The sequence below is a fragment of the Rhodococcus sp. HM1 genome (genome assembly GCF_023218075.1).
GTDB lineage: Bacteria > Actinomycetota > Actinomycetes > Mycobacteriales > Mycobacteriaceae > Rhodococcus.
Genome location: NZ_JALPTB010000049.1, coordinates 1 through 49,486, shown reverse-complemented (window position 1 = coordinate 49,486; position 49,486 = coordinate 1). Strand labels below are relative to the sequence as shown.

Here is a 49,486-nt window from a genome sequence, read left to right as displayed (position 1 = left end):
GGTCGAGGTAGACCGAGGAGGGCATCAGGTTGCTGGTGTGGGTCAGCGGCAGGGATTCGACCCGGTCCGGGCCGATGCGGTGTGCGGCGGAGGTGTTGGAGGTGCCGAAGTCGACCGCCAGGACCCAGCTCATCTTTCGCTTTCCCTCTCGGAGTTCTGATCTGCCACGCCCTGCCGGCGCGACAACCGTGCGGAGCCTATAGCGCGCCGGATGGCGTCCGCAGGATCGGTTGTCGCCCGCCGCTTATCGCTGCTGCGCGCAGCGCGACGGCGGAACCTTCACGGCCACCTCGACGAACCGCAGGATGTCCGGCCCGAGGCGCCACCCGGGTCGCACCGTCGCGTCGATCGTGTTCTCGTCGGCCGGTGAGGACGCCGGGACGAGCGAGACCGCGCGATGCAGCGTCGGATCGAACGCAATGCCGGGTGGTGCATCGAGACGTTCGACGCCGAGCGCGGCCAGACGCTCGACCGCTACGCCACGTTCCCGATCGTCGGCGGCCACATCCGCCGCCGCGATGAGATCGTCGATGTTCTCACCGGTCACCATGGTGTGTGCCCCTTTGCACTCGGGTCGGATCGGCTCAGGCCGGATCGACGATGCCGTCAGCGGACGTGTAGCTCTCGTCGGCCGTACCGTCACCGTCGGTGTCCCCGTAGACCACGCGGTTTCCGTCGGCGAGCTCGACCTCGACCGATTCCACGACGCCGTCACCGTTCAGGTCGTTCGCGGTCTGCACGACACCGTCCGGGGTGACTGTGGTCGACGACAGCTCGCCGTCCCGCGGTGCGTCGACCGTGCCGTAGCCGGTGTGGATCCGATCCTGCGCGTTCGGCGAGTCCGGGGACGGCACCGGAACGGAGCTCCGTTGCGGCGCAGCAGGTTCGGATCCGGGGAGGGACTCGGGCGAGCGCAGCTGGTCGGTCAGCGAACCCAGCGGAGGCGCGGATGGTTCGGATTCCGTTGCGGCCGTTCCGGGTTGCGTCCGCAGTCCCTCGGCCAGGGACCCCAGCGAGGCCGACGGCGGTACTGCCGGGATCGGATCGGAATCGGGCGGGACGGAAGAGCTTCCGGTGCCGGATGCGGTGTCGAGTGCGGACAGGTCCACGCCGAACGGATCGGTCGAAGCGGCCACGGGGAACTCCTCGGGTTCGGATGGGTCGGGGTGTCAAACCAGGTCGGAGTGGTCCCCGCCCGAGGACGCACCGGAATCGAACGCGCTGGTGTCGACGTAGTCGTCGGCGACTCCGTCACCGTCGAAGTCGACCGCACCGGTGTGCAGGTCCACCGTCGCGTCGACCGAACCGTCTGCGTTCAAATCGAAGACGGCTGCGTCGAAGGTGCCGTCACCGTCGATGTCGACGGCGTTGGCGTCGACGAGACCGTCGCCGTCGGTGTCCATCCCGATCAGATCGACGGTGCCGTCGGCATCGAGGTCGACGAGTCCGGTGTCGGCGATACCGTCGCCGTCGGTGTCGTACTCCTGGACGAGGGCGCCGTCGGGATCGGTGAACTCGTCGAGCAGGACCGGCCGGCCGGCGCCGAGGCTGTCGGTCGAGGTGGAGCCCGTGCTGACCGCGTTGCTGTTCGAGGCGGAGGCCGACGACGCGCTGTCGGACGAATCGGAGGCGGACGAGCGATTGCCGTAGGAGGAATCCGAGCCGGAGGCCGCCGAGGAACCGTAGGACGAGTCCGAGCTGGAGGAGCCGGAGGTCTCGTACCGCTCGTACCGCTCGTAGGACTCGTAGCTGGTCGAGCCTTCCTGAGCGGCCGAGGACGAGCCGTAGGAGGCGTCGCTGTCGAAGGACGAGTTGTTGCCGTAGGAGGAGTCCGAGCGGTCGCTCGTCGTGGACTGCGAGTCCTGGCGACTCGTGGTGCTCGAGCCGATGACGTCGGAGAAGGAGTCGCGGTTCGCCATGTCGGTGCTGCCTTTCGCTCGTCGGGTGTTGCAGATAGGAGGGGCCGAGCCGCGGGAAGGTTCCGGTGCAGCGCCGACTTTTTCGCCGCGACCGCGTTCGGGTGGGGAAACCGCAGCTGGCACCGGGTCGACGCAGTCGGGAATGTGACGCAGATCACCCCAAGGATCTTGGCGGTCGGATTGGTTCGCAACGGTCGGGAACATTCCGGATGTCCCGCGCATCGAACCCGAGATGTGAATGCGACCGCGTTCATCCGTACGACTGCACCAGGGTGTCCGTGCGGACCCTGCACCGCGGGGTCTCGTGTGGCATCGGGAAAGGGGGGAGCGATGACCGGGAAACAGGATCCGTCGTTGTGGGAGATGCTCGGCCTGGATCGCAACGACACGATCCCCGTGTTGCTGGAGGAGTTGTGGGATCGCATCCTCGAGATCGCCACGGATCCGGACACTCCGGAAATCGGCCTCGATCTGATTCCCGACGACGACATCGACAACATCGGTGACGACGACCTCGGCGCCGACTCGATTCTGCTCGGCGACGACACCGACACGGACCCGCTCGGTCCGCACGGCGACTACGGCTGGACCGTCGTCGAAGACCTCGACCACGACGGCCTCGATCCGGGTGATCACGACCCCACGCTCGACCCCGGGCCGGGTGGCGACGACCTGAGCTTCTGACCTGGCACGGCCCGGGACCCACCGGCCGGGCTTCTGCGACCCGTGCAGGGACTCGGTAGCGTCGTGTCATGAATTTCGAGGAGGGTTCACCGCCCGGACCTGCACACGTCACCCGGTCGACACTCGCCGCTGCGCTTGCGACGGCCGTCTCCCTGGCCCTCCTCGCCCTTGTCGCCGTCCCGCTCAGGGACTCCGTCTATCGCGCGGTCGCCGGCACGATCGGGCCCTCACCCCTCGCACCGCTCGCCGCCGTCGTCGCGGAGAAGGGACCCCTCGTCCTGGTCGCGACGTTCGCGGTCCTGGCCGTCCGGACGTGGCAGCGTGATCGCCGGGCCTTCGGGACGCTCGTCGCCGGCGGAGCCGGTGCGGTCGTCGCGTACCTGACCAGTGAGGCCGTGAAACTGGTCATCACCGAACCCCGTCCGTGCCGGGCGTCGAACGTGACCACGGTCCTCGAGTGCCCTGCGATCGGGGACTGGTCGTGGCCGTCGAACCATTCGGTGATCGCCGCGTCCCTCGCGACCGCCTGCATTCTCGCGGTACCCCGCATCTTCTGGTTCGCGGCGCCCGTCGCTGTACTCCTCGGTTTCTCCCGTCTCATGGTGGGCGTGCACTACGCGCACGACGTGCTGTCCGGCTTCGCTCTCGGGGTCCTGATCGTGACGACGGCGATCGTCGTGTTGCGGCCCGTCGTCGATCGGGTGTTCACCGTGCCGCGGGAACCCGAGCGGGTCCCCTGACGCTTCGGTCGCCGGGAAGTGCTAAGCCGCGCGCGAATTCCGGTGTCCGGTTAGCATGAGCGCTCGTCGTAGGTCTGGGGGGGACGCATGGTGCGTGCGCTGATCGTGGGATTGTCGTCGGCTCTGGCAGCCGGGGTGCTGGTCGGTGTCGTGTCACGAATCCTGATGCGTGCGGCCACTCTTGCGGTCGGGGGAGAGCCGGGCTTCTCGTGGGGCGGGTCGCTGTTCATCGTGCTGCTCTATGCGGCTGCAATGGTTCCCGGCGGTCTGCTGGCCGCCACCGGGCATCGCTATCGGTGGCTGTCGGCGGCCGGGGTGCTGTTCCTGTTCGTGCCTGCGACCGGCATTGCGAGCGAGGAACTCACGAATCTCGACCACCTGAGCACGCTGCGCCTGTGTCTCGTGGGGGTGCTGGGCTTGTCGATCTATGCGAGTCTGGTGGTGCTGCCGTTCGTCACGGTCCTGATGTTGCGGCGCCTCGAGCGAATCTTCGGGTCGCCCCGACGTTCTCCCGACCCCGTGCCGGTCGGGATGCAAAGATGACGTCGCCAAACCGAAACGGTCGCGAGGAGCCACGGATGGAGCCCATCGTCGAGACAACGCTGGGGCGGGTGCGTGGGACGACCAGCAGCGGAATTTCCGTGTTCAAGGGGATCCCCTACGCGGCCCCGCCGTTCGGCGATCTGCGGTTCGCGGCGCCCGCACCCGCACAGCCCTGGGACGGGGTGCGGGACGCGTTCGAGTTCGGTCCGACCGCGCCGAAACCGCCCTACCGTCCGCCGCTGGACCGGCTGCTGTCGGAGGTCTCGATTCCGGGCGAGGACATCCTCACCCTCAACATCTGGACGCCCGACCTCGAAATGTCGTTGCCGGTGCTCGTGTGGATCCATGGTGGTGCATTCGTCCACGGCAGCAGCGCGGTGCCGCTCTACGACGGCGGTGCGTTCGCGCGCGACGGTGTGGTGTTCGTGTCGATCAACTACCGGCTCGGCGCCGAAGGCTTCGCGTACCTCGAGGGCGCTCCGGCGAACCGGGGTCTGCTCGATCAGGTCGCGGCGCTGCGCTGGGTGCGCGAGAACATCGCCGCCTTCGGTGGCAACCCGGACCTGGTGACCGTCGCCGGCGAGTCGGCGGGGGCGATGAGCGTGATGTCGCTGGTGGCGATGCCGGATGCCGAGGGCCTGTTCCGGCGCGCGATCGCGCAGAGCGGCGCGGGGCACTCCGCGATGTCCCTTGCCACGGCCAAGCGGATCTCCGCGGCGCTCGCGGAGGACCTGGGGGTCGAACCGACCCACGACGGCTTCGCGGGCATCGACCCCGCCGACCTGGTGGAGGCGCAGGAGGCGCTGGCCCGCCGGATCCTCGCCGAGCCCGACCCGCAGCAGTGGGGCGAGGTGGCCGCCGACTCGATGCCGTTCGAACCGTGTGTCGACGGGGCGGTGCTGCCCGGGCGGCCGATCGACCGGATCGTGGCCGGCGCGTCGTCCGACGTCGATGTCCTGATCGGAACGAACGCCGACGAGTACAGCCTGTTCCTCGTGCCGGGTGGTGTCGATCAGGGCATCGACGAGAACGTGCTGCGGATGATGGTGGGCGCGTACGGACTCGACGTGGAGGCCGCCCTCGCCGCCTACCGGGAGTCGCGGCCGGATGCGACGCCGGGTCAGTTGATGACCGCGGTCCTCGGTGACTGGATGTTCCTCATCCCGGCGCTGCGTGTCGCGGAGGCACGCACGGTGCAGCTCCTGTCCACCTACGTGTATCGGTTCGAGTGGCCGTCGAGCCTGTTCGAGGGCCGGTTGGGGGCGACCCATGCGCTAGAGCTCGGTTTCACGTTCGACAACCTCGCGGCCGACGGCGCCCAGCGGCTCACCGGACCGCATCCGCCGCAGGTGCTGGCCGACGACATGCACCGGGCGTGGGTGTCGTTCGTGAGCACGGGCGGGCCCGGCTGGAGTCCGTACGGCGAGTCCCGCACGGTGATGTGTTTCGGCGCGGAGTCCGGGCAGCTGGAGGATCCGGGCGCCGACATGCGCGTGCTCTGGGAGGGAATCCGGTAGGCCGTACCCGGAAGCCGAGCCCACAAACTTAGGTGTGACTCACTTCACGGGTCATCAGGTTCCGTCGTCGGGAGGGCACCTGTTACCGTATCGATACCGCTGACCGCAGCTGAATCAATCGCTGCGGTCAGTTGTTATTTGAGTGGTATTTTTCGTCAGATCCCCGTTGTCGCACGCGGATACGCGGCCTCGACGTCGGTCAGCACGTTGATCAGATACGGAACGTCCGCCGCGAAACCCCGATCCAGCGCCGGCCCGATCTGCCGTGGGTCACGGACCAGTTCACCGACCGCACCGAGTGCCGTCGCCACCTCGTCGTACCGGGTTTCCGGCGCCAGATCTGCGGCGACGTCGTAGCCGTACAGCAACCGCATGGGTCCCTTCTCCAGCCCCCACGCCGAGTTGTTGCCGACGACGATCACCACCGGCAGCTTGTGCCGGACGAGTGTGTCGACGTCCATCAGCGACAGGCCGGCGGCGCCGTCGCCGAGCAACAGGACCACCTGGCTCGACGGGCGCGCGATGCGCGCGGCGATCGCCGCGCCCAGGCCGGCGCCGAGGCACCCGTACGGGCCCGGATCGAGCCACTGGCCGGGCCGCTTCGGCTCGACGAATTTGCCTGCGAACGAGACGAAGTCGCCGCCGTCGCCGATGACGACCGCGTCGTCGGCCAGTCGCGGCAGCAGCTCGCCGTAGACGCGGGCCGGGTGGATCGGGTCGGAATCTGCGCCGAGCAACACCGCATCCCGGGCCGTCGCCGCGTCGACCTCGCTGCGCAGCAGGTTCACCCAGTCGTCGGTGTGGGGCCGGGCGGGCAGTGCGGCGAGGATTCCGTCCAGGCACGAGGTGAGGTCGCCGGACGCCGAGCCCGCGAGGCTCGCGTGCGCCGACACCTGCCCCGGGCTGTCGGCGATGTGAACGACCTGCGCGTCGGGTGCCCCGTCCCGACCCCCGAAGCGGCCGTAACCGAGCCGGAAATCCAACGGCGTTCCGACGACGATCGCCAGATCGCAGGTGCCGACGGCGGTCCCGCGCGCCTTCGTCACCAGCAGCGGGTGCCCGCCGGGGACCGTGCCGCGACCCATGCCGTTGGTGATGGCGGGGACCTGGAGTTCCTCGACGAACCGCAGCGCGGCCGCCTCGGCTCCGTCCGCCCACACGTCGGTGCCGAACACCACGAGCGGTCGTGACGCGGCGGCCAGCAGGACGGCGATCTCGGCCAGCGAATCGGGGTCGGGATCGAGCCGAACATGTTGGGGCGAAGCTATTTTCGTCGTAGTGCGGCTGAACAGTTCGTCCATGGGGAAATCGACGAACGCCGGTCCGCGATGCGACGAACCGGCCGCGGTGAATGCGGCGTCCACGGTCGGGACGATCCGGTCGACGGTGCGCGCGGTCTCGGACAGCTTCGTGACGGTGTGCAGCAGCGGCGGCTGGTCGAGTTCCTGCAGGCTGCCCGTTCCCCAGCGGGCGTTGGGTGCGCGTCCGCCGAGCACCACCAGGGGCGATCCGGAGAAGTGCGCCTGGGTGACGGCGCTGATGCCGTTCGTGACTCCCGGGCCCGCGGTGAGGACCGCGAGCCCGGGGTGGCGTTCGAGTTTCCCGGTGGCCTCCGCGGCGAACACCGCGGTCTGCTCGTGCCGGACATCGATCAGCCGCATCGGCGACTCGCCCTTGACGACGGCGTCGTACAGCGGGAACACGTGTGCGCCGGACAGGGTGAACATCGTCCGGACACCGTGGGCGTGGGCCACCGCCGCGGCGAGATCGCCGCCGTGTCCCTCGATTCCGTCGCGTCCCTCGATTTCACCGTGTCTCTCGGTTTCCGGGGCCATGCCGGAAGGCTACGGGCGCATCCGGCACGGCGCGGCCGATTTCGGGGGAACACGGAGGCTGCTCGTTCGGGTCACCACCCGGGGAGGGCCGGCAACACACGCGGGGGAGTGGCGCTGGTGTCGGTGTCGGTTCTCTCCGTCTGGATGCTGCGACCCCACGCCTGGCACCGCTCCCGGGTGCCGGCCGGGTCGGCGGCGAAGTCGACGGTCCATCCGGATCCGGTGAACAGATCGGTCGCGGGGGACTGCCATTGTCGTTGGCTCGACGTCTGTTTCGAATCCGCCGCCGCGTCCGCCGCCGCCGGTTCGATGGCTTCCGCGGGCGACGCGGTTCGCGCGAACCGGACGACGGCCTCGATCTCCGGCGTCTTCGTGAAGTGATATCGCCCGTCGGGCCACTTCTCCGCGAGCTCGGACCGCTCCGTGCACACGGCAGCCTCGAAACCGGCGCCGGTCGGTGTGATGGACAGGACGTGCGCGCGGAGCGTCCCGACGGGCTGCCGGTCCGGCAGCGGTGTGATCATGCCCGCGGAGGCGGGATCGAGTGCTGCCGCGAATCCGGGATAGGAGTTCTCGATGCCCACGTAGCGGGCGACGAACCTGGCTTCCTCGGCGGCGCGCACGAGCTTGCCGTATTCGTCCTGCAGGTAGACGCCGGGCTCTGCCGACCACACGACGGTCGCGCCCTGGATCTGCTCGGGCGGCCGATACTGCTCGGCCGCCTCGGCCGGTGCTGCGTCCCCGGGTTCGCCACCCGAGCAGGACACCCCCATCAGGGATGCGCCCACCGCGAGCGTCGCGCAGCCCGTCATCCGGCGGAGCGACCGCCCCCGGCGCGCTGGTGTGGACTTCGATCTGTCCATTCGACCCCTCCCGACATCGCAGTTGGATTACTCGGGGGGATTGGACGCATCGGCGAACCGAATGGTTCCGCGCGCCGGCCGGATTTTTTCGGCGGTCGTCCGGGGGCTCCTCAGGCGAACCGCGCCGCACCGGCGAGGATCGCGTCGCGGATGCCGGTCGCGCGGTGCGCGGTGCCGATCCGGCTCATGAGGTGCGAGGCCGTCACCAGCCGCTGGGTGCGGCGGCGGCGCTCGCGGTCGTAGCGGCGGAGCGCGTCCGGCACCGGATGCAGGGTGAGCAGGGTCGCGAGCGTGGCTCCGTCGACCATCGCCTCGCACGCGCCGCGTCCCAGGTTCGGTGCCATGGCGTGTGCGGCGTCGCCGATCAGTGCGACGGTGCCGCGCACGTAGGACGGCAGCCTCGGCGACTCGTACAGGTCGTGATGGAGCACCGTGCCCGGCTCGACGCGGTCGAGCACGTCGCGCACCGCGGGATGCCAGTGCCGGTAACGCTCGCGCACGTCGTCGAGGCCACCGGTGGATCCGGCAGGGGCGCGGACGGCGGCGAACCAGTTGGTGAGGTCGCCGTCGCGCGGGGTGATGCCGAAGAGCGCGCCCGGCCCCCAGCTTTCGCTCGTGTCGTCGGTGGTACCGGCCACCCAGCCGCGCCACGCGGTCAGCCCGGTGTACAGGGGCCGGTATGCGTCCCCGAACAGAAGGTCGCGGGTGGGACTGCCGATGCCGTCCGCGGCGATCACGACGTCGTAGCCGGTGAGGTCGCCGGGTGCGGGCGCCGGCCGGCCGAAACGGATCGTTCCGGACGGAACGCCGCCCGCGAGGAGACCGAGCAGGGCCGGACGCGAGAGCAGCACCGCGGGTCGGCGGATCCCCTCGAACCGCGCGATGACCCGTCCGTCCCACCGGCGGAACGTCCCCGATGTCTGCAGCACACCCTGCGACTCCGCGGCGCCGCCGAGGCCGGCGGTCTCCAGGGCGTCGAGGGCCTCGGGCCACAGCCCCAGCGCGGTACCGGATTCCGGTAGCGCGGCGGAGCGTTCGAACACGTCGACGTGCCAGCCGTGGCGCAGGAGCGTGTTCGCGGCGGTGAGACCGCCGATGCCGCCGCCCAGTACCGCTGCTTTCCCGCTCCTCGGAGTGGTCATGGCTCGACCCTACTACATCTGTAGTGCCCTGTCACTACTGTTGTAGTGCCGAGGTGTAATGTCACAGCGTGTCCGACAAACGCAGCACCGTCCTCGACGCGGCGATCGACCTGCTCGGCAGAGAAGGAATGCGCGGCCTGACCCACCGGGGTGTGGACGCGACCGCGGGTGTCCCGGCCGGTTCGACGTCCAATTACTTCCGCACGCGGCGCGCACTGCTCGAAGGCGTGCTCGACCGACTCGTCGACCGCGACCGTGCCGACGTGGCCGCGTTGGTCGGGCCGGCGCCGCGGACCGCCGACGAACTCGTGGAGCTGCTGGTCGGCTACGTGCTCACCGCGACCGGACCCGATGTGGTGCGCACCCGGGCTCGCTACGCGCTGTTCGTCGAGGCGGCCTCGGTCGCGGAGTTGCGCACGGCAGTGCAGCTGCGGCGCGACGAACTGCGCGCCTGGGGAACGGGCATGCTCACGGCGCTGGGAGTCGGGACCGACGACGCCGAGCTGTTCGCGCGGGTGCTCATGGACTATCTCGACGGGGTGATCCTGCATCGGCTCACATCGGACGACGACTCCGACCCGCGCGAGGGCATCCGCCGGGTACTCGGGTCGCTGTTGTGAGCGGCGGTTCTGCTCCGTTTCGTCGTGTCACCGCCGCGCTACGGCCGTGTTAACGAAACATCACCGCAGCTCAGGGGATAGGTAGGGCAGCCTTCCTTGCATTACACCCGCATGGTTGACATATCGTCTGTCCGAGACGGTGGACGCACAACGTCCCCACCGGCCGGAAGATCCAGGGCCCGAGCTGCCGAAAAAAAGGCACCCGCATCGTCGCGGAAGGGCGGATACTGACGGTAATCGGTGCCGATCCACCTCGTGTCGGTACTTGCTCACAGCAAGTAGATGGCCATCAGCGCTGCTGGTCGTCGGTGCTATCACATGCAACGAAGGCTAGGTATGAAGCATCTTCCCGGGCCTCAAGGGCTCTACCACCCGGCGAACGAGCACGACTCCTGCGGCGTCGCTTTCGTCGTCGATATGCACGGCCGTAAGAGCCGTGACATCGTCTCCAAGGCGATCACCGCGCTCGTGAACCTGGAGCACCGCGGCGCGGCGGGTGCGGAAACGAATACCGGCGACGGTGCCGGCATTCTCATCCAGGTCCCGGACCGGTACTTCCGTGAAGTCGTCGACTTCGAGCTGCCCGAAGCCGGTGCGTACGCGACCGGTATCGCGTTCCTGCCCCAGGACGCTGCTGCAGCCGACGCCGCGCAGGCGGCCGTCGACAAGATCGTCGCGGAGGAGGGCCTCGAGGTCCTCGGCTGGCGCGAGGTCCCCGTCGACGACTCGGACCTGGGCTCGATGGCCAAGTCCGCCATGCCGACGTTCCGGCAGATCTTCATCGCCTCCGGCGCCCGCACCCTCACCGGGCTCGAGCTCGAGCGCCGCGCCTACGTCGTGCGCAAGCGCACCGAGCACGAACTCGGCAACGAGGGTCCCGGCGAGGACGGTCCCGGCAGCGAGACCGTGTACTTCCCGAGCCTGTCGCCGTCGACGTTCGTCTACAAGGGCATGCTCACCACCCCGCAGCTCGAGGGCTTCTACCTCGACCTGCAGGACGAGCGTGTCGAGTCGGCCCTGGGCCTGGTGCACTCGCGCTTCTCCACCAACACGTTCCCGTCGTGGCCGCTGGCGCATCCGTTCCGCCGCGTCGCACACAACGGTGAGATCAACACCGTCACGGGCAACGCGAACTGGATGCGTGCCCGCGAGGCGCTCATCGAGTCCGAGATCTTCGGTGGCCGGGACAAGCTCGACAAGATCTTCCCGATCTGCACCGAAGGCGCGTCCGACACCGCGCGTTTCGACGAGGTGCTCGAGATGCTGCACCTCGGCGGCCGCAGCCTCCCGCACGCCGTGCTCATGATGATCCCCGAGGCGTGGGAACGCCACGAGAGCATGGATCCGAAGCGCAAGGCGTTCTACGAGTACCACTCGGCGCTCATGGAGCCGTGGGACGGCCCGGCGTCGGTGTGCTTCACCGACGGCACCGTCGTCGGCGCCGTGCTCGACCGCAACGGCCTGCGTCCGTCCCGCGTGTGGGTCACCGACGACGGCCTCGTCGTCATGGCCTCCGAGGTCGGCGTGCTCGACATCGCGCCGGAGAAGGTCGTGCGCAAGATGCGCATGCAGCCGGGCCGCATGTTCCTCGTCGACACCGCGCAGGGTCGCATCATCGACGACAACGAGATCAAGGACGAGCTCGCGTCCGAGCACCCCTACCAGGAGTGGATCGACCAGGGCATCGCCCGGCTCGAGGATCTGCCGCCGAGCAAGTACACCTACATGTCGCACGAGCGTGTCGTGCTGCGTCAGCAGGTCTTCGGCTACACCAACGAAGAGGTCAACCTCCTCGTCAAGCCGATGGCCGCCACCGGTGGCGAAGCTCTCGGCTCGATGGGCACCGACACCCCGATCGCGGTGCTGTCGTCGCGTCCGCGGATGCTGTTCGACTTCTTCCAGCAGCTGTTCGCCCAGGTGACCAACCCGCCGCTCGACGCCATCCGCGAGGAGATCGTCACGAGCCTCGGCGGCATGCTCGGCCCCGAGGGCGACCTGCTGAACCCGACCGCCGACTCGTGCCGTCAGATCCTGGTGTCCGCACCCGTGATCGACAATGACGACCTGCAGAAGCTCATCCACGTCAACGACGACGGGCAGTTCCCGGGCTTCAACAGCGTCATCATCCGCGGCCTCTACAAGGTCGCCGACGGCGGCGAGGGCCTGAAGGCCGCGCTCGACTCGATCCGCAGCCAGGTGTCGGAGGCGATCGCGGGCGGTGCCCGCCTGATCGTGCTCTCGGACCGCGAGTCCGACGAGACGATGGCCCCGATCCCGTCGCTGCTGCTCACCTCCGCGGTGCACCACCACCTCGTCCGCGAGAAGACCCGCACCCAGGCGGGGCTGCTCGTCGAGGCCGGCGACGCCCGCGAGGTGCACCACATCGCCGCGCTGTGCGGTTTCGGTGCCGCCGTGGTCAACCCGTACATGGCGTTCGAGACGATCGACGAGCTGCTGCAGAACGGTGACCTGCCCGAGGGTATGACCCTCGAGAAGGCGATCAAGAACTACATCAAGGCCGCCTCGAAGGGTGTGCTGAAGGTGATGTCCAAGATGGGCATCTCCACGCTCGCGTCCTACACCGGTGCGCAGCTGTTCCAGGTGATCGGCCTGTCCCAGGAACTCGTCGACGAGTACTTCACCGGCCTGCAGTCGCAGCTCGGCGGTGTCGGCCTCGACGAGATCGCACACGACGTCGCGGTCCGGCATGCTGCCGCGTTCCTGGATCGCCCGTCCGAGCACGCGCATCGTGAGCTCGAGGTCGGCGGCGAGTACCAGTGGCGCCGCGAGGGCGAGTACCACCTGTTCAACCCGGACACGGTGTTCAAGCTCCAGCACGCCACCCGCACCGGCCAGTACTCGATCTTCAAGGAGTACACCCGGCTCGTCGACGACCAGTCGAAGCAGCTGGCGTCGCTGCGCGGCCTGTTCGAGTTCCGCAAGGGCCTGCGCCCGGCGGTGCCGATCGAGGAGGTCGAATCGGCCGCCGAGATCGTCAAGCGGTTCTCGACCGGCGCGATGAGCTACGGCTCCATCTCCGCCGAGGCCCACGAGACCCTCGCGATCGCCATGAACCGTCTCGGCGCCCGCTCCAACTCCGGTGAGGGCGGCGAGGATCCGGCGCGCTTCACGCCGGACGAGAACGGCGACTGGCGGCGCTCCGCCATCAAGCAGGTCGCGTCCGGTCGCTTCGGTGTCACCGCGCACTACCTGACCAACTGCACCGACATCCAGATCAAGATGGCGCAGGGTGCCAAGCCCGGTGAGGGCGGCCAGCTTCCGCCGCACAAGGTGTACCCGTGGGTCGCCGAGGTGCGCGGTTCGACGCCGGGCGTCGGCCTGATCTCGCCGCCGCCGCACCACGACATCTACTCGATCGAGGATCTCGCGCAGCTGATCCACGACCTGAAGAACGCCAACCCGAAGGCCCGGATCCACGTGAAGCTGGTGTCCGAGCTCGGTGTCGGCACCGTCGCCGCGGGTGTCTCCAAGGCGCATGCCGACGTGGTGCTCATCTCCGGTCACGACGGCGGCACCGGTGCCTCCCCGCTGACCTCGCTCAAGCACGCGGGTGCGCCGTGGGAGATCGGCCTGGCCGAGACCCAGCAGACGCTGATGCTCAACGGTCTGCGCGACCGCATCGTCGTGCAGGTCGACGGCCAGATGAAGACCGGCCGTGACGTGATGATCGCGGCGCTGCTCGGTGGTGAGGAGTTCGGTTTCGCGACCGCTCCGCTGGTGGTGTCCGGCTGCATCATGATGCGCGTGTGCCATCTCGACACCTGCCCCGTCGGTGTGGCGACGCAGAACCCGGTGCTGCGCAAGCGATTCACCGGCAAGCCGGAGTTCGTCGAGAACTTCATGCTCTTCATCGCCGAGGAGGTGCGTGAGCTGCTCGCCGAGCTGGGCTTCCGCACTCTCGACGAGGCGATCGGCCAGGTCGAGTTCCTCGACACCACGAAGGCCGTCGAGCACTACCGGGCGTCGAAGCTGGACCTGTCGCCGCTGCTGACCAAGGTCACCTCGCCGATCTTCCCGGAGCAGGACCTGCACTGCACCAAGGAGCAGGACCACGCTCTGGACAAGGCGCTCGACAACGAGCTGATCGCCAAGGCGCAGCCCGCGCTGGAGAGCGGCGAGAAGGTCGTCATCGAGACGCAGGTGACCAACGTCAACCGCACCGTCGGCACCATGCTCGGCCACGAGGTCACCAAGGTGTACGGCGGAGAGGGCCTGCCGGACAACACGATCGACATCACCCTCACCGGTTCGGCCGGTAACAGCTTCGGTGCGTTCGTGCCCAAGGGCATCACGCTCCGGCTGTTCGGCGATGCCAACGACTTCGTCGGCAAGGGCCTGTCGGGTGGCCGCATCATCGTGCGCCCGCCGCACACCGCCGCACCGGGATTCGTCGCCGAGGACAACATCGTCGCCGGCAACGTCATCCTGTTCGGTGCCACCGGTGGCGAGGTGCTCATCCGCGGTATCGCGGGCGAGCGGTTCGCGGTCCGCAACTCGGGTGCCACGGCCGTCGTCGAAGGCGTCGGCGACCACGGCTGCGAGTACATGACCGGCGGTAAGGTCGTCATCCTCGGCAAGACGGGCCGCAACTTCGGTGCGGGTATGTCCGGCGGTGTCGCGTTCGTGTACAACCCCGATCGCGATTTCGAGGACAACCTCAATACAGAACTTGTCGATCTCGAAGACCTCGAGGGCGAGGACTTCGCCTGGCTCAAGGGTGTCATCGAGCGGCATCGTGACGAGACGGGCTCCGAGGTCGCAGCCCGCATCCTGGCCGACTGGTCGCAGCAGGTCAGCCATTTCGCGAAGGCCATGCCTCGCGATTACAAGAAGGTACTCATGGCAATCAAGGACGCCACCATTCGTGGTGCGAACGTTGACGAGGCGATCATGGAGGCGGCTCGTGGGTGATCCAAGCGGCTTCCTCAAGCACGGTTCGCGTGAAACGCCGGTTCGCCGGCCGGTTCCGCTGCGGCTCCTCGACTGGAAGGAGGTGTACGAGCCTTTCTCTCGTGACACCCTCCAGGTCCAGGCGAGCCGCTGCATGGACTGCGGTATTCCCTTCTGCCACAACGGTTGTCCTCTCGGGAACCTGATTCCCGAGTGGAACGACCTGGTGTACAAGGGCAAGTGGAACGACGGCATCGAGCGTCTGCACGCCACCAACAACTTCCCGGAATTCACCGGGCGGCTGTGCCCGGCCCCCTGCGAGGCGTCGTGCGTCCTGGGCATCAACCAGGACCCGGTGACCATCAAGCAGGTCGAGGTCGAGCTCATCGAGAAGGCGTTCGAGGACAACCGCGTCGTCCCCGTTCCGCCGTCGAAGCTGACCGGCAAGAAGGTCGCGGTCGTCGGTTCCGGTCCCGCGGGTCTGGCTGCAGCGCAGCAGCTCACCCGCGCCGGCCACACCGTGACGGTGTTCGAGCGCGAGGACCGCATCGGCGGCCTCCTCCGCTACGGCATCCCGGAATTCAAGATGGAGAAGCGCTTCATCGACCGCCGTCTGGCGCAGATGGAGGCCGAGGGCACCATCTTCAAGCCGGGCGTGAACGTGGGCGTGGACATCAGCGCCGACGAACTGCGCGAGCAGTTCGACGCGGTGGTCCTCGCCGGCGGCTCCACCGTCGCCCGCGACCTGCCGATCCCGGGTCGCGAACTCGACGGCATCCATCAGGCGATGGAGTTCCTGCCGCAGGCGAACCGGGTGCAGCTCGGCGACGCGATCACCGACGCGAACGGCCTGCCGCCCATCAACGCGAAGGGCAAGAAGGTCGTCATCATCGGCGGTGGCGACACCGGCGCCGACTGCCTGGGCACCTCGCACCGCCAGGGCGCGGTAAGCGTGCACCAGTTCGAGATCATGCCGCGTCCGCCGGAGCAGCGCGCCGAATCGACGCCGTGGCCGACCTACCCGCTGATGTACCGGGTGTCGTCCGCGCACGAGGAGGGCGGCGAGCGCGTGTTCTCCGTCAACACCGAGGAATTCGTCGGTGTCGACGGCAAGGTCACGGCCCTCAAGGCGCACGAGGTGAAGATGGTCGCCGGGCGCTTCGAGAAGGTCGAAGGCACGGATTTCGAGCTCGAGGCCGACCTGGTTCTTCTCGCGATGGGCTTCGTCGGCCCGGAGAAGCCGGGCCTGCTCACCGATCTCGGGGTGGACTTCAACGAGCGCGGCAACGTCGCCCGCTCGACCGAGTGGTCCACCAACGTCGACGGCGTGTTCGTCGCCGGCGACATGGGCCGCGGTCAGTCCCTGATCGTCTGGGCCATCGCAGAGGGCCGCTCCTGCGCGGCGGCGGTCGATCGGTACCTCGAGGGAGCAACGGCGCTTCCCGCACCGATCACCACCAGCACGATGCCGCAGCGCTGAGGTAGCAACTCGCCGATCAGGGCGCGTACCCGGGAATCCCGGGGACGCGCCCTGATCGTTTTGCAGGCCGTTCGGTCACCGGGCCGTTATCCTCGAGCGCATGACCGAGAGGCACAGGATCACGAAGCGGTCACTGTCGGGTGCGGTGACCCTGCTCGGTGCGGCGGCCGTGGCCGTGGTCACCGGTGCGCCCGCCTCGGCCGACGCCGCCGATCCGACCTCCGGCGATTGCGTGCAGAACCTCGGCGGACCGGTGGTCGTGGACGGCGGCGACCCGGTCGCACCGATCTCCCGATTCGAGGACTTCCGCCTCCTCGGACTCGACGGCGGCGCCGGTAACGCGTGCATCACGAACCTGGGACCCGGCACGGTCTCGGTGACGCGACCGGTGGGACGCGTCGACGGCCGCACCACCGTTTCCGCGGCGCCGGTCGAGATGCGGGTCGACGGTGGTGTCGGCAACGTCGCGGTCACCAACGTGGGTGTGGGCGCGGTGACGGTGAACCGCCGCTGGATCGCCCCGGGCCCTGCCGCGGTGCACGAACCTGCGCCCGAAGGGATTCCGGAACTGATTCTCGACGCCGGGCGCGGTGGCGTGTTCGTCACGAACATCGGCGCCGGCTCGGTGACGGTTGCGGACTGGAACGCCGCCGACGGGCCGCTGCCCGCGGAGATCCCCGCGCCGCCCGGCATGGTCGTGACCGACCCGATCACCGGCAACGTCTATGTCACGAACCTGTTCGGCCCGGCCGTCACGGTCGTGCACCGGGCGGGCGCCCAGGCCCGCGTCGTCGACCGCAGCGTCGTGGGGAACACCCTCGACTACGGAACCGGGAACGTGTTCGTCACGAACATCGGAGGAGGTCCGGTAACCGTAATCCGCGAATGACATTCCGGGTCACGTCGTGTTCACGGCCGTGACATGTCGGGTCGGGACAATCGGCCCGAACTCAGCGAACGAGTCGACAGGGGGAGCCGCGTTGAGGCTGAATCGAATGTTGACGATGCTGACGGCAGCAGTGGGAACCGTGCTGGCGTCGGTCATGACAGGACCTGTGGCACAAGCAGATCCGGGGTGGTGTCCGACGCTGAACGTCGTCGCGGTGCCGGGGACGTGGGAGACGTCCAGCACTCCGGATCCGGCGCGCGGCAACGGCATGCTCGCCGCCGTCACCACCGGCCTGCCCCCGGGCACGCGTGTCGACTACGTGCAGTATCCGGCGACCGCGTTCCCGTGGGAAGGCGACGTGTACGCCGCGTCCCGTCAGCGTGCCGTCGACAATGCGCGCGGTCTGATCGCGGCGACCGCCGCGCAGTGCGCCTCCACCCGCTTCGCTCTCGTCGGCTACAGCCAGGGTGCCGACGCCGCAGGCGATCTCGCCGCGGAGATCGGGACGGGACTCGGGGTGGTGCCGCCGCACCGGCTCGTCGCGGTCGGGTTGCTCTCGGATCCGCGACGTTCCGAAACCGACATCCTGGTCGGCCCGCCGGTCGCCGGTAACGGTGCCGGAGGCGCCCGCCTCGGCGGCTTCGGATTCGTGACCCCGAACGTGCGGACGATCTGCGCGGTCGGCGACCTGTACTGCTCGACACCGAAGGACGACTTCGTCACGCGCCTGGCGGGTTTCCTCGCGGTCGCGGCCGGCAGCAACCCGGATCGTTTCGGCGACTACCAGCGCCAGGCGGAGGGCCTGTACAACGACATCATGTCCGCGGGCGGGCTCCCGACCCTGCAGTTGCAGATCACCCCCGAGGCCAACGACGAGCGTGAGGACGAGATCCGCCGGTTCTTCGAATCGCAGGTGCACCAGGACTACGGCACCTACGTTGTCGACGGCCGCGGCACGACCGCGACCACCTGGTTGCGGAACTGGCTCGCAGAAAAGGCGTAGTGCGGCTCCGCCGCCCGTGTGCCTTTGTGGCGGCTCCGACCGCCACAAAGGCACACCACCTCAGTCGATTTCGAACCGCGAACCGACCCGCATCGCACGCGGGGCGAGGCGGCTGATCCACTTACGGGCCTTGGCCTCCGGTGCGACCGTCACGATCGGCTGATTGTGGCGGACCGCCGCGACCATGGCGTTCGCGACCCGCTCGGGCGGGACGCCGAGTTTGCGGTATATCGCGGACGTTCGTGAGCGCCGTGCCTTCCGGACTTCCGGGTTGGGCTCGACGAACTCGATGCTGCGGTTGAAGTTCGTCGAGACCAGGCTCGGGCACACCGCGGTCACACCGATGCCGTATTCGAGCAGTTCGGCGCGGAGACAGTCGGAGAGCATCAGCACCGCAGCCTTGCTCGTGGCATACGCGGCGATGCGCTTCTGCGGCATGAACGCCGCCGCGGACGACACGTTCACGATGTGCCCGCCGGTGCCGCGTTCGATCATCTGCTTCGCGAACACGCGGCTCCCGTAGACGACGCCCCAGAAGTTGACGTCCATGATGTGCTCGAACACTTCCTGCGGCGTGTCGACGAACGATCCGATCAAGCCCAGTCCGGCGTTGTTGACGAGGATGTCCGGCACGCCGTGACGCTCACGGACCTTCCGGGCGAACTCCTGGACCTGCTCCTCGTCGGTCACGTCGACGAGGTAGGCGTGGGCGCCGCCGCCGAACACCGCCGCGGCACCCCCGGCCCGCGGGTCCGGGGTGTTCACGAGTTCGACGGTCTCGCGCGCGGCGTCGAGGTCGACGTCGGCGACGACGACGATCGCCCCGGCCGCCGAGAACGCCTGCGCGGCGGCCCGGCCGATGCCGCTGCCGCCGCCCGTGACCACGACGAGAGTCCCGGTCAGATCACGCAGGCGCAGGTGCAGGGCCGCGCCTTTGCGCCAGCGTCGGATCTGGGACGTACGCGGTGTCATGTGTCCATCTTCCCGTGGCCGGCGGATCTTGGCAGGCGTGACGGAAAGCTGGGACCACAGGGGCATCAGGACCGCGGGGAAGACGAAAGCACCGGCAGTCGCGTGGACTGCCGGTGCTTTCGTTCACCGACGCTCGGGGCGGGTGCGACCCGCCGACGTCAGCGGTTGTCGTCGTATCGCGGTGGTGCCCCGAGGTCCATCGGGCCGCTCCGGAACTGGTCCTGCTGCGTTCCGGGCTGCGACGGCCACTGCGCCCCCGGCGGCATCGGCTGCTGATGCTGGGCCGGTTGCTGATGCTGTGCCGCCTGCTGCTGGGCCCACGCGGTGGCCTGATCGACGTGCCGTGCAGGCTCGTCCGGCGACCGCAGGCGTCGCGGGCGCTCCGCCATCGGTTCGGGAATGCTCTGCTGCACGTCGGTGAGCAGGGACGCGGGGAAGTAGATCGACGCGGTGATGCCCGCGTTCGTCTCCGAATCGAAGGTCGGACGCAGACGCACGCTGATGCCGTTGCGGGCCGCGAGGCGACCCACCACGAACAGACCCATCTGACGCGGTGCGTGGATCTCGGCGCTGTCACCGGCGGCGAGACGCGAATTGATCTCGTTGAGGATCTCCGGGGAGGCGCCGATACCGCAGTCGGCGATCTCGAGCAGCAGACCGCCACCGACCGCGGCGGAGAACTCGAACGTGACGGTGCTGTTCGGCGGAGAGGCCCGCAGCGCGTTGTCCACGAGTTCCGCCAGCAGGTGGACGACGTCGGAGACCGCGCTGCCGACGAGGTACCCGTGCGGGGTGTTGCCGATCCGCACCCGCTGGTAGTTCTCGACCTGGGAGACCGCACCGCGCAGAACGTCGCCGAGCGGAGCGGGGGCGCTGCGGGTACGGGGACGGGTGCCGGAGAGCACGAGCAGCGAGTCGCCGGTGCGTCGCATGCGCGCGGCGAGGTGGTCGAGCGCGAACAGGCTCTGCAGCCGGACCGGGTCCTTCTCCTCGTACTCGAGCGAGTCGATGAGCGACAGCTGTTGCTCGACGAGCGTCTTGTTCCGCCTCGCAAGGGTTTCGAGCATCGTGGAAATCTGCTGCCGCAGATGCGCCTGCTCACCGGCGAGCCGCAGCGCCTCGGAGTTCATCGAGTCCACGGCGCGGGCGAGCTGACCGAACTCCTCGTCGGTGTGCACATCGATCGGTGCGAGTTCCACAGAGGTGACGTCCGCGCCGTCCTTGACCGCGGCGATCGCGGCGGGCAGTTCGTGGTTCGCGGCGCCGAGCACACCGTCACGCAGGCGGCGCATCGGTACGGACAGCGCTCGTGCCACCAGGAGCGCGACCGCGAGCGCGACCGCGAGGATCGCGAGAACGATGATGCTGTCGCGGATGGCGGCGGACCGTGCGTCCGAGGTGAGCCGGTCCAGTGTCGCGGTCATGCGCTGGATGGCCATGTCGTTCGTTTCCTGATACGGCGCGTACGCAGCGAGCATGGAGTCGCGGAGTTCGAGTCCGGCCTCGATGCTGGGCACGAAGTTGGTGATCAGGGAGCGTTTCTGGGCGACGTTCCCGAGCATGACGTCGACCTGACCCGTGTCGAGGGAGGTTCCTCGCAGCAGCCCGAGCGTGCCTTCCTCGATGTTCAGGGCGTTGAGCGCCATGAGCTTGGCCGCGTCGGGGTTGGTCGCGAAGACGGCGAGCGAGGTCATCTGGTCGAGCATGGTCCGCTGGGCGTTCCAGGCGGTGAGCATGTTCGTGCCGTCGGTGAGCACCTCGGTGTTCTCGGTGAGGTCGAGCAGCATGCGGAAGGTCGCTTCACACTTGATGAGGAAGTCGACGGTGCGCTTCTTGAGCTCGTCCCGCGAGATGGAGCCGTCCTGGATCGTGTTGTAGAGCGCCTGCCCGTCGTCGGCGACCGTGGTCAGCCTCTCCGTGACACTCGCGTCGAAATTACCTGCGACCGTGAGGTTCCGGACATTGGCGATCGCCGCCGTGACGTTCTCGGGGCTGAATTCCTCCTCGATGGCCAGGCCGAGGCTGGTGGCGGTTGCCGGGGCGACGACCGTGTTCGAGAAGTCGAACAGCACCGGGATGATTTCCATCTGCTCCGACAACGAGTCGAAGCGGCGTGCTTCGTCGAGCTGCGTCGACACGCGCAGCGCACCGAGCGCGACGGCTGCGAGGAGAGGAATCGCGAGCACGACGGCGAGCTTGTACGACAAGCGCCAGTTCATCAGGCTGAGGGAGCGGCTCTTTCGTTGCCCCATTGATTGCGTCATCCTTCCCCGGGGGATGCGTCTCGGGTAGGCAGTGGGCGCACCCTTCGGCATGTCAGGTGCTCGTTATACAGGATGACAATGCCTGTTGTACATACGATTTATAGGTTCGCTTACGGCGACCTCGCAGAATCCCGTTCTGGCGCAGTGGCGTCCGTCACAGCAGCTCACACCCGGAGCAGATCCCGCACGTGTCCGGTCTCGTTGATCGACGCCGCGCGGCGGGCTCCGTTGCGGGAGACCAGGACCCGGGTCACCGAGGTGTACTCGAGGGGAAACTCGAGCGGTCGCGCGAGACCGAGGATGTCCTGGAGCACGGCATTGACGACACCCCCGTGCGCGAACACCGCGACCGTGTCCTCGTGTTCGCACGCGCCGACGATCCGGTCCACCCCGCTCAGGACGCGGGCGCGGAAGGCTTCCTCGTCGACGAATTCGGGCAGCAGCCCCGCACGGATCCGTTCGAAGGCCGCGGGTGCGAGCTCGCGGGCGTCGTCGAACGGGATGTAGTGGTCGAGGTCGTAGTCGTACTCGGCGAGGTCGACGATCTGCTCGACCGGGAGGTCGCGTTCGACCGCGAGGGGGCCGGCGGTTTCGAGTGCCCGGCGTTGCGGGCTGCTGAAGATCCGGCGGATGCGGTAGGGCGCGAGGGCGTCGGGGAGGCGGGCGGCCTGGACCCGTCCCTCTTCGGCGAGCGCCGGGTCGGCGCGGCCTTCGGTGACCCGGCTGAGTACGGGAAGAGCGTGGCGAATCAGAAGCAACTGCACACAGCCACAGTGCCACGAGGGCCGAGCGATCGCTCGGTGAGGTCGGTGTTTCACGTGAAACCGACGATCACCGTCCGCGGGGTTTGGCGAGCGGGAAGGCCAGCGATTCGCGGATGCTGCCGCCGGTGATGAGCATGACGATGCGGTCCACGCCCATGCCCAGCCCGCCGGTCGGGGGCATCGCGTGCTCGAGTGCCTGGAGGAAGTCCTCGTCCAGCTCCATGGCCTCCTCGTCGCCACCCGCCGCGAGCAGTGACTGCTCGGTGAGCCGGGCCCGCTGATCGATCGGGTCCGTCAGCTCGCTGTAGGCGGTGCCCAGTTCGATGCCCCACGCGACGAGATCCCATTTCGCGGCCACTCCGGGCTTCGTGGGGTGCGGCCGGGTCAACGGCGAGACCGACGTCGGGAAGTCGGTGTAGAAGGTCGGGAATTCGGTGCGGGACTCGACGAGATGCTCGTACATCTCCTGCGCGGTGGCGCCGGCGTCCCACGCCGGGTTGTAGGGGATCTCGCGGTCGTCGCACAGCCGTCGCAGTTCCTCCACCGGCGTGCTCGCGTCGATTTCGACGCCGAGCGCCTCCGAGATCGCCCCGTGGAAGGTCTTCACCGGCCACTCTCCGGAGATGTCGATCTCCACCGGCTTCCCGTCCGGACCGGGCCGGACCAGGATCTCGCGACCGTGCGCCGCGACCGCGGCGTGCTGGACGAGCTCGCGTGCCATCACTCGCATCTGCTCGTAGTCGCTGTGCGCCTCGTACGCCTCGAGGATCGTGAACTCGGGATTGTGCTTGAAATCCGCGCCCTCGTTGCGGAACACCCGGCCGATTTCGAAGACCTTCTCCATGCCCGCGACGCACAACCGCTTGAGATACAGCTCCGGGGCGATCCGCAGATACAGGTCCAGGTCGTAGGCGTTGATGTGGGTGACGAACGGCGCGGCGTTGGCACCGCCGTGCACCGACTGCAGGATCGGGGTCTCCACCTCCAGGTAGCCGCGCGCGGCGAGTTGGTCGCGCAGGGACCGCACGACGGCACTGCGCGCGGTCAGCAGCCGCCGCGCGCCGGGATTGATCGCGAGGTCGACGTAGCGCTGCCGCACCCGTGCCTCGGGGTCGACGAGCCCGCGCCACTTGTCGGGCAGCGGATGCAGGCACTTGCCGTCGAGGCGCCAGTCGTCGACGAGCAGCGCGACGTCCCCGCTGCGGCTGCGTCCCATCGTCCCGCTGACCTCGACGAGGTCGCCGAGGTCGAACCTGAACCTGCGGCCGCCGACGGCGCCCCGCTCGACGAGGAGCTGGACGTCGCCCGACCAGTCCCGCAGCACCGCGAACAGCACCCCCCCGAAGTCGCGGATCCGCAGCAACCGGCCCGCGACGCGAACCGCCGTTCCGACGGGTGCGTCGTGGGCGGCGACCGCGGTGTGGGTGGGGCGCACGGCCACCGGATACGGATCGATGCCCGCGTCGGCCAGCGGCGCGAGTTTCGCCATGCGCACCCGGACCTGCTCGGGGCGCCTGGGCCCGACGGGCGCGGCGGCAACCGGGGGAGCAGCGACGTCGGCGGCAGTGGTGGGGGCGCTGCCGTCGTCGTGCAGTGTCCCGGATTCGGCGAGCGCGGCCGGGGCGTGGTCGTGGGTGCCGGTGTGGTGCGCGGCCTTCTGCCGCCGGAAGCTGGGGACGGTGAGGAAACCCTCGGCGATCGCGGAGGCGATGCCCACGCGGGGAAGCTCCCGGTTCTCACGGAAACACAGGTACCGGGGCGCCCACTGCGGACGGTACTTCAGGTTGGAGCGGTACAGGGCCTCGAGCTGCCACCAGCGGGAGAAGAACAGCAGGATCGACCGCCACAGGCGCAGGATCGGACCCGCCCCGATCTGCGACCCTTCCTCGAACACCGACCGGAACACCGCGAAGTTCAACGAGATTCGGGTGACACCGAATTCGTTGCCGTGCGTGGCCAGTTCCGACACCATCAGCTCCACCACGCCGTTCGGGGCGGAGGGGTTGCGCCGCATCAGGTCCAGCGAGATGCCGTCGGTGCCCCACGGCACCAGCGACAGCAGCGCGACGGTCTCGCCGTGGATGTGCGCCTCGACGAGCAGGCAGTTGCCGTCGAGGGGGTCACCGAGCCGGCCGAGCGCCATGGAGAAGCCGCGTTCGGTCTCGGTGTCGCGCCACTCGTCCGCCAGCCGGATCACTTCGGCCATTTCGTCCGCCGTCAGATCGCGGTGCCGCCGGATCCGCACCGCCACGCCCTGTTTCCGCGCGCGGCCGACGGCCTGGCGGACGGGCCGCATTTCCCGGCCGGAGAGCGTGAATTCCGAAGTGTGCAGGATCGCTTCGTCGCCGAGTTCGAGCACCGACAGCCCGGCTCGGTTGTATGCCGTCGCTCCGGCTCGACTCGCTCCCATCACCGCCGGCGCCCAGCCGTAGCCGCGGGCCAGGGCGAGCCATTCGTCGATCGCGTGCGGCCAGGCCTCGGGGTTGCCGATGGGGTCACCGCTGGCCAGGCACACCCCGACCTCGACGCGATAGGTGACGGCGGCCTTCCCGCTCGGGGCGAACACCACGGCCTTGTCCCGCCGGGTCGCGAAGTAGCCGAGCGAATCGTCCCCGTCGCGGTCGAGCAGACCACGGATCGCGGATTCGTCGCTGCCGGTGAGCGCGTTCTCCGCGCGTTGCGAGCGGAACAGGACGACGACCGCCGCCAGCAGTGCCAGCGCGCCGAGCAGGCCCAGCAGGGTGTTGACGAAACCGTTTGGGCGACCGCTGAACTGGTCGTTGTCGAGGATGGTCAGCGCGGTCACGCGGTTGAACGCCCACAGCAGTCGTTCGTCGCCCGGCAGCGAGCCGGGGAACAGTTCGACCAGGCCCCAGCCGATCAGGGTCCCGAGGGCGAGTCCGCCGACGAGCACCGCGAGTGCCTTCCACACCGCTCCGGGCCGGACCCGCGTGTAGAACTGCGGGTATGCGGCGATGAGGATCGCGACGACGGCGAGATGCACGAGGAGCGCGACGACTGCGTTCGGGTTGCGCTCGGTCACCGCGACCACGGCGTTGTCGATCGTGAAGGCGATGAGGTAGACGGTCAGGATCCACCAGGCGATGCGTTTTCGTCCGGCCAGCGCCGCCGCGAGCAGACCGACGACCAGCGCGTACGAGAGACTGGTGTCCGGTGCGTCGAAGTAGTAGGTGTCGACGTACTCGCGCGGCACGTGGATCCAGTAGCGCAGGGTCGGCGAGATCGACCACAGGGCCACCAGTACGGCGAATACGCCCAGGACCGTTCCGGTTACGTGGGGGACAGAAGCGAGTCGCCCCCCGGCGGTCGCGGCGGGCAGTCGCGTGGAGACGGCCGGTGGGACGGTGACATCCGCAGGCATGATCACGACGTTAGCCGCGCTGCCGGAAGAGGGTTGTGAAACCAGAGGATTCGAGAGCACGAGCCGGGGTGGGCGTCGTGGCGACGCCCACCCCGGGGGAGTACCGGAGTTACCGGCCCTCGGTCAGACCCGGCTGCGGCCGGTCACGAGCTTGACGAGGAACAGGAGGATGCACGCACCGGCCAGGCAGGTGACGAAGCTGAACAGCCAGCCACCGCTCTCGACGTCGGCGCCGAGGAGGCTGAAGATCCAGCCGCCGATCAGGCCGCCGATGATGCCGACGACGATGTTGAGCAGGATGCCCTGCTGGGCGTCGGTACCCATCAGTTTCGAACCGATCCAGCCGGCGAGGCCGCCGATGATGATCCAAGCGATGATGCTCATTGACAACATAGCGTCGAGTCTCCTTTTTCCGTTATCGGTGTCGCGTCGGGGATTCCCCGGTAGAAGCGTCGATATACCTTGTGCTGCAATATATTTCGAGTTGCATTCAGGGGGTCACCCGCCGATCATCACCGATGCGGTGAGGATGCCTCCGGCGGTGGCGAGCGCGACCAGGGCGCCGAGGGGTGCCGAGTGGGTGAGAACGGCGGCCGGGATTCCCGTCACGCCGATGCCGGCGAGAGCGAGGGAACCCGAGAAGCCGATGGGGTGATCTGCGAGGCGGGTGGGGGATCCGTCCGGGGTTTCGAGGTCGTTCCCGCGTGAGGTGATCGGGCGTCCGGCGATATCGGCGTGCATAGTCGTCCTCTCCTGCACGGCGCTCGTGCGCCATCGGGGGCGTACCTGCTGTGTGACCGGAGGATGCCCGTTGCGTGACGGATCGATACCTGTGGGAAGGCCGATGCGTTCGAGTTCAGGCGGATGCCGGGCGTAGTGCCCGACGTTCCGTCTCGGACAGTCCGCCCCACACGCCGTGCGGTTCCCGGACGGCGAGTGCGTGATTCAGGCAGGCCACTCGCACCGGGCAGCTGATGCACACGGTCTTCGCGGCGATCTCGCGGCGGCGGCGCTCACGGCGGGACTCGCCGGTCGGCGCGAAGAACACTGCCGAGTCCGTGCCGCGGCAGGCCGCACGCAGCTGCCATTCCCACTCGCTTTCGACGGGACGCAGACGGGGATTTCGATACTGTCCGATTCGCTTGCTGCGCCCGGTGTTCTCGGCCATTTCCATACCTCCGGCTCGATGGGGAAATCGAAATTCGCTTTCGAACAGGTGATTACTTCTAGGCCACTCTGCGCAGGCGTGTCAAGCTCGAAAAAACAGGTTTGAAGTGCGAAAACAGGGGTACGGACCCGTCGCCGAATTTCGATGTGTGGAATGGTTGCGAGCGGGGTAATCGGGGATGATCACGTGTAGCCTTCAGCGAATGGAATACCCGGATGTTGCACCCGAATCGCATCTCGGACTCGACGTGGAGCTCACCGACAGTGTGGTCGTGCTGCACGTGAGTGGGGAGATCGACGTAGTGACCGCGCCGGCGTTCGAGCAGAAGCTCGCCGAGTTGGCCTCGGTGCCTGATACCTCGGCACTGTTGGTCGATCTGCTCGGCGTCCGGTTCCTCTCCTCCGCGGGCCTGGCGGTGCTGATGCGCACAGCCGACGAACTCGAGGGCCGTTCCCGGTTCCTGATCGCCGCCACCGGCCCGGCCACCGCGCGGCCGATGACGCTCGTGGGAATGGCCGAGACCCTCGAGATCTTCCCGACGGTCGAAGCGGCACTGACGACGGTATGAACGAGTGCGAAAGGCGGGTCGTGGGGGCTACGGCGGATCGGAACCTGGTGATCGAAGGCGAACGCGCCGACCCGCACGTGCTCGCGACGGTGCGTCGCCGACTCGCGGAATTCGCGCGGGGGATCGGGTTGCCGCCGGACACCACCGGCGATGTTCTGCTGGCCACCTACGAGGCGCTGGCGAACATCGTCGAACATGCCTATCCGACCGGCGACGCGGGCACGTTCGATCTCGTCGTCGAACACAGTGACGAGGACGCAGCGCTTACCGTCACCGTCGTCGATCGAGGGTCCTGGAAACCGGAGAGCGACAACAGAATGACGAGGCGCGGCCAGGGACTCCGGCTGATGAAGGCCCTCAGTGACTCCGTGTGGGTCGACCGTCGAGACGAGGGAACGCAGATCCGGATGCAGTGGAACTACAGGTAGGCCCACCGGTCCCGGCGAGGCCGATGCGGGGCGGTTGAGACGGGCGGCGGCGGGGTACGAGTTCACATATTCCGACTCGAGGAGGGCCCATGAAGAAGATCATCGCTGCTGCACTGGTCGCATCCGGAGCCGTACTGTCCCTGGCCGCCTGCAGCGACGACGACTCCGACTCCGCTTCGGTCACCACCGACAACTCCGTCGAAATGCAGACGCCCACGGAGGAAGAGACCACCGCCGACGAGACCACGGTGACGTCCACGGACGAGCTGGGCGCATTCGACCAGGCCAAACTGAGTGCCTTCGTCGTCGCGTTCCGCACGGGCTACTCGGACCTGTCGGAGAACCGGGACGACGCCAGCATCGAGAACATCGTGATCACCTCGTGCAACGATCTGGCGAGCGGCGCCGACGAACAGCAGGTCACGCAGCAGATCATGACGCTCGCCGCCAACAACGACGTGCAGCCGACTGCCGAGCAGGCCGAGCAGATCTACGACCTGGTCACGCCTGCCTGTCCCTGACCTTCGGTTTTGCCTCGGCCGCGCGGCCGTCTCCGCTCACGTTCGCTTCGTGACGGGCTCGGAGGCGGTCGCGTTCTGCCGTGAGTGCGGTGTTCGCGTCCTCGAGTTCGAGAATGCGCGCGATTCCGGCGAGATTGATGCCCTGGGAAACCAGCGCGACGATCCGTTCCAGCCGGGCGAGGTCGTCCCCGCTGTAGCGGCGGGTTCCGCCGGCGCTGCGAGCCGGGGTGACCAGGCCGTGCTGTTCGTACAGCCGCAGGGTCTGGACTCCCACTCCGGCCAACTCGGCCGCGACCGAGATTGCATACACCGCCTGGGACGAACCGGGCAGGTGGTCGCGTCGATCCGAGTCCATGACATTCCTTTCTGATCGGATGTCAGATTACCTGATTTCCTCCCTTGCACTCTTCTCTCATCAGTGGTACATAATATCTATGTCAGATGACATAGGTTATCTGAGTTCCTTCAACTGAGAATGGAGTGAACCGGAGGTGGCGACCATGTTGATGCGCACCGATCCCTTCCGCGAGCTGGACCGCCTGACCCAGCAGGTATTCGGTACGCCGGCGCGCCCGGCGGTCATGCCGATGGATGCTTGGCGGGAAGGTGACGAATTCTTCGTGGAGTTCGATCTGCCGGGTATCGACGCGGACTCCCTCGATCTCGACGTCGAACGCAACGTGGTCACCGTGCGGGCGTCGCGTCCCGAGCTGGATCAGGGACGCACCATGATCGCCGCAGAACGCACGCGCGGTGTCTTCAGCCGGCAGCTGTTCCTCGGGGAGAATCTCGACACCGACCGGATTCGCGCGGAATATCGTGACGGCGTGCTGCGACTGACGATCCCGGTGGCCGAGCAGGCGAAGCCCCGCAAGATCGAGATCGCGCGGGAAACCGAGCGCCAGGCGATCAGCGCCTGATCGCCCCCGGTTGCTTCGGGAGATCCGATGACGACCGTTGCAGTTCTTGATCTGTCATCGCTCGACAACCGGTTGCTCGTGCCCGACCTGGATCTTTCCGGGTTGTTCGGTGAGATCGAGACCTTCGGCCGAGAGATCCCGGCACCGCCGGAACGATCCATGGGTGTGTCCACCGCACTGCGGGATCGCGGCGGGGAAACCGGATTGCGGTATTCCCCCGTCCTGCAGGGCAGACGACCGAGAGGGATACCACCCACCCAGCGCAGCCCTCCGGAGGGGCGGAGGCCTCCGGCCCGTAGCGAAGGCGCCGGTGCCGAAGGCCTCCACCCCGAAGCGGAGCGCCGTCATCGCTCGACCGAGAGTGAGGTGATGCCAGTCGCCGGCCAATGCGTACCTCATCCGTTTTGCCTCTCCTCCGACGGGTGGGCCCGGACGACATCGTGTCTCCGGGCCCACCCGATTTTTGTGCCGGAGCGCCATCGTGCGGCCGGGGCACCGGAGCGAGGAAACGGAAATTTCCGAAAAAGGAGGAATGAGTGGCCCGGAATGTGGGTATCAGGGGGCGTTGCTGTGACACAGAAGGGAGGCGAACGATGCAGACGAGGCAGGGGAAGGCGCCGTGGAAGACCGCTCGTAAGTCGGTCGTGAAGAGCATGTACGCGCTGTACGGGATCTCGTACTTCCGCGGTCACGGTCCGGAAGCGGGTGCGCGGGCGCGCACGGAACAAGCAGGAGGGGCGATCTCGTGGGCGTAGCGGATCCCGAAAAGGTAGCGACCGGCGACATGCCCGAAATCACGCCGGGCTCGCAGCTGAGGCTCGATGTCGACTTCACCGAGGGCGTCGCGGTGCTGCACGCCGCCGGCGAGATCGATGTCGTCACCGCACCGGCGTTCGAACGGAAGCTGACCGAGTTGGCCGCGTTGTGCGGTACATCCACACTGGTGGCCGACCTGCTCGATGTCCAGTTCCTCTCGTCGGCCGGGCTCGCGGTGCTCATGCGCACCGCCGACGAACTCGAGGGCAGATCCCGGTTCCTGATCGTCGCCGACGGTCCGGCGACCGCGCGGCCGATGGTCCTGGTGGGGCTGGCCGAGACCCTGGAGATCTTCCCGACCCTCGAAGCTGCCTTATCGACCGTATGAGCTACCAGGGACGACAGGCTGCACCACCGGCGTCGGTGAACACCGGCGCCGAATATCGATGCCTCCGCCTCGACGGGCTTCCCGCCGACCTGACCGCGCTCGCCCCGATCCGGCACCGGTTGGCGCAGTTCGCCCACGAGATCGGCCTCCCGGCGGACACGACCGGCGACATGCTGCTGGCGACCTACGAAGCGCTGGCCAACGTCGCCGAGCACGCGTATCCACCGGGAGAGCCGGGCACCTACGATCTGTGTGCGGTCGATCGTCCCGACGAAGGCGTTCTGACGGTCTCGATCGTCGATCGCGGCTCGTGGAAACCGCAGGCCGACACCAGCCGCACGCGTCGCGGGCGGGGCATCCGCCTGATGCACGCCTGCAGCGACAGCGCCCGCGTCGAAACGGGCGACGAAGGAACCCGAATTCATCTGCAGTGGAACTACGGGACGGACCGCACTTCCCTGCCCGAGTCAGAACAGCAGGTAGAACCTTGACACAGACCGCATCTCATCCGATGCCGTCCGCCCCCGAACCGGAGCCGGGGGGCGCCGGGATTCCGACGACCTTGTCGGTGCCTGCGCTGCACGCTCAGCTGCCCGTCGTCCGCATGCTCACCGAGATGGTGGCGATGCACAGCGGCTGCACCCTCGACCAGGTCTCCGATCTCAAGCTGGCGGTCGACCAGATCTGCACGCTCCTCATCGACGCGGCCGCACCCGCGAGCGAGATCACCTGCCGATTCCACGGGGGTCGCGAGGTGTTCGACATCGAGGTCACCGCGACGACCGTGCGACCCTGGCGACCGGCACCCGACAGCCTCGACTGGCGGATCGTGGAACTGCTCGCGGACACCGTCTCGGCGAGCGAAACGCCTTCGCCGAACGGGGAAACCGCGGAATCGACGGTGAAGCTGAGCATCGGGATGCCGGCATGACGCTGGCCGACATCGATTCTCCCCCTGCCGGAGCCGGGCCGGCGAAAAACCGAAGAATCGACGAAGCGGAACTCGCGGAGCTGTTCGTCGCCCTGCGTGCATGCACCCCCGGTTCCGCCGAGGCCACCGCCCTTCACGAGAAGATCGTCACGGCCTCGATGCCGTTGGCGCAGAACATCGCTCAGCGATTCGCCGGCCGCGGTGAGGACATCGACGATCTGAACCAGGTCGCGTATGTGGGCCTGCTCCAGGCGATCGACCGGTTCGACGCCGAGAAGGGGCGGGGTTTCGCCGCGTACGCGGTTCCCACCGTCATGGGCGAGATCCGTCGCTACTTCCGCGACCACGCCTGGTCCACGCGCGTACCGCGGCGGCTCAAGGACCTGACCGTGTCCATCAACAAGGTCACCGACGACCTCTCGCAACGTCTGGGCCGGTCACCGACGGCAGCGGAGATCGCGGCCGAGGTCGGTGCCGGCACCGGTGAGGTCATCGAGGCGCTCGCCGCCCGCAGTGCATATCAGCCCGCCTCCCTGGACACGCCCCTCGATCTGTCCGACGACGGTTCGGGTGCGACGCTGGCGGACACGCTCGGCGAGGAGGACGAGCAGCTCGCGAAGTCCGAGCGCTATCTCCTCCTGAAACCGCTGCTCGAGCGCGTCCCGGAGCGCGAGCGGCACATCCTGATCCTGCGGTTCTTCGAGGAGAAGAGCCAGTCGGAGATCGCGCGGGAGATCGGTGTCTCCCAGGTGCACGTCTCCCGGTTGCTGGCCCGGACCCTGGCGGAGATGAGGTCCCGGCTGGCCGAGGAGTAGGGCGATCGCCCGGTTCGGATGGGCCGGGCGAGGGTACCCACGTCACCGAAGAATGCGCTGTTCCCACGGAGGCTGTCGTGACCGCTCACTCGCACCGCGACGAATCGGACTTCGTCGTGGTGGCCAACCGTCTTCCGGTCGACCTGGAGGAACAGCCCGACGGGGCGAGAGTGTGGCGGCGCAGTCCCGGCGGCCTCGTGACGGCCCTCGAACCGGTCCTCCGGAGCCGCAACGGGACCTGGGTGGGATGGCCCGGTGCCTCGAAAGGGGAGATCGAGCCGTTCGTCCTCGACGGGCTGCGGATGCACCCGATCCATCTGAGCAAGGACGAGGTCGAGGGCTACTACCACCGATTCTCGAACAGCACGCTGTGGCCGCTCTACCACGACGTCGTGGTCAAACCGACCTTCGACCGCAGCTGGTGGGGCACCTATCGGGAGGTGAACCTCCGATTCGCCGAAGCCACGGCGCGCGCGGCCGCACCCGGAGCCACGGTGTGGGTGCACGACTACCAGCTTCAACTGGTGCCCGCGATGCTCCGGGAGCTGCGACCGGATCTCGAGATCGGCTTCTTCCTGCACATCCCCTTCCCCCCGTCCGAGCTCTTCGCGCAACTGCCGTGGCGTGTCGGCGTGCTGCAGGGAATGCTCGGCGCCGATCTGGTCGGATTCCATCTGCCCGGGGGCGCGGAGAACTTCCTGGCGCTCGCCCACCGGCTGCTCGGTCTCGAGACCCGGCCGATCCGCGACGGTGTGGGCAGTGTGGACTGCGGCGACCGGACCGTGCGGGTGGGCGCATTCCCCATCTCCATCGATTCGGCGGAACTCGTGGAGCAGGCACGCAGCGAGAAGATCCGTGCCCGGGCCGCCGAGATCCGGGAGGAACTCGGGGACCCCGAGCACCTTCTCCTGGGGGTGGACCGCCTGGACTACACGAAGGGCATCGATCTGCGCCTGCAGGCGATCGGCGAGCTCTACGACGACGGTCGGCTCGATCCGGCGAAGCAGGTGATGATCCAGCTCGCCACCCCCAGCCGGGAGCAGGTGGAGCAGTACGCACTGATGCGCGACGCGGTCGAGCTGCAGGTGGGGCGGATCAACGGTGAGCACGGACAGCTGCACCGGCCCCCGGTGCACTATCTCTACCAGCCCGTCGACCGCGAGGAGCTGATCGCCCTGTTCGTGGCCGCCGACCTGATGCTCGTCACTCCGTTGCGCGACGGAATGAACCTCGTCGCAAAGGAATACGCGGCATGTCATGCGGACGGCACCGGGGCGCTCGTGCTGAGCGAATTCACCGGTGCCGCACACGAACTGCATCAGGCGTACCTGGTCAATCCGCACGACCTCGACATGGTCGGGGACACCATCGTCGAGGCGCTCGGCGCCGATCCGGCGGAGCGCAAGGAGCGGATGGTCGCCCTGCACGAGCAGGTGGTCGAGAACGACGTCCATCGTTGGGCGGCAAGGTTCCTCGACGCCCTGAAGCGATCCGGGGATTGACGGCCCGAGCGATCGCCGGGACCGCTCAGCGCCGGGGCAGGCGCACGACCTGGACGAAGAAGTTGTCGATCTGCCGCACCGCCGCGATGAACTGGTCCAGATCGACCGGCTTCGTGACGTACGCATTGGCGTGGAGTTTGTAACTCCTCACGATGTCCTCCTCGGCACCGGACGTGGTGAGGATGACGACCGGGATGTCCGCCAGGTCCGGGTCGGACTTGATCTTCTCGAGGACCTGCCGGCCGTCGTACTTGGGCAGATTCAGATCGAGCAGGATCAGATCGGGCCGGACGGCGTCGGCGTATTCGCCCCTCCGATACAGGAAGTCCAGTGCCTGTTCCCCGTCGCGCACGACGTGCAGCGTGTTGCCGACCTTGTTGAATTCGAAAGCCTCCTGGGTCATCAGGATGTCTCCCGGGTCGTCCTCGACGAGCAGGACGTCGATGGCGTGGCCTGAGGGGCTCATGGGTTCGTTCCTTCGGTCGGTGTGGCAGCGACAGGCTGCGCGTCATCGATGGGTGGGTTCTCGGCGACCGGGAGGGTGAAACAGAAGCGGGCGCCGGTATCGGAACCGGGGTCGAGCCGGATCTCGCCACCGTGGTACTCGACGATCTTCTTGCACAGGGACAGGCCGATCCCGGTGCCCGAGTACTCCTCGCGGGCGTGCAGACGCTGGAAGATGACGAAGATCTTCTCCGCGAATTCTTCGGGCACACCGATTCCGTTGTCCTGCACACATATCCGACACATGTCGCCGTCCTGCTCCGCGGTGATGACAACCCGCGGTTCGGTGTCGGGGCGGCTGAACTTGAGCGCGTTGCCGATCAGGTTCTGCCAGAGCATCGACAGCAGGGTCGGGTCCCCGTCGACCTCCGGCAACCGCTCGGGCCGCTCGATCCGTGCGCCGGTGTCCTCGACGACGGCGGCGAGGTTCGCCAGGGCCTTGTCGAGCGGGCGGTCCAGGGGGAGTCGCTCGAATCCGTCACCGACGCGGCCGACCCGGGAGAACGCCAGCAGGTCGTTGATCAGTGCCTGCATCCGGCGCGCGCCGTCGACGGCGAAATCGATGTACTGCCGGCCGCGGTCGTCGAGCACGTCGCCGTAGCGTTTCTCGAGCAACTGGCAGAACGAGGCGACCTTGCGCAGCGGCTCCTGCAGGTCGTGGGACGCGACGTAGGCGAACTGCTCGAGATCCGCGTTGGATCGCCGCAACTCCTCCGCGGTCGCATCGAGCTGGCGGGTCTGCTCCTCGAGCTGCCGCTGACGATCACGGACGACGTCCAGTTCGGCGACGATGCGGCGGCGCATTCCCTCGATGTCGGTCGCGAGGGAACGGATGTCGGCGGGCCCGCGGCCGGCGTCGACCCGATGCTCGAATTCGCCCTGCGCGACCCGGCGTGAGGACGCGGCCAGCCGCGCCAGCGGTTCGGTGACAGCAACGCGCACAAGCACGGCGAAGATGCCTGCCGCGACCACCAGCACGATGGCCAGGGCCGCGTACACGACGTTGCGCATCGTGCGCGCGCGATCGATCTCCGCCCGCGCGTCGTCCACCGCCTCGGTCAGGTGCTGGTTCTGCTGGTCGAAACTCGCGCGGAGCTCGTCGAACAGGTCCCTGCCGCGCTCGTAGAACGCCGGATCGGGTGCCGGAGCGGCGAGCAGGGGTTCCGCGAAGGTGGACTGCCATTCCTGGGCGGTCCGTTCGAGGGCGTCGAGATCGGCGAGCAGGTCGGGCCGGCCCTCGAGCAGTTCCCGGATCCGGTCCTCGGACTGCTGCTCGATCTGCAGGCCGTCCCGATAGGGGGCGAGGAAGGTCTCGTCCGCGGTGAGGGCGTAGCCGCGCACGCCGGTCTCCTGGTTCACCAGCGCACTCTGCAGCTGATAGGCGGCCGAGCGGGCCGGCATGAGGCGGTCCGTCAGGTCGTCGGTGACGCGCGAGTTCGCGCCGAGCGCCGCCGCGCCCGCTGTGGCGCCGGCGATGACGAGCAGCGTCATGATCGCCAGGATCAGGTTGAACCAGGCCTGCACCGTCAGTTTCGTGCCCGCGGCGGCCTGGGGGGTCGGAGTCGTCACGAGCGGCCGTCCTCGCGCGCCCATTGCACGTGCAGGACCGCGACATCGTCGCTCAGCCCGCCGTGCGGTGCCGCGAGCGTTTCCACGTGGGCGATCAAGGAATCTACGAATTTCTCTCCGCTGCAGTCGATTCCGAGTTCGCTGGCGTACTCGAGCAGGCCGTCCTCGCCGAGCCGGTCCAGTTCGCCGACCCTCGCCTCGAACAGTCCGTCGGTGAACAGCACCAGTCCGGTCCGTTCGTCGATCTCGATCGTGGTCTTCCGCCACGTGCCGCTCTGCTTGCGCAGGCCCAGCGCCGGTCCGCCGGGCACCTCGAGCCACTGGACGTCGTCCGGGGTGCGCAACAGGATCCCCGGATGCCCGGCGCGCACCACCTCGATCGAACGGCGGTCGGCGGAGAGGACCACGCTGGTCGCGGTCGCGAAGATGTGCGACCGCGGGCGTTCGGCGACGAGCAGTTGTTCCAGTGTGTTCATCTTCGTCTCGACGTCGACACCACCGAGAACCATTGTGCGCCAGCCTATTCTCAGGTTGACGCCGAGCGCCGCCTCGTCGGCGCCGTGGCCGCAGACGTCGCCGATCAGTACGTGGACGGCGCCGTCACGGGTTTCGACGACATCGTAGAAGTCGCCACCCAGCAGACCGCCGGCCCGGCCGGTCCGGTACCGGGTCACCACATCCACATTTTCGCTGCGCAGCAACGGAACCGGAAGCAGACCGCGTTCGAGCCGGGCGTTCTCGCGGGAGCGCTGTTCACTCGCCTGCAGCGCGGCGGCCGCGTGTTCGGCCCGTTTGCGTTCGATCGCGTAACGCACCGAGCGGGTGAGTAGCTCCGCGTCGACGACACCCTTGATCAGGTAGTCCTGGGCGCCCTCGGCGACCGCGGTGAGCCCGGCCTGTTCCGCGGCGAGGCCCGTCATCACGATCACCGGCACACCGGGCGCGTACTTCTGCACGGCCTCGAGAGCATCGAGACCGTGCGCGTCGGGCAGGTTCAGATCCAGCACGATGCAGTCGGGCCGGGTCGTGCCGAGCCGGGTGCGGGCCTCGTCGAGCGACTGTGCCCAGACGATGCCGAAGTCGATCACCGCGTCCGAGGCCATCTCCTCGACGAGCAGAGCGTCGCCGGGATCGTCCTCGATCAGGAGCAGGGACACCACGGCAGCTTCGGACCTGCCCAAGCCGCCATCGGTGTTCAACACACGTCCTCCTGCGTTCGTCGCGTGACGCCCGCCGGGCCCTTCCGGACCCGGCGGACATGGTGAACCTTTATCGAATCTAGCCGTTGACGGCCGGTACGGGATCGCGAGTTCCCGTCCCGGAGTCCGCCCCGTCCCGCGACGCGAGCTTGCTGGGCCACCAGATCCGCTTGCCGATGTCGATCGTCAGCGCCGGGACCAGCAGCGATCGCACGAGCAGCGCATCGAGGAGCACACCGAAGGCGACGATGAACGCGAGCTGTCCGAGGAACAGCAGCGGGATCACCGCGAGTGCCGAGAACGTGGCGGCCAGCACGACACCGGCCGACGTGATGACGCCGCCGGTCACCGTCAGCGCACGCAGCGTGCCCTCCCGGGTGCCGACCCGTGCGCTCTCCTCACGGACGCGGGTCATGAGGAAGATGTTGTAGTCGATCCCGAGCGCGACGAGGAACACGAACCCGAACAGCGGCACCACCGGGTCCGCGCCGGGGAAGTCGAGCACGTGGTTGAACAGCAGCGACGACACCCCGAGGGTTGCCGCGTACGAAACGATCACGGTGATCATCAGCAGCACCGGGGCGACGATCGCCCGCAGCAGCAGGATCAGGATCAGCAGCACCACCGCCGTGACCACCGGGATGATGACGGTGCGGTCGCGGGTCGCGGTGTCCTTCGTGTCGAGATCGACGGCGGTGGTACCGCCGACGAGGGCCTCCGCCTCCGGAACGGCGTGCACGGCGTCGCGGATGCGTTCGACGGTGTCCTCGGCCTCGAGCGAGTCGGCGGGATCGGAGAGCGTGGCCTGCACCGCGATCCGGCCGTCGACGACCGTCGGGGCACCGTCGGGACCGGCCACCGGGGTGACCGTGGTGACGCCCTCGACGCGAGCGGCCGACGTGACCGCTTCGAGTGCGCCTTCGCGGGCGACGATCACCGTGGGCGAACCGCTGCCGGCATCGAAGTGTTCACCGAGGATCTCCTGACCGGACGACGAATCGGTCTGGAGCAGAAACAGATCCGACGATTCGACACCGCTGGCCTTGAACTGCGGCAGCAGCAGCGCGAACCCGACGAGGACGACGCTGCACACCATCCAGATCGGCCTCGGGTTGGCGCCGACCTTCTGGGCGATCGAATTCCAGAACCGGTGCGCCGACGCGAGATCGCCGCGGTCGGCCTGGGGATCGGCCTTCGGGCGGGACGGCCAGAACGCGGAGCGGCCGAGCAGCACCAGCGCGGCGGGCAGGAACGTCATCGACGCGACGAACGACGCGGCGATACCGATCGCGGCGACCGGTCCGAGACCGCGATTCGAGTTCAGATCCGACAGCAGCAGGCACAGCACACCCGCGATGACCGTCGCGGCGGACGCGGTGATCGGCTCGAGCGTCGACCGCCACGCCGTGCGCATCGCCTCGTACTTGTCCTCCACCGCACGCAGTTCCTCGCGGTATCGCGCGACCAGCAACAGGGCGTAGTCGGTGGCGGCACCGAACACGAGGATGAACAGGATGCCCTGGCTCTGCCCGTTGAGGGCGATCGCGCCGGCGTCCGCGAGCATGTACACCGCGAGGCTGGCCAGAGCGAGCGCGAACACCGCCGAGATGATCACGACGAACGGCAGGATCGGGCTGCGGTAGACCACGAACAGGATCAGCAGCACCACACCACCCGCGACGAGCAGCAGCATCCCGTCGATCCCGGCGAACGCAGCGGACAGGTCGGCGATCTGCCCGGCCGGGCCGGTGACGTGCACGGTCAGCCCGTCCGGCGGGGACGCCAACCGGTCGCGCAGTTCCTCGACCACCTCGCCGACGTCGGTCTCCGCGTCGATCGGCACGATCAGCTGGGCGGCCTGACCGTCCTGCGACGGAATCGGCGGCGGACCCACCGACTCGGCGGCGAGAAACGCCAGGTCGTCGGGGGTGATCCCGGATTCGCGTTCGGCGACGACGATGGCGGGCACCGCGTTCGTGGACGTGAACTCCGCATACAGCTGATCCGCGCGGGTCGATTCGGCCGACGCGGGCAGGAACGCGCTGTTGCCGTTCTGCGCGACCTCACTGAGCTTCCCGGCGAACGGACCGCCGCCCCCGGCGATCGCGAGCCACACGAGCAACAGCAGTGCGGGTAGCAACCAGCGGAGTCGCCTCGCCGGGCGCTTCGGTGGTGTCGTCGTGGTCGTCAAGCGTTCCTCCTGAAGTCGGTGGCCCTTCGCCGCGTGAACTATCCTGCCGTGCCCGCGTGGACGAGGGGCATTCGGAGCCGTACCGGCCGCGGATGGGTGTTGCCGTGCTCCCTTTTCGGGACACGAACCGCGTTAGGGTGTGGCGTGGCCGCCACACCGTTCCCGGATCGGTCCCGCACCGACCTGATCGACCGACTGCGTGCGGCCGGGTGCGTGTTCGCCGAGGAAGAAGCGGACCTGCTCGCCGTCGCGGCCCGAAGCCCGGAGGAACTGTCCGAACTCGTCGCCCGGCGCGTCGACGGCATGCCGCTCGAGCACGTCCTGGGCTGGGCCGAGTTCTGCGGACTGCGCATCGTGGTCGAGCCGGGGGTCTTCGTGCCGCGTCGCCGCACCGAGTTCCTCACCCGCTGCGCGGCGGAGAAGCTGATGCCCGGCGACGTCGTCGTCGACATGTGCTGCGGTTCGGGTGCGGTCGGGGCGGTGCTGGCTCACTCGGTCGCGGGGACCGGCCTGTACGCCGTCGACGTCGACCCGGTCGCCGTGCGGTGCGCCCGACGCAACATCGAGCGCTTCGGCGGCCGCGTGTTCACCGGCGATCTGTGCGCGCCGCTGCCCGCGTCGATCGCAGGGCGCGTCGACGTGCTCGTCGCGAACGCGCCCTATGTGCCGTCGCACGCGGTCGCGTTCATGCCGCCCGAGGCGCGGCTGCACGAACCGCTGGTCGCGCTGGACGGGGGCGGCGACGGGCTCGACGTGCACCGCCGGCTGGCGGCCGAGGCCCCCGGTTGGCTCGCGCCGGGTGGGCGGTTGCTGATGGAGATCGGGGAATCCCAGGTGGACACTGCGATCGCGACCTTCACCGAAGTCGGTCTCGCTGCGACAGTGCGGGTTTCGGAGGAGCACGACGCCACCGTCGTCGTCGGCACCCGTCCGTCGTAGCGTGCCCCGCAGCCGCCGACGGCCCAGACAGGAGCGCGATGCATGTCGCGCGCTGCTGTCTTCTCGGCGCGCCGGTAGCTCGGGCCGGATGATCTGCCCATCCGCTGGGCCGGGAGGTGGGTAATTCGCCCGACGCGGCGGATCGGCCTGCGCTCCTAGCGTGAGAGACGTTCACAGTAGTACTCACGCGGAGGTTCCCATGACCACCGAACATGTCGAAACCGTCATCATCGGAGCAGGCCAGGCCGGTCTGTCCACGGGTTACCACCTCCGTCGCCGGGGGCGGCCGTTTCTGATCGTCGATGCGAGCGACCACATCGGTGACCACTGGCGCAACCAGTGGGACACCCTCCGGCTGTACACCCCGACGAAATACGACAGCCTTCCGGGACTGCGCTTTCCGGGTGGGCCGTGGACGTTCCCCGGCAAGGATGACGTCGCCGGCTACCTGAACTCGTACGCCGAGACGTTCGAGCTGCCGGTCCGCATGCGCACCCGGGTCGAGAAGCTCTCCGCGTCGGACGACGGCTACGTCCTCGACTGCGGGGACCGGACGATCACCGCCGAGAACGTCGTCGTCGCCACCGGCACCTTCGGCCGCACACCGAGCCTGCCGGACTTCGCCGTCGACCTCGATCCGTCCATCCGGCAGCTCCACTCGAGCGAGTACCGCCGTCCCGCGCAGCTCAGGCCCGGTCCGGTCCTCGTCGTCGGCGCCTCCCACTCGGGCACCGACATCGCCTACGAGGTCGCCGCGAGCCATCCCACGATCCTCTGCGGCCGGGATTGCGGCCAGCTCCCGGTGCGTCCGGAAAGCCCGGGGTTCCGGGTGGTCTTCCCCGTCATGGTGTTCGTCGCCAAGCATGTGCTCACGCGGCGGACCCCGATCGGGCGCAAGGTGATGGCCGAGATCCGATTCCACGGTGGGCCGATGATCCGGGTCAAGCGGCAGGATCTCCGTGACCGCGGTGTCACGCGCGTGCCCGACCGGGTCGTGGGTGTCCGCGACGGCCTTCCGTTGCTCGCCGACGGAACCGTCGCCGATGTGACAAATGTGGTGTGGTGCACCGGCTTCCGTCAGGTGTTCGACTGGATCGATCTGCCCGTTTTCGGCGACGACGGCTGGCCGAAGGAAATGCGAGGCGTGGTCGCGGACGCACCGGGTCTGTACTTCTGCGGGCTCTCGTTCCAGTACGGATTCGGGTCGATGGTCCTGCCGGGTGTCGGCTACGACGCCGAGTTCCTGGCCCGGACGATCAGTGCGCGTCGCGCCGAGGCGGCTTCGCAACCCGCCGCTGCCTGACCCCACCGCGCGTATCCTCCGAAATGGAGGACACGCGATGGGCATCGTGGAGGATCTGGCGCGGGCACGCGAGGCGTTCGAACGCCGCGAATGGGCCGTAGCGTTCGACCGGCTATCCTGCGCCGGCACCCTCGACGCCGGGGACCTCGACGACCTGGCCACTGCGGCCTTTCTCTCCGGCGAAGTCGACGCCGCCGTCCGCGCGTTCCAGCGCGGCTATGCGGCCGAGGTGCGGCAGTGCAACCCGCTCGGCGCGGTTCGGTTCGCCTGCTGGTTGTGCCTCGTGCTGAGCCTGCGCGGGGAGATGGCCGTGGCCGGTGGCTGGGTCGCGAGGGCGCAGCGCCTGCTGGGGGACCGGTCCGACGACGTGGCGACGGGCTTCCTCTCGTTGTTCGAGATGCATCGACACCTCGCGGGCGGCGATATCGCCGGTGCGGAGGTCGCCGCGAACCGGATGAGCGACGCCGGGTCCCGCAGCGGGAACGCCGACCTGATCGCGTTGGGCCTGATGGGCAGAGGGCGCATGCTGATGTATTCCGGGCACGTGCCCGAGGGGCTCGATCTGCTCGACGAGGCGATGGTCGGGGTCGCGGCCTCGGAGGTGTCGCCGATCGTCGCGGGAATGATCTACTGCTCCATGATCGAGGCCTGCCAGGAGGTGGCCGACTTCGTCCGGGCCGAGTCGTGGACGTCCGCCCTGACCAGGTGGTGCGAAGCCCAGCCGTCCCTGGTCCCGTTCACCGGCCAGTGTGCGGTCCACCGCGGGCAGATCCTGCGATTGCACGGGGCATTCCCGGAAGCGATCGACGAATTCGCCCACGCGGCACAGAGATACACGGAAACCGGAACCCCGGGAGCTGCCGGGCTCGCGCTGGCCGAACAGGGCGACGTGCTACGGATCCGAGGCGAGTACGACGGGGCCGAGGCCGCGTTCACCGAAGCATCCGTTCTCGGCTACGAACCCCAACCGGGTCTCGCTCTCCTGTGGTCGTGCCGGGGGAGAACATCCCAGGCTGTCGCGGCGGTCCGCAGGCTTCTCGCGGAAACCCCGGATCCCGTGCGGCGATCGCGGTTGCTACCGGCCGCCGTGGAAGTGCTGACCGGCGGGCACCAGATCGACGAGGCACGCACCGCCGCCCGGGAACTGACGGAGCTGTCCGCCGGATTCGGGTGCATCGGGTTGCGGGCGATGGCCGCGTACGCCTGCGGGATCGTCGAACTCGCTTCGGGTGAAACGGAATCCGCGCTCCGCTCCGCACGGGACGCCTGCCGGATCTGGACGGACCTCGACGCACCCTACGAAGCCGCCCGGTCGCGGGTGCTCGTCGGGACCGCTGTCCGGGAGATCGGCGACGAGTACTCGGCTCGGGCGGAATTGACCGCGGCCCGTGGGATATTCGACCGGTTGGGTGCCGTACCGGACGGACGGGATGTCGACCGGATGCTGCGGCACGGTCTGCCGGGCGGGCTGACGGAACGCGAGGTCGAGGTGCTTCGCCTCGTCGCCACCGGCTGCAGCAATCCGGAGATCGCCGAGCGGCTGGTGCTGAGCGAGAAGACGGTGGCCCGGCACCTGAGCAACATCTTCACGAAGCTCGACGTCACCTCCCGCACCGCGGCCGCGGCCTACGCGCACGAGCACGGGTTGTTGTGATCTGTGGACCGCTGCCGTCGTGCGCCCGCAACCGCTGACAGGCAAGACAGCAGCGCGATGTATGCCGCGCGCTGCTGTCTTCGCGTCGCGCGGCTCGAGGGGATGGCCGCGTGTCCGGCGTCGAATTCCTGTACCCGGGGGGGGGGACCCTATCCGGGGAGGACAGAAAAGGATTTGCGGTAAATGGTGTTCGAGGTCAAGGTCACTCACCGGGTCACGTCGACCGGGGTGGCGGCGTGCGAGGTCCACCCCGATCTCTTCGTCGACGAAATGGGACGGGTCTTCACGACCGCCCAGGCTGTGGTGGACGAAGCACACATTCCCGCCGGGATCCGTTCGGTGGACGACGACGCGGTCTTCGTCGTCGAGGACGAGGCGATCGAGCTCGCAGTCGACTGGATCGAGGTGTTGTCCGGCGATCGCAGGGCTGCGAAGCGGCTCGAGCAGCGAACCCAGCGTCGGTGGGCTCCTGTGGCCGGGCCCGGTCCGCTCGTGCGTCCCGACGTCGACTGGGCATCGCTGCGAAGGGACAAGCGGACCGTGGAGTTCGCGGTGCGGGCGTCGCATCGCATCAAGTCGCTTGGGGAGCTGGCCTGTGAGCTCTACCCTGATGTGTTCGTCGGAAAGGGCAGCAGGGGAGCGTATTCCAGATACGCCGGCATGGCGATGCAACAGCCCGGCGACTTCGTCCAAGAGCTGTCGGCCGGTACGCAGGAGTGGTTCCGTGTCCAGGGTTTGAAGGAAGCTCTCAGCTGGACGTCGACCGTCGCCAAGATTCGCGACGAGTTCTGGTTGAAGCGGCACGGAGAACGCAGAGCCTTCGACTGGGTGCCGGTCGGACCGATGGGTCCTGCCTGCCCGCCGCGCAGCGTCCTGACTCCCTGACCAGCAGCCGCCGACGGCCGAGACAAGAGCGCGATGCATGCCGCGCGCCGGTGACTTCCCGGCGCGCGGATACCGCGCGGATGGCTCCGGGTCAGGTCAACGGCAGTTCGGCGAAGATGCTCGACGGCTGGGTGGATCCGCCGGTCGGTTCGACGCTGAATCCCAATGCGGTTGCGCCGGAGATGTCGTCGAGCACGGCCGTCGTCGACGGGGCGACGTCGTCGGGGGTCATGGTGCCGGCGGAGGTCATGCCCTCGGGGCCGATCAGCCACATCTGGTAGACGGTGCCCTCGCTCGGCGGGGTCACGTTGTTCATCACCAGGACCCCGGCGTCGACCTCCTTCGAGTACACGACGGTCGCGGTGCCGCCGCCCTCGATGGAGCCCGACGTGGTGCGCACGTCGTCGGCCGCGAGGATCTGCGCGGACGTCGGGGGAGGGGTGACGTCCTGCCGGACCCACGATCCGACGCCGATGGCACCGACGGCGACGATCACGGCTGCCGCGGCGGCGAGCAGGAAGTTCCGTCGCCGATTGCGGTACTGCTCGAGCGAAATCGGCGGGGACGTCGCCTCCGGCGCGGAAGTGCCTGTGGTGTCGATGGTTTCGAGCAAACGCTGCCGGACCCGTTCGGGTGGTTCCACGGCGCCGACGGCGGAGACCTGCGCCATCGCCTCCCGGACCTCGCGGACCTCCCGCTCGAATGCGGCGGCCACCTCGGGGCTCGCGGCGGCGACGCGCGCGTCGATCTCGTCGCGTTCGGAATCCGAAACCGCGTCGAGGGCGTAGACCGCGGCGAGATCGAGAAGGTCGTCACCGCCGAAATCGGCATGGGTGCTGTTCGTCATCGCTGCTCACCCCCAAGGCAATTCCGCAGACGGAGCAATCCGTCCCTGATTCTCGATTTGACGGTCGGGAGAGAGGCGGACAACTGTTCCGACACCTCCCGGTAGGTCAGGCCGTTGTAGTACGCGAGCTCGACCGACTGTCGCTGCAGATCGGTGAGCGTGCCGAGGCAGTCCGCGACCTGCTGCGTGTCGTCGCGGCGCACCACCTCCTCGCTCACCGCGTCGAAGGCCGCCTCCGTGGACAGGGCCCCGTAGCGGGCCTCCCGGTCGGCGCCGGACTGTTCGGAACGGACCCGGTCGACCGCCCGGCGGTGGGCCAGGGTGATCAGCCACGACAGCGCCGAACCCTGAGAGGGATCGAACCCGGAGGCCGTGCGCCACACCTGCAGGTAGACCTCCTGCAGCGTTTCCTCGCTGTATCCCGGATCGCGCAGCACCCGCAGCACCATGCCGTAGGCGCGGGCGCGCGTGAGGTCGTAGAACTCGGCAAAGGCCGACCGGTCCTCCGTCGCGATCTTCGCGAGGAGTCCGTCGAGTGTGTCGGTGCCGCCGCCGACGTCCGTCATCGGCCGTGTCCGCTCATCGCCGGAAAGCCTAGCTGGGCGAATCGGGCAGCTCAACTCGCTTCGGCGACGGAAGCGTGCGGGGTCAGCCGGTGGCGCGGGGGCGAACATGGCGATCGGCTCCGTCGAGCGCGCGGCGCGGGGGCCGCGGAAGGAAGTACGAGGTGCGCTGCTGGTACTCGGGGTAGCCCGGGCGCTGCGACATCGATCGCTCCAGTAGCCGCGCACCGGTGGCGTACACCAGGAAGTACGTCATGATCGCGGGCGAGGCGACGGTGAGCACACCCGGCCACACGCTCGCGGCGATCAGCCACAGGCCCCACCACACCGTGGCGTCACCGAAGTAGTTCGGATGGCGGGTCCACGCCCACAGCCCACGATCCATGATCCGGCCGCGGTTGGCGGGGTCGGCCTTGAACGCGCGCAGCTGCCGATCACCGACCGCTTCGAACACGAACCCGACGACCCACAACACCACACCGGCGACCAGCGCGACCGTGCCGAGACTGCGGGTGGGTCCGGCGACCGCGGACACCTGGATCGGCAGGGAGACGAACCACTGCGCGGCTCCCTGGGTGACGAAGATCTTCCGCACCACGATCGCGATTCCCGTCGCGTCGCTCGCCCCGTTGCCGACGGAGGCGCCGCCGGCCCGGTTCAGCAGAGCCGTGTACCGCGGGTCCTCGCCCTTGCCTGCGGACTTGCGGTGCATGTGCCAGGTCAGCCGCACACCCCACAGGGCGACGAGCACGAGCAGCAGCACACGGCGGACCGGGTCGCCGCTGCCGAGCGCCGCCGCGACCGCGGCGACGTACACGAAGCCGGCGCCCCACGCGACGTCGACGACGTTGTACCGGCCGATCCGGCGCCCGACGGCGAACGTGGCCGCTTGCAGGACCGCGAGCCCGGCAAGGCTGACCAGCGTGACGGTGAGGAAACTGCTCCAGGCGCTCACGGCCGGGCCTCCTTCGCGAGAACGATGTGCTGGACGTCGAGGTAGCCGGAGCGGAAACCGGCCTCCGAGTAGGCGAGATAAAAATCCCACATCCGGCGGAAGGTCGCGTCGAATCCGAGCGCCGTGACCCGGTCGCTTTTCGCGGTGAACCGTTCGCGCCACAACCGCAGCGTCTCGGCGTAGTGCTCACCGAAGCCGAGACGGTCGACGGTGCGCAGCGACGTGTGGTCCCGGGTGATCGTCTCGATCGCCTCGGTGGACGGCAGCAGCCCGCCGGGGAAGACGTACTTGTGGATCCACGTGTAGGTGTCGCGGGTCGCCAGCATCCGCTCGTGCGGCATGGTGATCGCCTGCAGGGCGACGCGCCCGCCGGGACGCAGCAGCCGGTCGAGGACGCGGAAGTAGGTGGGCCAATAGTCGTAACCGACGGCCTCGATCATCTCCACCGACACGATGGCGTCGTACTCGCCGTCGATCGCGCGGTAGTCGAGCAGATCGATCTGCACCGCGTCGCCGAGCCCGGCCTCGGCGATGCGGAGGCGCGCGAGTTCCTGCTGTTCGCTCGACAGCGTCACCGATCGGACCTGCGCCCCGCGCTGCGCCGCCCGCAGGCTCAGCTCTCCCCAGCCCGTGCCGACTTCGAGAAGACGTGTGCCGGGGCCGACGCGCGCGGCGTCGAGCAGGCGGTCGATCTTGCGCCTCTGTGCCTGTGCGAGGTCGTCCCAGCGGGCCGGGAATTCGTCGAACAGGGCGCTCGAATAGGTCAGGGTTTCGTCGAGGAACGATTCGAACAGGTCGTTGGACAGGTCGTAGTGGCGGGAGATGTTCGAGCGGGTGTTCTTCTCCGAGTTACGTTCCGCGGCAGGGTGGCCGGCGACGAACAGGCGGCGCAGTCGCTGCAGCGGGCGGGGGATCAACCGGTCGACCTCGGCCGCGAAGGGGGTGAGCACCGCGACCGGGTCGGGTGCCGTCCAGTCCCCGGCCATGTAGGCCTCGCCGAATCCGATGAGCCCCGCGGTCCCGAGGCGCCGGGCGAATGCCTCGGGCCGGCGGATGATCATGCGCGGCAGGATCCGCCCCCGCGCTGCGGCACCGACCACGGTGCCGTCGGGATATTCCACGCGCACATCCAGCCGGGACGCGGCGCGGCGGAACAGGCGGTCGGCGACCGCACCGGCCACCCGTGCGTGCCGGTCGGCGCGGACGCCGGCGATGTCGGGCCAGCGGTGCGCATCCACGACGGGTGCGGTGTCGTCGAGTTCCGGTGCGGTCATCGGACTTCCTCCTGGAGACGGTGGCCGGTGGGCCGGGGGACGAGGGGCAGTCTGCGCAGCCACAGGGTGATGCCCTGCCGTCGGATACGGGCCGAGACCATCAGCGGCGCAAGAGGATCGGTGAGCTGTGCGACCGCGACGGTGGCGGCGGTCGCCAGCTGTGCCCGGCCTCGCATCGTCGCGGTGAACGGGATCGACCCGTTCCGGTGCAGGATGACCGCCACCTTCAGCTCGTTCCCCGGTTCCGGGACGGACAGGTGGTAGCGGCCGTCGACGGGATTGAACGGGGAGACGTAGAACGCCTTGTCGACCTCGGCGCGACCCGTGGCGTCGGTGCGCACCAGGTAGCAGTGGCGGCCGCCGTACGTGTTGTGCACCTCGGCGACCACGCACACGAGAGCGCCCGTGTCGTCGTGGCACCAGAACAGGCTCAGCGGGTTGAACACGTAGCCGAGCACCCGGGCGTTGAGCAGGGCGGTCACCCGCCCGCCGCGCAGGTCGACGCCGCGGTCCGCGAGGTAGGCGTCGAGGGCGTCGCGCAGTGTCGCCCGCGGCTGCGGATCGTCGAAATGGTCGGCGGGGTCGAAACGCGCGAAGGGCCGCAACCACAGCGGGAGCCGGGGGAGGTCGTCGAGGTCGACGAACCAGCTGTAGCTGCGGTATTCGAAGCCGTGCCGGATCGGGGCGTGGCGGGTGTGCCGGATCCGGGTCCGGTAGAGCGACGGGGTGATCATGGCGCGAGCACCTCCGCCTCGACGCGCGGGCACTTCGTGGGGGCGCTGTCCCATTCGACACCGAGACGACGTGCCGCCTCGACGCCGGAACGCGCGCCGTCCTCGTGGAATCCCCAACCGTGATAAGCACCGGCGAAAGCGAGTGTGTGGCTGCCGAGTTCCGCAAGACGCTGCTGCGCTGCCACCGATTCCGGTGTGTACAACGGGTGTTCGTAGGTCATCTCGGCGATCACCTTCTCCGGGTCGACGCGGTCGGCGCCGCCGAGCGTGACGAGGAAACGCCGATCGGTGACGGTGGAGATCCGCATCAGCCGGCTCATGTCGTAGGTGACGACCACCGAGCCGCTGCCGTCGCCGTCGCGGGGGATCAGATAGTTCCACGACGCCCGGGCGCGTTCGGCGCGGGGCAGCAGCGACGTGTCGGTGTGCAGCTGGGCGTGGTTGACGGAGTACGGCATCGCCCCGAGAACCTGCTGCTCGAGGGTGGTGGGACGGGCGAGCATCGCCAGGGCGTGCCGGGGGTGGGTCGCGATGACCGCGGCGTCGAAGGCGCGCGCGTCCCCGTCCCCGGCGACCACGCGGACACCGTCGCCGGTGCGTTCGACGTGGTGCACGGGGGTGTGGACGAGCACTTCGTCGAGCCCTGCGGCGATCTTCTCGACGTAGCGGGCCGAGCCACCCGTCACGGTGCGCCACGTCGGCGATCCGAAGACGGTGAGCATGCCGTGGTGTTCGAGAAAGGTGAACAGATAGCGTGCCGGATAGCGGGTGGCCTGCGCCGGATCGCACGACCAGACCGCCGCGACCAAGGGCGTCGTGAAGTGTTCCTCGAAGTACCGCGAGAACCGATGCCGCGCGAGGAATTCCGCGAGCGTGACGTCACCGGCGTCGCCGGTCTCGCCGAGCAGGGCGCGGGCGAGGCGATGGAACCGGACGACCTCGCCGAGCATGTGCAGGTAGCGGGGGCGGGTCAGCGAGCGCAGGCCGGGGAACAGACCGGGCAGACCCTTTGCGCCCGCGTATTCGAGTCCGGTCGCGTCGGACCGGATGGACATCGACATGTCGGTGTCCTGCGTGGCGACGCCCAGTTCGTCGAACAGGCGCAGCAACGTCGGATAGGTGCGGTCGTTGTGCACGATGAACCCGGTGTCCACGGGCACCCGCACCCCGTTCCCGAGGTCGACGTCGTGGGTGTGGGCGTGGCCGCCGAGACGCGCGTCGGCTTCGAACAGGGTGACGCGGTCGCGGCGGGCGAGGACGTGGGCCGCGGTGAGGCCCGCGACGCCACTGCCGATCACGGCGACGGAACGGGGCCGGTCATGCTTTGTCGCTTATACACATCTC

Annotated in this window: 48 protein-coding genes; 23 read left to right on the top strand and 25 right to left on the bottom strand. The window is 68.5% G+C overall.

Annotation, left to right across the window (positions count from 1 at the left end; translation table 11 throughout):
* Window positions 1-244: 244 nt before the first annotated feature.
* The 3 genes from M1M07_RS22540 to M1M07_RS22530 are packed head-to-tail and all read right to left on the bottom strand — an operon-like array spanning window position 245 to window position 1,919.
* Window positions 245-550 (bottom strand): nucleotide exchange factor GrpE, encoded by a 306-nt coding sequence (locus tag M1M07_RS22540; RefSeq protein WP_197257738.1) that lies wholly within the window; start codon window positions 548-550, stop codon window positions 245-247.
* 34 nt (window positions 551-584) lie between these two features.
* Complete coding sequence (locus M1M07_RS22535; RefSeq protein ID WP_248675577.1) at window positions 585-1,136, bottom strand: hypothetical protein; 552 nt, start codon at window positions 1,134-1,136, stop codon at window positions 585-587.
* Between the two features lie 33 nt (window positions 1,137-1,169).
* Window positions 1,170-1,919, bottom strand: a complete 750-nt coding sequence (locus M1M07_RS22530; RefSeq protein WP_197257733.1) for a hypothetical protein — start codon at window positions 1,917-1,919, stop codon at window positions 1,170-1,172.
* 330 nt (window positions 1,920-2,249) lie between these two features.
* Here M1M07_RS22530 and M1M07_RS22525 point away from each other — a divergent pair, with 330 nt between their 5' ends.
* The 4 genes from M1M07_RS22525 to M1M07_RS22510 all read left to right on the top strand — a co-directional run bounded on the left by M1M07_RS22525 (window position 2,250) and on the right by M1M07_RS22510 (window position 5,403).
* Entirely contained in the window at window positions 2,250-2,603 is a 354-nt protein-coding gene (locus tag M1M07_RS22525) for a hypothetical protein (RefSeq protein WP_248675576.1), read from the top strand.
* A 68-nt stretch (window positions 2,604-2,671) separates the two neighbouring features.
* Window positions 2,672-3,343 carry a phosphatase PAP2 family protein gene (locus M1M07_RS22520; RefSeq protein WP_197257729.1) on the top strand — a complete coding sequence of 224 codons (672 nt, stop codon included), beginning with the start codon at window positions 2,672-2,674 and terminating at the stop codon, window positions 3,341-3,343.
* 87 nt (window positions 3,344-3,430) lie between these two features.
* Window positions 3,431-3,886 (top strand): hypothetical protein, encoded by a 456-nt coding sequence (locus tag M1M07_RS22515; RefSeq protein WP_248675575.1) that lies wholly within the window; start codon window positions 3,431-3,433, stop codon window positions 3,884-3,886.
* Between the two features lie 35 nt (window positions 3,887-3,921).
* Window positions 3,922-5,403 carry a carboxylesterase/lipase family protein gene (locus M1M07_RS22510; RefSeq protein WP_248675574.1) on the top strand — a complete coding sequence of 494 codons (1,482 nt, stop codon included), beginning with the start codon at window positions 3,922-3,924 and terminating at the stop codon, window positions 5,401-5,403.
* Between the two features lie 155 nt (window positions 5,404-5,558).
* On the opposite strand, the gene M1M07_RS22505 is transcribed toward M1M07_RS22510, so the two are convergent.
* From M1M07_RS22505 to M1M07_RS22495, 3 genes are all read right to left on the bottom strand, one after another.
* Window positions 5,559-7,238, bottom strand: a complete 1,680-nt coding sequence (locus tag M1M07_RS22505) for an acetolactate synthase (RefSeq protein WP_248675573.1) — start codon at window positions 7,236-7,238, stop codon at window positions 5,559-5,561.
* A 71-nt stretch (window positions 7,239-7,309) separates the two neighbouring features.
* A complete protein-coding gene (locus tag M1M07_RS22500) occupies window positions 7,310-8,101 on the bottom strand; it encodes a hypothetical protein (protein ID WP_248675572.1) in 792 nt (263 codons plus the stop codon).
* A 110-nt stretch (window positions 8,102-8,211) separates the two neighbouring features.
* Window positions 8,212-9,243 (bottom strand): FAD-dependent monooxygenase, encoded by a 1,032-nt coding sequence (locus M1M07_RS22495; RefSeq protein ID WP_248675571.1) that lies wholly within the window; start codon window positions 9,241-9,243, stop codon window positions 8,212-8,214.
* A 68-nt stretch (window positions 9,244-9,311) separates the two neighbouring features.
* Between M1M07_RS22495 and M1M07_RS22490 the strand changes: the two genes are divergently transcribed.
* From M1M07_RS22490 to M1M07_RS22475, 4 genes are all read left to right on the top strand, one after another.
* Window positions 9,312-9,863, top strand: coding sequence for a TetR/AcrR family transcriptional regulator (locus M1M07_RS22490; protein WP_197252329.1), 552 nt, complete (start codon window positions 9,312-9,314; stop codon window positions 9,861-9,863).
* 336 nt (window positions 9,864-10,199) lie between these two features.
* Complete coding sequence (gltB, locus tag M1M07_RS22485) at window positions 10,200-14,795, top strand: glutamate synthase large subunit (RefSeq protein ID WP_197252330.1); 4,596 nt, start codon at window positions 10,200-10,202, stop codon at window positions 14,793-14,795.
* On the top strand, window positions 14,788-16,254 hold the full coding sequence (locus M1M07_RS22480; protein WP_248675570.1) for a glutamate synthase subunit beta: 1,467 nt from the start codon (window positions 14,788-14,790) through the stop codon (window positions 16,252-16,254). Before gltB ends, M1M07_RS22480 begins: the two co-directional genes overlap by 8 nt.
* Window positions 16,255-16,354: 100 nt before the next feature.
* Entirely contained in the window at window positions 16,355-17,143 is a 789-nt protein-coding gene (locus tag M1M07_RS22475) for a YncE family protein (protein WP_197252331.1), read from the top strand.
* 9 nt (window positions 17,144-17,152) lie between these two features.
* Here the strand turns inward: M1M07_RS22475 and M1M07_RS22470 are convergent, their stop codons facing one another.
* Complete coding sequence (locus tag M1M07_RS22470; RefSeq protein WP_197252332.1) at window positions 17,153-17,299, bottom strand: hypothetical protein; 147 nt, start codon at window positions 17,297-17,299, stop codon at window positions 17,153-17,155.
* On the opposite strand from M1M07_RS22470, the gene M1M07_RS22465 reads away from it, so the two are divergent.
* A complete protein-coding gene (locus tag M1M07_RS22465; protein ID WP_197252333.1) occupies window positions 17,298-18,146 on the top strand; it encodes a cutinase family protein in 849 nt (282 codons plus the stop codon). The two genes, M1M07_RS22470 and M1M07_RS22465, sit on opposite strands and share 2 nt — an antisense overlap.
* Before the next feature lie 60 nt (window positions 18,147-18,206).
* Here the strand turns inward: M1M07_RS22465 and M1M07_RS22460 are convergent, their stop codons facing one another.
* The 7 genes from M1M07_RS22460 to M1M07_RS22430 all read right to left on the bottom strand — a co-directional run bounded on the left by M1M07_RS22460 (window position 18,207) and on the right by M1M07_RS22430 (window position 26,696).
* Window positions 18,207-19,118, bottom strand: a complete 912-nt coding sequence (locus M1M07_RS22460; RefSeq protein WP_197252334.1) for an SDR family NAD(P)-dependent oxidoreductase — start codon at window positions 19,116-19,118, stop codon at window positions 18,207-18,209.
* A 158-nt stretch (window positions 19,119-19,276) separates the two neighbouring features.
* Window positions 19,277-21,370, bottom strand: a complete 2,094-nt coding sequence (locus tag M1M07_RS22455) for a sensor histidine kinase KdpD (protein WP_197252335.1) — start codon at window positions 21,368-21,370, stop codon at window positions 19,277-19,279.
* Between the two features lie 176 nt (window positions 21,371-21,546).
* Complete coding sequence (locus M1M07_RS22450; RefSeq protein WP_197252336.1) at window positions 21,547-22,146, bottom strand: histidine phosphatase family protein; 600 nt, start codon at window positions 22,144-22,146, stop codon at window positions 21,547-21,549.
* A 67-nt stretch (window positions 22,147-22,213) separates the two neighbouring features.
* The gene (gene lysX, locus M1M07_RS22445; RefSeq protein ID WP_248675569.1) at window positions 22,214-25,528 is read right to left on the bottom strand and encodes a bifunctional lysylphosphatidylglycerol synthetase/lysine--tRNA ligase LysX; all 3,315 of its coding nucleotides are present in this window, start codon (window positions 25,526-25,528) and stop codon (window positions 22,214-22,216) included.
* Window positions 25,529-25,651: 123 nt separating this feature from the next.
* Entirely contained in the window at window positions 25,652-25,921 is a 270-nt protein-coding gene (locus M1M07_RS22440) for a GlsB/YeaQ/YmgE family stress response membrane protein (RefSeq protein WP_197252338.1), read from the bottom strand.
* A gap of 105 nt (window positions 25,922-26,026) precedes the next feature.
* Complete coding sequence (locus M1M07_RS22435) at window positions 26,027-26,269, bottom strand: hypothetical protein (RefSeq protein ID WP_248675568.1); 243 nt, start codon at window positions 26,267-26,269, stop codon at window positions 26,027-26,029.
* Window positions 26,270-26,384: 115 nt separating this feature from the next.
* Window positions 26,385-26,696, bottom strand: a complete 312-nt coding sequence (locus M1M07_RS22430; RefSeq protein WP_197252340.1) for a WhiB family transcriptional regulator — start codon at window positions 26,694-26,696, stop codon at window positions 26,385-26,387.
* Window positions 26,697-26,898: 202 nt separating this feature from the next.
* Between M1M07_RS22430 and M1M07_RS22425 the strand changes: the two genes are divergently transcribed.
* The 3 genes from M1M07_RS22425 to M1M07_RS22415 all read left to right on the top strand — a co-directional run bounded on the left by M1M07_RS22425 (window position 26,899) and on the right by M1M07_RS22415 (window position 28,213).
* Entirely contained in the window at window positions 26,899-27,264 is a 366-nt protein-coding gene (locus tag M1M07_RS22425; protein WP_248675567.1) for an anti-sigma factor antagonist, read from the top strand.
* 20 nt (window positions 27,265-27,284) lie between these two features.
* The gene (locus M1M07_RS22420) at window positions 27,285-27,692 is read left to right on the top strand and encodes an ATP-binding protein (RefSeq protein WP_248675566.1); all 408 of its coding nucleotides are present in this window, start codon (window positions 27,285-27,287) and stop codon (window positions 27,690-27,692) included.
* Window positions 27,693-27,781: 89 nt separating this feature from the next.
* Window positions 27,782-28,213 (top strand): hypothetical protein, encoded by a 432-nt coding sequence (locus tag M1M07_RS22415; RefSeq protein ID WP_197252343.1) that lies wholly within the window; start codon window positions 27,782-27,784, stop codon window positions 28,211-28,213.
* Here the strand turns inward: M1M07_RS22415 and M1M07_RS22410 are convergent.
* Window positions 28,194-28,568 carry a MerR family transcriptional regulator gene (locus M1M07_RS22410; protein WP_197252344.1) on the bottom strand — a complete coding sequence of 125 codons (375 nt, stop codon included), beginning with the start codon at window positions 28,566-28,568 and terminating at the stop codon, window positions 28,194-28,196. The genes M1M07_RS22415 and M1M07_RS22410 overlap by 20 nt on opposite strands.
* A 145-nt stretch (window positions 28,569-28,713) precedes the next feature.
* Here M1M07_RS22410 and M1M07_RS22405 point away from each other — a divergent pair, with 145 nt between their 5' ends.
* From M1M07_RS22405 to M1M07_RS22375, 7 genes are all read left to right on the top strand, one after another.
* Complete coding sequence (locus M1M07_RS22405; protein WP_197252345.1) at window positions 28,714-29,133, top strand: Hsp20/alpha crystallin family protein; 420 nt, start codon at window positions 28,714-28,716, stop codon at window positions 29,131-29,133.
* 593 nt (window positions 29,134-29,726) lie between these two features.
* Window positions 29,727-29,888, top strand: a complete 162-nt coding sequence (locus M1M07_RS22400; protein ID WP_197252346.1) for a hypothetical protein — start codon at window positions 29,727-29,729, stop codon at window positions 29,886-29,888.
* Between the two features lie 29 nt (window positions 29,889-29,917).
* Window positions 29,918-30,277, top strand: coding sequence for an anti-sigma factor antagonist (locus tag M1M07_RS22395; protein WP_197252347.1), 360 nt, complete (start codon window positions 29,918-29,920; stop codon window positions 30,275-30,277).
* Window positions 30,274-30,768: an ATP-binding protein gene (locus M1M07_RS22390; protein ID WP_197252348.1), complete on the top strand. Its 495-nt coding sequence runs from the start codon at window positions 30,274-30,276 to the stop codon at window positions 30,766-30,768. Before M1M07_RS22395 ends, M1M07_RS22390 begins: the two co-directional genes overlap by 4 nt.
* Complete coding sequence (locus M1M07_RS22385) at window positions 30,765-31,208, top strand: ATP-binding protein (RefSeq protein ID WP_231610564.1); 444 nt, start codon at window positions 30,765-30,767, stop codon at window positions 31,206-31,208. The genes M1M07_RS22390 and M1M07_RS22385 overlap by 4 nt, the downstream gene beginning before the upstream one ends.
* Window positions 31,205-32,023: a SigB/SigF/SigG family RNA polymerase sigma factor gene (locus M1M07_RS22380; protein ID WP_248675565.1), complete on the top strand. Its 819-nt coding sequence runs from the start codon at window positions 31,205-31,207 to the stop codon at window positions 32,021-32,023. Before M1M07_RS22385 ends, M1M07_RS22380 begins: the two co-directional genes overlap by 4 nt.
* Before the next feature lie 77 nt (window positions 32,024-32,100).
* Window positions 32,101-33,525 (top strand): trehalose-6-phosphate synthase, encoded by a 1,425-nt coding sequence (locus M1M07_RS22375; RefSeq protein WP_248675564.1) that lies wholly within the window; start codon window positions 32,101-32,103, stop codon window positions 33,523-33,525.
* A 25-nt stretch (window positions 33,526-33,550) separates the two neighbouring features.
* Here the strand turns inward: M1M07_RS22375 and M1M07_RS22370 are convergent, their stop codons facing one another.
* The 4 genes from M1M07_RS22370 to M1M07_RS22355 form a co-directional block, all read right to left on the bottom strand.
* Entirely contained in the window at window positions 33,551-33,991 is a 441-nt protein-coding gene (locus M1M07_RS22370) for a response regulator (protein WP_197252350.1), read from the bottom strand.
* The gene (locus M1M07_RS22365) at window positions 33,988-35,598 is read right to left on the bottom strand and encodes an ATP-binding protein (protein WP_308200832.1); all 1,611 of its coding nucleotides are present in this window, start codon (window positions 35,596-35,598) and stop codon (window positions 33,988-33,990) included. The genes M1M07_RS22370 and M1M07_RS22365 overlap by 4 nt, the downstream gene beginning before the upstream one ends.
* Entirely contained in the window at window positions 35,595-36,800 is a 1,206-nt protein-coding gene (locus tag M1M07_RS22360; RefSeq protein ID WP_248675562.1) for a fused response regulator/phosphatase, read from the bottom strand. Before M1M07_RS22360 ends, M1M07_RS22365 begins: the two co-directional genes overlap by 4 nt.
* 76 nt (window positions 36,801-36,876) lie before the next feature.
* Window positions 36,877-38,988: an efflux RND transporter permease subunit gene (locus M1M07_RS22355; RefSeq protein WP_248675561.1), complete on the bottom strand. Its 2,112-nt coding sequence runs from the start codon at window positions 38,986-38,988 to the stop codon at window positions 36,877-36,879.
* 144 nt (window positions 38,989-39,132) lie between these two features.
* Here M1M07_RS22355 and M1M07_RS22350 point away from each other — a divergent pair, with 144 nt between their 5' ends.
* From M1M07_RS22350 to M1M07_RS22335, 4 genes are all read left to right on the top strand, one after another.
* Entirely contained in the window at window positions 39,133-39,927 is a 795-nt protein-coding gene (locus M1M07_RS22350) for a putative protein N(5)-glutamine methyltransferase (protein ID WP_248675560.1), read from the top strand.
* 199 nt (window positions 39,928-40,126) lie between these two features.
* Window positions 40,127-41,230 carry an NAD(P)/FAD-dependent oxidoreductase gene (locus M1M07_RS22345; RefSeq protein ID WP_248675559.1) on the top strand — a complete coding sequence of 368 codons (1,104 nt, stop codon included), beginning with the start codon at window positions 40,127-40,129 and terminating at the stop codon, window positions 41,228-41,230.
* A 37-nt stretch (window positions 41,231-41,267) separates the two neighbouring features.
* Window positions 41,268-42,884: a helix-turn-helix transcriptional regulator gene (locus tag M1M07_RS22340; RefSeq protein WP_197252353.1), complete on the top strand. Its 1,617-nt coding sequence runs from the start codon at window positions 41,268-41,270 to the stop codon at window positions 42,882-42,884.
* A 183-nt stretch (window positions 42,885-43,067) separates the two neighbouring features.
* Window positions 43,068-43,769: a hypothetical protein gene (locus tag M1M07_RS22335; protein WP_248675558.1), complete on the top strand. Its 702-nt coding sequence runs from the start codon at window positions 43,068-43,070 to the stop codon at window positions 43,767-43,769.
* A 91-nt stretch (window positions 43,770-43,860) separates the two neighbouring features.
* Here M1M07_RS22335 and M1M07_RS22330 read toward each other — a convergent pair whose 3' ends face one another.
* The 6 genes from M1M07_RS22330 to M1M07_RS22305 form a co-directional block, all read right to left on the bottom strand.
* Window positions 43,861-44,616: an anti-sigma factor gene (locus M1M07_RS22330; protein WP_248675557.1), complete on the bottom strand. Its 756-nt coding sequence runs from the start codon at window positions 44,614-44,616 to the stop codon at window positions 43,861-43,863.
* Window positions 44,613-45,182 (bottom strand): sigma-70 family RNA polymerase sigma factor, encoded by a 570-nt coding sequence (locus M1M07_RS22325; protein ID WP_197252356.1) that lies wholly within the window; start codon window positions 45,180-45,182, stop codon window positions 44,613-44,615. Before M1M07_RS22325 ends, M1M07_RS22330 begins: the two co-directional genes overlap by 4 nt.
* A gap of 82 nt (window positions 45,183-45,264) precedes the next feature.
* Window positions 45,265-46,134, bottom strand: coding sequence for a DUF1295 domain-containing protein (locus M1M07_RS22320; protein ID WP_248675556.1), 870 nt, complete (start codon window positions 46,132-46,134; stop codon window positions 45,265-45,267).
* Window positions 46,131-47,408: a class I SAM-dependent methyltransferase gene (locus M1M07_RS22315; RefSeq protein ID WP_248675555.1), complete on the bottom strand. Its 1,278-nt coding sequence runs from the start codon at window positions 47,406-47,408 to the stop codon at window positions 46,131-46,133. Before M1M07_RS22315 ends, M1M07_RS22320 begins: the two co-directional genes overlap by 4 nt.
* On the bottom strand, window positions 47,405-48,142 hold the full coding sequence (locus M1M07_RS22310) for a DUF1365 domain-containing protein (RefSeq protein ID WP_248675554.1): 738 nt from the start codon (window positions 48,140-48,142) through the stop codon (window positions 47,405-47,407). Before M1M07_RS22310 ends, M1M07_RS22315 begins: the two co-directional genes overlap by 4 nt.
* Window positions 48,139-49,440, bottom strand: coding sequence for an FAD-dependent oxidoreductase (locus M1M07_RS22305; RefSeq protein ID WP_248675553.1), 1,302 nt, complete (start codon window positions 49,438-49,440; stop codon window positions 48,139-48,141). Before M1M07_RS22305 ends, M1M07_RS22310 begins: the two co-directional genes overlap by 4 nt.
* Between the last annotated feature and the right edge of the window lie 46 nt (window positions 49,441-49,486).

What these genes read in the sequence shown, in the direction of transcription:
- M1M07_RS22540 (WP_197257738.1), bottom strand. Translation starts at nt 550, where the DNA reads ATGGTGACCGGTGAGAACATCGACGATCTCATCGCGGCGGCGGATGTG.
- M1M07_RS22530 (WP_197257733.1), bottom strand. Translation starts at nt 1,919, where the DNA reads ATGGCGAACCGCGACTCCTTCTCCGACGTCATCGGCTCGAGCACCACG.
- M1M07_RS22525 (WP_248675576.1), top strand. Translation starts at nt 2,250, where the DNA reads ATGACCGGGAAACAGGATCCGTCGTTGTGGGAGATGCTCGGCCTGGAT.
- M1M07_RS22520 (WP_197257729.1), top strand. Translation starts at nt 2,672, where the DNA reads ATGAATTTCGAGGAGGGTTCACCGCCCGGACCTGCACACGTCACCCGG.
- M1M07_RS22515 (WP_248675575.1), top strand. Translation starts at nt 3,431, where the DNA reads ATGGTGCGTGCGCTGATCGTGGGATTGTCGTCGGCTCTGGCAGCCGGG.
- M1M07_RS22510 (WP_248675574.1), top strand. Translation starts at nt 3,922, where the DNA reads ATGGAGCCCATCGTCGAGACAACGCTGGGGCGGGTGCGTGGGACGACC.
- M1M07_RS22505 (WP_248675573.1), bottom strand. Translation starts at nt 7,238, where the DNA reads ATGGCCCCGGAAACCGAGAGACACGGTGAAATCGAGGGACGCGACGGA.
- M1M07_RS22500 (WP_248675572.1), bottom strand. Translation starts at nt 8,101, where the DNA reads ATGGACAGATCGAAGTCCACACCAGCGCGCCGGGGGCGGTCGCTCCGC.
- M1M07_RS22495 (WP_248675571.1), bottom strand. Translation starts at nt 9,243, where the DNA reads ATGACCACTCCGAGGAGCGGGAAAGCAGCGGTACTGGGCGGCGGCATC.
- gltB (WP_197252330.1), top strand. Translation starts at nt 10,200, where the DNA reads ATGAAGCATCTTCCCGGGCCTCAAGGGCTCTACCACCCGGCGAACGAG.
- M1M07_RS22475 (WP_197252331.1), top strand. Translation starts at nt 16,355, where the DNA reads ATGACCGAGAGGCACAGGATCACGAAGCGGTCACTGTCGGGTGCGGTG.
- M1M07_RS22465 (WP_197252333.1), top strand. Translation starts at nt 17,298, where the DNA reads ATGACAGGACCTGTGGCACAAGCAGATCCGGGGTGGTGTCCGACGCTG.
- M1M07_RS22470 (WP_197252332.1), bottom strand. Translation starts at nt 17,299, where the DNA reads ATGACCGACGCCAGCACGGTTCCCACTGCTGCCGTCAGCATCGTCAAC.
- M1M07_RS22460 (WP_197252334.1), bottom strand. Translation starts at nt 19,118, where the DNA reads ATGACACCGCGTACGTCCCAGATCCGACGCTGGCGCAAAGGCGCGGCC.
- M1M07_RS22455 (WP_197252335.1), bottom strand. Translation starts at nt 21,370, where the DNA reads ATGGGGCAACGAAAGAGCCGCTCCCTCAGCCTGATGAACTGGCGCTTG.
- lysX (WP_248675569.1), bottom strand. Translation starts at nt 25,528, where the DNA reads ATGCCTGCGGATGTCACCGTCCCACCGGCCGTCTCCACGCGACTGCCC.
- M1M07_RS22440 (WP_197252338.1), bottom strand. Translation starts at nt 25,921, where the DNA reads ATGTTGTCAATGAGCATCATCGCTTGGATCATCATCGGCGGCCTCGCC.
- M1M07_RS22435 (WP_248675568.1), bottom strand. Translation starts at nt 26,269, where the DNA reads ATGCACGCCGATATCGCCGGACGCCCGATCACCTCACGCGGGAACGAC.
- M1M07_RS22430 (WP_197252340.1), bottom strand. Translation starts at nt 26,696, where the DNA reads ATGGCCGAGAACACCGGGCGCAGCAAGCGAATCGGACAGTATCGAAAT.
- M1M07_RS22425 (WP_248675567.1), top strand. Translation starts at nt 26,899, where the DNA reads ATGGAATACCCGGATGTTGCACCCGAATCGCATCTCGGACTCGACGTG.
- M1M07_RS22415 (WP_197252343.1), top strand. Translation starts at nt 27,782, where the DNA reads ATGAAGAAGATCATCGCTGCTGCACTGGTCGCATCCGGAGCCGTACTG.
- M1M07_RS22410 (WP_197252344.1), bottom strand. Translation starts at nt 28,568, where the DNA reads ATGGACTCGGATCGACGCGACCACCTGCCCGGTTCGTCCCAGGCGGTG.
- M1M07_RS22405 (WP_197252345.1), top strand. Translation starts at nt 28,714, where the DNA reads ATGTTGATGCGCACCGATCCCTTCCGCGAGCTGGACCGCCTGACCCAG.
- M1M07_RS22400 (WP_197252346.1), top strand. Translation starts at nt 29,727, where the DNA reads ATGCAGACGAGGCAGGGGAAGGCGCCGTGGAAGACCGCTCGTAAGTCG.
- M1M07_RS22395 (WP_197252347.1), top strand. Translation starts at nt 29,918, where the DNA reads ATGCCCGAAATCACGCCGGGCTCGCAGCTGAGGCTCGATGTCGACTTC.
- M1M07_RS22390 (WP_197252348.1), top strand. Translation starts at nt 30,274, where the DNA reads ATGAGCTACCAGGGACGACAGGCTGCACCACCGGCGTCGGTGAACACC.
- M1M07_RS22380 (WP_248675565.1), top strand. Translation starts at nt 31,205, where the DNA reads ATGACGCTGGCCGACATCGATTCTCCCCCTGCCGGAGCCGGGCCGGCG.
- M1M07_RS22370 (WP_197252350.1), bottom strand. Translation starts at nt 33,991, where the DNA reads ATGAGCCCCTCAGGCCACGCCATCGACGTCCTGCTCGTCGAGGACGAC.
- M1M07_RS22345 (WP_248675559.1), top strand. Translation starts at nt 40,127, where the DNA reads ATGACCACCGAACATGTCGAAACCGTCATCATCGGAGCAGGCCAGGCC.
- M1M07_RS22340 (WP_197252353.1), top strand. Translation starts at nt 41,268, where the DNA reads ATGGGCATCGTGGAGGATCTGGCGCGGGCACGCGAGGCGTTCGAACGC.
- M1M07_RS22335 (WP_248675558.1), top strand. Translation starts at nt 43,068, where the DNA reads ATGGTGTTCGAGGTCAAGGTCACTCACCGGGTCACGTCGACCGGGGTG.
- M1M07_RS22330 (WP_248675557.1), bottom strand. Translation starts at nt 44,616, where the DNA reads ATGACGAACAGCACCCATGCCGATTTCGGCGGTGACGACCTTCTCGAT.
- M1M07_RS22325 (WP_197252356.1), bottom strand. Translation starts at nt 45,182, where the DNA reads ATGACGGACGTCGGCGGCGGCACCGACACACTCGACGGACTCCTCGCG.
- M1M07_RS22315 (WP_248675555.1), bottom strand. Translation starts at nt 47,408, where the DNA reads ATGACCGCACCGGAACTCGACGACACCGCACCCGTCGTGGATGCGCAC.
- M1M07_RS22310 (WP_248675554.1), bottom strand. Translation starts at nt 48,142, where the DNA reads ATGATCACCCCGTCGCTCTACCGGACCCGGATCCGGCACACCCGCCAC.